The organism is Bacillus cereus, from assembly GCF_002561295.1.
GTDB lineage: Bacteria > Bacillota > Bacilli > Bacillales > Bacillaceae_G > Bacillus_A > Bacillus_A cereus_S.
Genome location: NZ_NTUG01000048.1, coordinates 1 through 57,671, shown reverse-complemented (window position 1 = coordinate 57,671; position 57,671 = coordinate 1). Strand labels below are relative to the sequence as shown.

The window sequence follows — 57,671 nt, the reverse complement described above, 5'->3', positions numbered from 1 at the left end:
AAGTTTCCGTGGGCATAAAATTAGTGATTCACATTTTATCCCGACGACGGGTTATGGTTATGATGACATTGGTCGTGATACATTAGAAAAAGTGTACGCTGATGTATTTGGAGCTGAAGCGGGGCTTGTTCGTCCGCAAATTATTTCGGGTACACATGCGATTTCAACAGCTTTATTTGGTGTTTTACGTCCTGGTGACGAGCTATTATATATAACAGGGAAACCATATGACACGTTAGAAGAGATTGTCGGTGTGCGTGGTAAAGGTGTAGGTTCTTTTAAAGAATATAATATTGGTTACAATGCTGTACCGTTAATGGAAGAAGGAAGAGTCGATTTTAAAGCTGTAGAAGCAGCGATTCACGAAAATACAAAAATGATTGGGATTCAGCGTTCGAAAGGATATGCGACCCGTCCATCATTTACAATTGCAGAAATTAAAGAGATGATCTCATTTGTAAAAGAAATTAAATCAGATGTTGTTGTATTTGTAGATAACTGTTATGGAGAATTTGTGGAAGAATTAGAGCCATGTCATGTCGGAGCAGATTTAATGGCAGGGTCGCTAATTAAAAATCCGGGTGGCGGAATTGTAAAAACAGGTGGATATATTGTAGGGAAAGAACAATATGTAGAAGCTTGTGCGTATCGTTTAACGTCTCCGGGCATTGGTGCGGAAGCGGGAGCGTCATTATATAGTTTACAAGAAATGTACCAAGGTTTCTTTTTAGCACCTCATGTCGCTGGTCAAGCGCTAAAAGGAGCGGTATTTACAGCTGCATTTTTAGAAAAGTTAGGCATGAATACATCACCAACTTGGAACGCAGCAAGAACAGATTTAATTCAGTCTGTTCAATTTGATGATAAAGAGCGCATGATTGCATTTTGTCAAGCGATTCAATATGCATCTCCAATTAATTCGCACTTTACGCCGTACCCGAACTACATGCCAGGATATGAAGATGATGTCATCATGGCTGCAGGTACGTTTATTCAAGGTGCAAGTATTGAGTTATCGGCAGATGGTCCAATCCGTCCTCCATACGTTGCTTATGTACAAGGTGGATTAACGTATTCTCATGTGAAGATTGCAATTTGTTCTGCAATTGATGCATTAATTGAAAAAAATCTATTAACAATTTCGTAAAGAAAAGCTGTCGATTTCGACAGCTTTTTTGTGTAGAAGTCGACATTTGTACATTTAAAAAAAGAGTAAAAAAATCATGTAAGAAAAGCTAACATCTGTTGACATTAAACATAACATGATATAAAATGAGAAGCAGTTAAGGCGAAGGAGGAACTGAAACAATGAAAGAAGATAGACGTTCTGCCCCGCTGTTTCCTATTGGTATTGTAATGGATTTAACACAATTATCTGCTCGTCAAATTCGCTACTATGAAGAACACAATTTAATTTTCCCAACCCGTACAAAAGGGAATCGTAGATTGTTTTCGTTTAACGATGTAGATAAGCTGTTAGAAATTAAAGATTTGTTAGATCAAGGCTTAAATATGGCCGGTATTAAACAAGTGTTACAAATGAAAGAAAATCAAACAGAAGCAGTGCAAACAAAAGGAGAAACGAAAGAAATTTCAAAATCCGAGCTTCGTAAAATTCTTCGAGATGAACTGCAACATACAGGCAGATTTAATCGAACTTCATTACGACAAGGTGATATTTCAAGGTTTTTTCACTAAGAAATGACTGATTCTGAAGGTGTTTAGAGGGACTAAGGAGGAATTTATAATGTCAAGGTACACTAGAGAAGATATTTTCCGTTTAGCGAAAGAAGAGAATGTAAAGTATATCCGCTTGCAATTTACGGATCTTTTAGGAATTATTAAAAACGTAGAGATTCCAGTTAGTCAGTTAACGAAAGCTCTAGATAACAAAATGATGTTTGATGGATCTTCTATTGAAGGATTTGTTCGTATTGAAGAATCGGATATGTATTTGTATCCTGACTTAGATACTTGGGTAATATTCCCTTGGACTGCTGAAAAAGGTAAAGTAGCTCGCTTAATTTGCGATATTTACAATGCAGATGGCACTCCATTTGAAGGTGACCCACGTAATAACTTAAAACGTATGTTGAAAGAAATGGAAGCACTAGGATTTAATGAATTCAATCTTGGACCAGAACCAGAATTCTTCCTATTCAAAGTAGATGAAAAAGGAAATCCAACATTAGAACTAAATGATAATGGCGGCTACTTTGACCTTGCACCGATGGATTTAGGGGAAAACTGTCGTCGTGATATCGTTCTTGAACTTGAAGAAATGGGCTTTGAAATTGAAGCATCTCACCATGAAGTTGCACCAGGACAGCACGAAATTGATTTTAAATATGCGAATGCACTTCGTTCATGTGATGATATTCAAACATTCAAACTTGTTGTAAAAACAATTGCTCGTAAACACGGTTTACATGCAACGTTTATGCCAAAACCATTATTCGGAGTGAACGGTTCTGGAATGCATTGTAACTTGTCACTATTCAAAAATGGAGAGAACGTATTCTACGATCAAAATGGTGACTTACAATTAAGTGATGATGCACGCCACTTTATCGCAGGTATTTTAAAACACGCACCAGCATTTACTGCGGTAGCGAACCCAACTGTAAACTCTTACAAACGTTTAGTACCTGGATATGAAGCACCTTGTTACGTAGCATGGTCTGCACAAAACCGTAGCCCATTAGTACGTATCCCGGCATCTCGCGGTATCAGTACACGTGTAGAAGTACGTAGTGTTGATCCGGCTGCAAACCCATATTTAGTAATGGCAACATTATTAGCAGCAGGACTTGACGGAATTAAAAATAAATTAACTCCACCAGCTGCTGTAGATCGTAACATCTATGTTATGACGAAAGAAGAGCGTGAAGAAGCAGGAATCGTTGATTTACCAGCAACGTTAGCGCAAGCATTAGTTACACTACAATCTGATGAAGTTGTATGTGGCGCATTAGGTGAACACTTACTTGAACACTTTATCGAAGCAAAAGAGATTGAGTGGGATATGTTCCGCACGCAAGTTCACCAATGGGAACGCGATCAATACATGAGTCTTTATTAAGAATTTGAGGCCTTGATACTACGGTATCGAGGTCTTTTTTATTTGTGTGCAAATAATTGTGAGGTTAGTGATTTGTTTTTGCCCCACGAAATGCCCACAAATAAATATAGAATTATTTAAGAACATCTCGCATAAGCTCCTCGAATTTTTGTATCGCTTCTTGATCTAACTTCTTACTAATATGGGAATATACATCATCTGTAATTTGCGCACTACCATGTCCAAGGCTTTCTTGTAAATATTTCATACTTACACCAGCTTCAAGTTGAAGTGCGGTCGAAGTAAAAAGCGGAATTCTACTCAAGCTAAAGAAATTGCACAAAATGCAGAAACAAAAGCAAAGGCTGTTTAGAGACAATTAGATAATCTTATTATAGAGAGTGGAACAAGTGATACTGAGATCATGGAAGCGCATGGCGATGAACCTGTTTTGAACGAACGATTAAATAGATTGGCATATCGATATCGAATATACTGAGGAAGGATATGAGGTGCTTATTACAGATTTTAATAATAATGGTTTTCATTTCCATAACTAAAAATTCTGATAATAATTTGACATAATAATGGTAAAATGGTAATTTTGTCTTATAATAGTTCACTTTATATAATAAAAAATCAGATGGTAGAATCAGTAGTATTACTTGTTGTTTTTGCTGAACTAAACACATTTGTTCTTTAGGAAGAACAAATGCAGAGCAACACAATGTAGGAAGGAAGCTACACATTAGTGGTTATTTTTCTGATTGGGCTTTTACTTATTTGTTGCATAACAGGAGGAAAAAATGAGTGCTATAACTGGTATTGTTCATTTTAATGACGGGCCTATATCGATTGAACAAGGTAGAGGGTTAATGAAAGCTTTACAACAATATCCTGCCGATGATGTTCAAATATGGCACAAAGAGAATGTATTCTTTGGTTGCCATGCACAATGGATCACACCAGAGTCCATTGGCGAACAATTGCCTTTTTATGATTATGAAAGACAATTGGCGATTACAGCAGATGCTATTATTGATAATCGTACTGAATTATTCGAGAGGCTGCAAATAGATTATGGCGATAGAAAAAACATAACAGATAGCGAGTTAATTTTGCTCTCCTATCAAAAGTGGGGGGAAGAATCTCCAAAGTATTTAGTAGGTGATTTTGCTTTTATGATATGGGATGAGCGAAAGCAAAAATTGTTTGGAGCAAGGGATTTTTCTGGAAGCCGGACACTTTATTTTTACCGTGACCAGCAGAAATTTACTTTTTGTACGATTATAAATCCGCTATTTACTTTACCATATATCGAGAAGAAGTTAAATGAACAGTGGCTCGCTGAATTTTTAGCTATACCTGTGAATTTTGAATCAGTAGATCCTTCTTTAACAGTTTATAAATATGTAGAACAGGTACCTCCTTCACATACGATCGTGGTGACCAGCGAAAGTGTAACATTTTCGAGATATTATACACCGATTGCTGGAGAGGAACTTCGCCTCAAGTCAAATGAGGAATATGAGGAAGCGTTTCGGGAGGTATACCAAAATGCAATAAAGGCACGTTTACGCACTCATCATCAAGTAGGAGCTCATTTGAGCGGAGGACTGGATTCGGGCTCTGTCGTTAGCTTTGCTGCAAAAGATTTGCGGACAGAGAATAAGAAATTACATACGTTCAGTTATGTTCCGGTAGAAGGCTTTGTAGATTGGACGCACAAGGGTAGAGTAGCTAATGAAAGACCTTTTATTCAATCGACTGTACAGCATGTCGGAAATATAAAGGATTATTATTTAGATTTTGCAGGAAGAAGCCCCTTATCAGAAGTTGATGATTGGCTTGAAACACTGGAAATGCCATATAAATTTTTTGAGAATACTTTTTGGCTGAAGGGGCTTTATGAAGAAGCGCATCAGCAAGGAGTAGGTGTACTTCTGAGCGGACAAAGAGGTAATTGGACAGTATCATGGGGCCCAGTTTTTGACTATCAAGCAATGCTTTTGAAAAGGCTGCACTGGATTCGTTTTTTCCGTGAACTACATTTATATAGTAGAAACATAGGGGTAAAAAAATCGCGAGTTTTTGAGGTAGTAAGAAAGAAAGCGTTTCCGTTTTTAAATCAGTTATTTTCATCGGAAGAGGAAAGTTTCTTTCCTATAATAATCAATCCGGAATTTGCAAAAAAAATGAACGTTTTAGAGAAGCTTAAAGAGCATGACATCGATATGACCGGTGCTTCTACTTCAACTGCATATGATATGAAAAAGCAACAGTTTGAACAATTGTACTACTGGAGCATAAATGGGACATATGGAACAAAATTATCTTTGCGTTACTCCTTATGGGACCGTGATCCAACGAATGATTTACGAATGATTCAATTTTGTTTATCAGTCCCGGAAGAACAATATATTCAAAATGGTTTAGACCGAGCGCTTATTCGGAGAGCAACAAAAGACTTTTTGCCTGATAAGGTTAGGTTAAATCAGCGGGTTCGAGGTGTTCAGGGGGCAGACGGGGTTTATCGTATGGCTCCTTATTGGAATAAGTTTATCGAGGAACTCGAGCGGATGAGTGAAGATCCTGCAATTTCTGAATTCATCAATATAGAAGTGATTAAGGCTGCAATTTTAAAAATCCGAGAGAAACCGCGGCCAGAATATGCATTTGATTTAGACTTTAGGATTTTAATGCGCAGCCTAATTTTCTATCGTTTTATAAAAAAATTTTATTAGAAAGGAGGTGATACTATGAAAAAAGAGTGGCAAACACCAGTACTAGAAGTGCTTGATATTAATATGACTATGGCTGGCCCTGGTCGTAAAACTCCTGACGCGGTTCAACCTGATCCAGATGATCCTGTGAAGTATAGCTAAATTATGAAAATTTTTCAAAGCCCTTATATAGTCTGGACCATATAAGGGCTTTAAAAATAACTTTGTTGCTAATGTGGAGTGAGAAAAATGATCAATACAGTAAGAACAGTGGTATACAAAGCTTTCGGATTAAGAATAGTAAGCGAAATTCCTCTGCCCGAATTACCTCAAATGATTGAACAAAAAGATGTGGCAGATATCACAATAGAAATTGCTGATTTATCTGGACAATGGCATAAATATGCCGCTGAATACGAACGAAAGTTTGTAGTTGAAGGAAATCTAGTGATGTTTCAAGTTCCTCATACTGCTATATTTTCTATACAGGAAGGGAAAAAAATCCTTTTTTCACCTATGATAGGGGCGGAAGAAGACAAAATTCGGCTTTACCTTCTTGGAAGTTGTATGGGTGCATTGCTAATGCAGAGAAAGATACTCCCGTTACATGGAAGTGCAATCGCCATTAATGGGAAGGCTTATGCTTTGGTAGGTGACTCAGGGGCTGGAAAATCGACGCTTGCTTCAGCATTTTTGAGCAAAGGATATCAACTTTTAAGTGATGATGTTATTGCTGTGTCTCTCTCGAGTGAAAATACTCCATTCGTTATGCCGTCGTATCCACAACAAAAGTTATGGCAGGAAAGCTTAAATAATTTGGGAATGGAAACAGCACATTATCGTCCGTTGTTTGAAAGAGAAACGAAGTATGCGGTACCTGTGTCATCCCAATTTTTCGCTAATCCATTACCACTTGCAGGTGTAATCGAACTAGTTAAAACGGAGAATGACAGTATTGAAATGATTCAAATTGAAGGGCTTGAGCGTTTGCACACCTTATTCCGTCATACATTTCGTCATTTTTTAATCCAGCGATTAGGATTGATGGAATGGCATTTTACAATCTCTACAAATACGATAAATAAGATTGATATGTTTCAATTACAGCGCCCAAATTCAAGGTTTACAGCTCAGGAGCTAGTATCTCTCATTTTAGGTTCTTTACATAAAGGAGGAATATAGATGATTAATACGAAAAAAATTTCGTTAGAGTGTAAGGTTGTACAAAGCATAGGGAATATCGTAAGTGACATGGATGGAGAAAAAGTAATGCTAAGTGTCCAAAAAGGAAAGTACTACAATTTAGGTGAAATGGGTGGGGAAATATGGGAGCTTATTAAGGAGCCAATCTCGGTTACTCAGTTAATCACTACGTTATTATCCAATTATGATGTAGAGCGGGTAAATTGCGAAGAACAAGTTCTTTCTTTTTTAGAGTGTTTATTTCAAGAAAATTTAATTCAAATTGAAAATCAGCCTAATACATAGTTTTATATTTTTTACTAGAAATATTAGGAAGTGATTAATGAATATTGTAAAAAGTCTAAGGGTATTTTTATCGTTAGATACGAAAACAAAGCTTTTGCTGTTAGAAGCTTTTATTTTTTTAGGGTGGGCTCGTGTTTTAAAGAGTATAACATTTTCGAAAGTTGCACCTTCTTTGGGAGATTACATGAATGAAACACCTTTTACTCATATTCAACCATACAGGGACACATTAAAAAATGTGTCCCACAGTTTACATTTATTTTCATTAATGTAGAATCGGAAAAGTTTTTATTTATTATGAGTTACCTTTATCCTTATCCGATTGATGCTAAAACTTTACAACTACCTAAAACCCTTCATTTTTTATATTTTCCTTTACGTCCTCTTTTATGCTTCTGGAGGAAAACAAGGAAACATGCTTTACCATAGGGGGATAAAAATGAAATATATTTTATACTTTATGAAGCAATTACACTCTTTTTCTGGCAGAATCCTTTATGTTAATCTTTTTGGAATGGTTTTGATTAGCTTACTTGAAGGTGTGGGAATTCTTTTATTAGTTCCTATGATAAGTATGAGTGGAATTGTTAATATGGGAGAAAGCGATTCTCACATTTCGGCTATTTTCAAACTTCTGCAGGAATTTCCTATCGCAACTAGCTTACCTCTTATTCTAGGTATATATATTTTAATAGTCGTCAGTCAAAATCTTTTACAAAGAAATTTAACAATTAGAGATGTGAAAATTCAACAAAGTTTTATTCGTCAATTAAGATTGGAAACTTATAGTGCCATCTTACAGGTAAAATGGAGTTTTTTTCTAGAAAAAAGAAAAACAGATTTTATAAATGCATTAACCTCAGATTTAGCACGTGTTAGCTATGGGATTAATCTTGCTTTGCAGCTTTTAGCTGCTAGTGTTTTTACTCTTATACAGGTTGCTATTGCCTTTTGGTTATCTGCCAAAATAACGATGTTTGTCCTGTTTTGTGGCTTGTTTTTTTCATTGGCCTCTCGTATTTTCATTAAAAGAGCGAGAATACTCGGAAATAAAACCTCTGAGTTAGCACAAAGTTATCTTGCTGGTATAACAGACCATTTTAATGGGATTAAAGATATAAAAAGTAATACTTTAGAAGAATCACGATTAACTTGGTTTCGCTCCGTAACGAAAAAAATGACTCACGAACAAATTGAATACATAGAAATGAGATCTGCTTCACAGCTTTTTTATAAAATCTCATTGGCTGTTCTAATTGTTTGTTTTATTTTTTTATCTGTAACATTCTTTCATGCCCAATCAGAACAATTATTATTGATTATTCTGATTTTTTCTAAATTATGGCCACGATTTATAGGGATTCAGTCTAATCTGGAGCAAATTTCCTCTTCCATTCCAGCCTTTAAAGCTTTGATAGAATTACAGGAAGAATGTAAGGAGGCTAGAGAGTTAAACGGTGAGAATCGTCAATATAACAATGTAAAGCCGATCCTTTTTAAACAAGAATTAGAGTGTCGTGATGTATATTTTCGATATAATCGAAATGAGCTTTCCTACGCTCTTCAAAACATTAATTTGCAAATTCCATCCAACTGTATGACAGCCATTGTCGGACGTTCGGGTGCTGGAAAAAGCACATTAATTGATATTTTAATGGGGCTCATGCAGCCAGAAAAAGGGCAAGTATTAATAGATAGCATACCTCTTACAAATGATAATTTATTGTCATTAAGGCGATCGATTAGCTATGTTCCACAAGATCCATTTCTGTTCAATGCAAGCATAAGAGAAAATTTGTTGATGATTGAACCGAATGCAAGCGAAGAACAAATTTGGGAGGCACTGGAGTTTTCTGCGGCTGCTGAATTTGTAAGAAGGCTTCCAAACGGGCTTGACACATTCATTGGAGATCGCGGAGTTAAACTTTCTGGGGGAGAACGACAACGGCTCGTACTTGCCCGGGCAATTTTAAGGAAACCTTCCATTCTAGTTTTAGATGAAGCAACGAGTGCGTTAGATACTGAAAATGAAGCGAAAATTCAAGCTGCGTTAGAAAGATTAAAGGGAACGATGACCATTATCGTTATTGCGCATCGCTTATCAACGATACGTAATGCTGATCAGGTTATTGTATTGGACAAGGGAGAAATCGTTCAAAGAGGAGCATTTAGCCAATTAGCAAAGGAAAGAAAAGGTGTGTTTAGCAATTTATTAGGAACACAGGTAGAAGTTAGTTCGTAGGGATGAAGAAGGGCACGGTAGAATGAGCGAATTGTATTGGAATGAAACTATAACCCGAATAATAAATGAATGAAAAAACTATTATTCGGGATTTTACATACTTTTACATGTTATGCCTCATTTATTTATATGAGGCATTTTTCAATCAACTGAACGTATCAAATTCATTCGACTTAGGTGGAGAGGATGCTTTTTTCATAAGTTTCTCCCATAATTGTACAGATTTTCTCCATTCCGATGTGGCACGATTGTTTTGATAAATAACATTTTCATAACTGAGAGTAAGTTTTTGCATATCAGTCGAATTGTAAAGCTTATCTACATGGATTGCATATTCTCTCAATGTTTGACTTTCGGTGCGTGAGATGCCCGCACTTTCTAGTTGTTTTAAAAGTGCAGAATAAGCTTTTATATAAATAGCATCGCCTTTTCGGTATTTATAGGAGAGAATGATAAAAAATGCGAACCATTTTATTCTAGTAGTAAAGAGGGTATAGCCCGTTATGCTAATTAATATGATACAAAGGAACAAGTATCCCCATGGAAATCCTTTTTTGGAATTCGTAATTTTTCCGTTAGAAGGGACTTCGGTATCTTCTATTAAACTTTTTTGTTTTGCTTCTGCATTTCGCTGTGGAATTTGTTCGTTGCTAGGTATCGTAGTATTGCTATTTGGTGAAGTGGCAGTTGGAGCAGAAGTGTCGTGTGTAAAGTTATACGGGTTGCTGAAACCTTTTGTTGGCTCGAAAGGGATCCATCCGTATGTTGGAAAGTATACTTCAACCCAAGAATGTGCATCGTTATTAGTGATGGTGTACATATTCTCGTAATCTGAATTCGTTAATTTATTTTCAAGAGTGCCCCCGGTATACCCCTTTACCCAGCGTGCTGGAATCCCGATAGAGCGAAGTAAAACAACCATAGACGTGGAAAAATTATTGCAGTATCCACTTTTTGTATCAAATATAAATTGATCCACATAATCTTGACCCTTTCCAGGAACCTTAACATGCTCTGTTTCATATACAAAAGAATGATTTGCGAAGTAGTCTTCGACAGCTAATACTTGATCGTATCGATTGTTTTTATCTTTTGTAAGATTTACAGCTAAGTCTTTAACTCTCTTTGGTAATGAGTCGGGTAATTGCGTATATTTTTCTATGAAATAAGAGCTTGCCTCTAGACTTTCAGCGGCTTTTACAGCTTTTAAGTTTTCAATAGAAAAATGGGGAGCATTATAAGTCACCTTATATTTATTTAAGGTAGTAGAAGAACCTTCTTTCACCATATCGATTTTTTCCGAAAAGGGATCTGCACGAAATGATACATCTGAAGCAGTCTCAACCGATACTAATCCTGCAGGATAAATAAGGTGAGGAGAGTTTTTTTGTATGGTGATAATTGCTTCGGCAGTATCCGTTTTTGTATTCGATTCATACCAACTCAATACATTGTTTTTATCCTTAAAAGAAATTTTTTTAGGGTTATTAGAAATTTCCCAACCCTTTCCTGTGTAAAAGTCTTTTGTTTCAACTCTCCAATATTGACTGTTTTGCATTTGCGCTGTGAAAACAACTGTGTCGTCCCACTTAAGGGGGCCGCCTAATTGAGAGTCATCGATCCCGTAACCGACTTTGTTGATTGTTGTCGCTTTATTTGTTGAAGGTGTGTCGAATTTGAAGAAAGAATCAATATTGGATAATTGAGGCCCAGGTTTGGGAGCGAAATATCCAATCGTTATCACCAATATAATAGATGTCGCAATTGGGATGAGTAATTGCGGTGTGGATTTGGTATGCTTTTGTAAGTTCTCGAATGCTTTTATACGTTCAATCTGGAGAAGGCTGAGCATGAAAAGACCAGCTATAATTGTACGAATAATCGCCTTGTTCATATTATATAAGCCGAATATATCGAAAATCGCAATGTAAATAATGGTTAACGTAAGAAATAAGAGCCCTCGTTTTTGATGAATGATCCAATAAAGGATAAGGGAGCACGAAAACCAAAGAACTAAAAAAAATAAAAAGGTCTGAAAAGATTTGGAAAGCTCCCACCAATTTGCTTGAAAGAGAAGGGGGATATTGTGAAAAAAATCAGATGAGAATTCTACTAACCAAGCAGGATGAATAAAAGGTCCCTTATAATCTAACGCATGAATCATAAACAAGATGACTATAATCTTTATCGACATTTGGAATCGCGTTTGAAGAAAAGAGAGAATGAAGCAAATTCCTATAAATCCTGTAAAGAGGTTCAACCTCACCATGTCTGTAATTTCTATAAGTGGCCGCAACCATTCTAATAAAATGAGAAAACCAAATATATGCATTAGGAAACTACTCATATCCCGTTTGTTATTTGAAGGTAGTATGGTCATTTGTTCACCTCAAAAAATACATTTGTATAATGATTTTCATAAACTGCTTTTACGAATACTTTTTGTTTTCTTAGCGTTTCGAGTAGGCTTAGTTCCAAATTTGAGAATTGATGTGCTTTTTCCTTAACGATAAATATCATCAGCTTACTGCCTTTCAGTGCTATACTTTCAGCAACTTTTTGAATATCGGGAGAAAGATTACTTGTTACAAGTACAAATGTTACTGGTTGATAGATTTTCTTTAACTGTATTTCTACAGTTTGAGAGAGCGGAAACATATTGTCTGCTTGTACTTTTGCTAAATGGTGAAAAATTTGTTGTAACTGTGTCTCGCTATGATGTAAAGGAAGAATGGTTTGTTCTTTTCCAGCAGATATGAATGATGCTTGTGAATCTTGTTTTAAAATAGACCTTACGAGAGAGGCTGTAAACGTAACAACTAATTCGAACAGGGGAGAAGGGGTTCTATCCATAAAAATCACGGCCTCATGACTTCGTTGTTGTTCAAACTCTTTCGTCATCATCTTGTTTTTTCGAGCAGATGCCTTCCAATCGACCCATGAAAAACGGTCACCAGGTCTATAGTCTCTGACGCCAGATGAGACGATTGCATCTCTTGCCATATTTGCATTTGAGGAGAGTGTTCCGTGTTCGAAATCGTTTTCTAATTGTCTATAAGTTATGTCTACATATGGGGGATAAACTAAAAATCGATCGGGAACTGAAAAGATTGTTTCTTTTTCGATAATACCAAATACATCACCAGTTTTTACACGCACACTCGAAAAGGTGTGTTCTCCTCTTGGGATTGCATCGATTACATATTGATATGAAATATTTCGCTTAAATCCTGGAAATAATAGCACTTTTGCATTTTGGGATTGTTTGCGAGTTTCAAATTCCATGGGTAGCACTTCTTCTACAATTAAATAAAGCAAAGGAAAAGGGACTTTTCGTTTTATTGTAATCGTGCATAAGAACTGCTGTCCTGCTGTGAATTCCTTTTGATTTGTTGTGCGTTTTACCTCGGCGTTCCAGAAGGCATAAAAGGGTAACAACAATGAGTAAAGACCGAAAGGAATAAAGGTGTAAAATAGAAACCAGCTTACAAATTCTCCTTGTAACATGGTGTATACAAATGTTAAAGCGATGAATAAAGCAAGCAACGATAGCTTCCCGGCGTGACGACCATTTCGTAGTAGCTGTTTCATTAGGCGTTTTTCGCCTTTTGAGCCGGAACTGGAGTCCGGGCGATAATTTTTATGATAACGCTTTCTGGTGTTATCCCTTCGAATTTCGTCTCTATTTTTAAAATGAGTCTATGGGCTAAAATATATGGAGCTAGACATTTAACATCATCTGGAATGACAAAATCTCTGCCATTTATGAGTGCATAAGCTTGTGCAGCCTTCATTAAAGCTATGGAACCACGGGGACTAGCCCCTAGTTGTACGGAATTATAAGAGCGGGTTTGGTTAACGATTTTTACAATGTAGTGTTTAATGGCCTTGTCTATGTATATTGAACGTACGTTTTGTTGTAAGTGTAGTAATTCTTCAGTTGTAATCACGGCTTGTAAATGAGAGATGGGCCTTGTTTTTTCTGTCCGATTTAAAATTTCGAATTCTTCTTCCGGTGTGGGATAGCCCATTTTTAACTTTAGTAAGAAACGGTCGAGCTGAGCCTCTGGTAAAGGATACGTTCCTTCATAGTCAATTGGATTCTGTGTAGCGATTACAAAAAATGGTTTTGGTAAAGGTCTCGTTATACCGTCTACTGTTACATTGCCTTCCTCCATACTTTCTAGCAAGGCTGACTGCGTTTTCGGCGATGTCCGATTAATTTCATCAGCAAGTATGATATTTCCCATAATAGGTCCTGCCATAAATTCAAATTGAAATTCTTTCGGATTATAAATAGAAACACCTATTACATCTGATGGCAGTAAATCGGGAGTGAATTGAATCCGTTTGAAATCTGCATCTATGGATTTTGCAAGGGCCTGTACCATCATTGTTTTCCCGACGCCGGGTACATCTTCTAATAGTACGTGACCTTCAGTTAAGAGGGCTGTCAAGGTAAGCGTGATTTCCTTTCGCTTTCCGACAATTACTTTTTCAATATTATTGATTATCTTTTCTACAATTGGATGTAAAGAATCGAGTTGTGTCATCGTACTCCTCCCAATGTCATTTTCATTTTTTAGGTCCTGCAATTTATTGTGATAAATATGGTTTATATAAATAACTCGTGTGAAAATTTGTTTTTAGGATATTTGTTTCAGGGGAAGTCAATCTAAGGCACAATTAAAGAAAATTCGCTTGAAATAATCGATAATGCTTAAATATTTATCCCTTTTATTACCTTATATAATTTCTATAGCGCTTAAGGAAATCCTACCCTGCGTTTTTAAATTATTTTATTTTGAATTTAGTCGTATGTACATGAAGTTTGTTTCAGTTTAATGATTTTAAATACTCAATAGTAAGCAAATAGGTATTAATTTTGATTTCAAGCATATAAGTTTATAAATTCTATCTTTATGGACAAGGAGTGAGTAAATTGAACAGGGTAGGAAAAGCTGATTTTGTTTCAGGATTTGTTCCTAACCATAATCATGGGTCTGTTGATTATACATCTGTTGAGGCAGGTCATGTGCATCAATGCTTAGATGTAACTTCTCCGCCAATTTCGGTGCAAGATGGGAGACATGTACACTATACAGAAGGATATGTAGTATTTGAAGATGGACATACGCATTATTATAAGGCGCACTCAGGACCGGCTATTCCAGTTGGAGATGGAATGCATGTCCATTATTACGATTTTTATACAACTGAAGATAATGGACATAAACATCGTATTAGAGGTGTGGATCAGCCTGCCCCAGGTAATAGATAAAGAACGGTTCGCATGTCAATGAAGTGTTGCTTTTTACTCTCTAGCTGTTTCTTTAAAAAAATTCATATGGAAATTTTCAGGGGTAAAGTGAATGTTATGAATTCATGTGCATAATGTAGTATTGGTTCTATTAAGGGGTTGGGGGGATTTTAATGACTAATGGACAACAACAATCTATTCCTGGTCACTTTGTCATGGATACACAGCGGGCTATGTTGCTTCCGCCAGAATTAAAAGCTGCGCCTTCGGAATCACTAACAGAACAGTTGTTTATCGAAAGATCCTTAACTGAAAATCGATTTTGGCTACGGATTATGAAGGAACATGCCCTTTTTCTTGGTGAAGGATTTAATCGAAAAGATAAAAACTTAATTCAACAAGTAGATCAATTTTTTCAGCTTTTTGATCGACAGTTACAAAAAGCATTCTCTATTCCTCAAACTGTTCAAGCGGTCAGGCAATTAAACGAAGAAAGTATTCAGCTTGTTTATGCGTTTCGTAATTATAAAAGAAACCTTTTAATTTTAATTATTAATTGTAAGGTAAGTGGTTTCAATTTTCCATTATTAGTAGATCATATTGCACGGGAAGCGGAATATTTTATAAGAACACTCCAGAAATTTAATGAAGGAAAGATGGACCCAATTCAAGATGCAATCATCAGTGAAAATGTATTTTGGCTAAGAATTATGATGGAACACTCTCGTTTTATTTCCTCGTTGCTTGATCAATCAGAACGAAATTTAGTGCATACTGCTTCGAAATTTGGTGATGATTTTGAAGTGCTTCTTGGTCAAGCAAGAGATGTTGAATCGATGTTATATCAGAAACAACCAACGTATCCGATTATTGGGAAATTAAATAAAGATAGTGAAAATGCTACAGTTGAATTGAGGAATTTCAAAAAAGCTGGATTAGAGCTTATTCAAACATGTCAAATTAAAAGTGTAATTAATCCGTTATTAGCCGACCATGTTGTACGGGAAGCGGAGCATTTCTTATTTATGATTCATGTGTTAGAAGAACGCTTGAAACAAAAACAAATGCCGCAATCACCGGAATGAGTGCTTTGTTATTATGATACATACTAGAGTGTGTATACGCTAATATTCGTTTTTTACCATGAAAAGATCGATTATTTCTATGTTTGGGAATGATCGATCTTTTTTTGTGTACTTATCTTTCAATTTATCCCGCTATTTGCGAGCAGTAAGACCCCTACCTCAAGATTCAGAGTGGGGGGATCAACTGTCCGTAAAAGCACGATTAGTGCGGGCTGATTAAAGTTTCACTTTATATGGGAATCATAGATAAAAAAGGAGGGTGAAAAATGACAATCGATCGAATTTGTACAATTGGACCAGCTAGTAATAATGAAGAGACATTATCTCAGCTAATAAAAAATGGCATGAGAATAGTTCGGTTAAATTTCTCTCATGGTTCACATGAGAGTCACCAAGAAATAATTCGTTTAGTGAAATCTTTAGATGACTCCATTAAAATTTTAGGTGATTTACAAGGTCCTAAAATAAGATTGGGTGTAATGAAGGAAGAACAAATTACACTTCAAGCGGGAGATGCTTTTGTTTTATATACTCATGTAGTGGAAGGGAGTAAAGAAGGGGTAAGTGTTGATTATACTGGGATTGCTAATGATGTGAAAGTTGGAAATAGAATTCTTATTAATGATGGAGCAGTTGAATTAGTTGTTGAAAAGGTAAGTGTGGAAAAAATAGAAACGAGAGTACAAATTGGTGGCGATATCGCTTCGCATAAAGGGGTGAATTTACCAGGTGCAAACGTTAGCTTGCCGGCTATTACGGAGAAAGATAAAAAAGATATTCAGTTTCTTTTAGGGGAAGGTGTGGACTTTATTGCGTGTTCATTTGTTCGACAACCTTCTCATATAAAGGAAATTCGAAACTTTATACAGCAACAAAAAGCAACCTCTCCCAATCTAATTGCAAAAATAGAAACGATGGAAGCTATCGAAAATTTTCAAGATATATGCAAAGAAGTTGACGGGATTATGATTGCAAGGGGAGATTTAGGTGTGGAACTGCCGTATCAAATGATTCCACTTTTACAAAAAATGATGATTCATGAATGTAATCGCGCAAATATTTATGTAATTACAGCAACACAAATGCTTCAATCTATGGTAGATCACTCCATTCCTACAAGGGCTGAGGTGACGGATGTATTTCAGGCTGTATTAGATGGAACGAATGCTGTTATGCTTTCTGCTGAAAGTGCATCGGGTGGTCATCCAGTTGAAAGTATTAAAACATTGCGTCTTGTTTCTGAGTTTGCGGAACATGTGAAAAAAGATGGCCCCTTTGTTATGAAGGATGTGTTGGCATTATTACATAAATCTATATAGTGTATAGTATTGTAAGGTTTATACCCTTATCTGAGTTTGAAATGTGTGGTTTTTAGAATAACCTCGTCTTGAAATTGGACGGGGTTATTCGTGTTGTAGGTCGTGAAATTTATGAGTTAGTTACAAAAATATTCAAAATGTATTCAACAGTACCTTGCAATAAACAATAGTAAATGGTATATTATGGATATGTTTAGTACCTTGCATTGAACAGTACTAATTGGAAAGGAGGACTATTTTTGAACGTCCAGTTTAAAAAAGGTGTGCTAGAACTATGTGTACTGGCACTTGTCAAACGGAAAGATTGCTACGGTTATGAGCTTGTTCAGCAAATCTCCAATAAATTTTTAATTTCAGAAGGGTCAGTATACCCGTTGTTACGTCGTTTAACAAAAGAGGGTTACTTTCAAACATATTTAAAAGAATCAACAGAAGGACCACCGCGTAAATATTATCAATTAACAAATCAAGGAGAAGAGCAATTATATTTACTTGTAACGGAGTGGCGTGATTTTGCTAAAGGAGTACAAGAAATTATTGAAGAGGTGTAATGAGATGAACAAAGAACAATTTCTTCGAGAATTATCGGGACATCTTAGAAAGTTACCAGAAGAAGAAAGACAAGATATCTTATACGATTATGAGGAACATTTTCAGTTTGGATTAGAGGAAGGGAAGACAGAAGCAGAAATTATAAAAGGGCTTGGATCACCAAAAGCTATCGCAAAGGAGATATTGGCACTATCTCGTTTTGATGAGATGAAAAAAGATCCGTCTGCTTCGAATATAACAAGAGCAGTGATGGCAGCGATTGGCCTTAGTTTATTAAACTTTATTATCGTCTTAGGTCCTTTAGTTGCAGTTGCGAGTTTCATATTCTCGCTTTGGGTTGGAGGTGTTGCCTCAGTTGTGGCGCCGCTGCTAGTAGTGATTAAGATACTAACAGGTACTTTCTTATGGCTGGATATATTTGTTTCTATTACATCTGTTGGAGTTGGCTTGTTGTTATGCATAGTTGCTTATTATTGTACAAAGTGGTTTAAAAACTGTTGCGTAAGCTATGTTAATTGGAATCTCAAAATGATTAAGGGAGAATAGATGAGATGAAAAAAATATTATTAGTAGCTGTTACTTGCATCATCATTGGAGTTATTGGAATATCAATGACATATAAACAGGCAGTAGATGCGGCGACAAGTGGAGATAAAGAAAAAGTTATTAAAAATGAAGCCATCAAAAGTTTAGAAATTGAGTTGGATGCAGGAGATATTGTCGTACAAAAAGGAAATGATTCTTCTTTTTATATAAAACAATCAGGGGATATTGCGAAGCAAAAGGTGGATATTGAAGAACAAGGAAATACGTTAAAAGTTCAAGGTAAGGTGAAAAAGGGTCCTTCATTTAATCTCTCATTTTTAAATTTTGGATTCAAGACACCAAGAATAACAGTTGTTGTTCCAGAGCGTGTTTACCAAGAAGTGAGGGTGAAATCTTCTGCTGGTGAAATAACAGTAAGTGATTTGAAAGGTGAACATATAGAAATCGCAACACTCGGCGGAGATGTAGAAGTGGAGCGAGTGATGGCGAAAAAAGTAGAAGGGTCTTCAAAAGCTGGAGAAGTTAAAATGAAAAAAGTAAGTGGCAATGTTGTTGCGAAAACAACAGGTGGCGATGTCGATATTATTGATCATGATCCTACCTATGATTTAGAAGCAAGTTCGACTGCAGGAGAAGTTGATATTCGGTTACTTCAGAAGCCTAAAAATGCGACTGTAAGCGGGAAAACATTTGCAGGGGAAGTAAGTATTTTTAATGAGGAGGATAGAAATGTAACAATAGGAAATGGTAGTGTGAAAATTAGCGGGCAAACATCTGCAGGAGACGTTACAATTGAAGTGAAGTGAAAAAATAGACCAGTTTAACTGGTCTATTTTTTAATGTAAATCGCGGTATACCCCGATTACTTTTCCGATAACAGAAACTTTATCTAAAATGATCGGTTCTAAAGAAGAGTTCTCAGGTTGCAGGCGGAAATGATCTTTTTCTTTGTAAAAACGTTTTACAGTCGCTTCGTTATCTTCTGTTAAAGCAACGACGATTTCCCCATTGTATGCAGAATGTTGTTGACGAACAACAACTAAATCTCCGTCTAGAATACCGGCTTCAATCATGCTATCTCCAGAGATTCGTAACATAAATACTTGATCAGCTCCAGCAACAACACTTGCAGGAAGTGGGAAATGTTCCTCTACACTTTCAACTGCTGTAATTGGTAAACCAGCTGTAACTTTTCCAACAATCGGTACTTGGATGACTGATTGAGTTTCTGTTTCGATTTTCACTTCACCTAAAATTTCAATGGCTCTTGGTTTTGTTGGATCACGTCGAATATAACCTTTTTCTTCTAGACGCGATAAATGTCCGTGCACCGTAGAACTAGAAGCAAGGCCAACCGCTTGACCAATTTCGCGTACGGAAGGTGGATAACCTTTTTCTTGTACTTTTAGCTTAATGAAGTCGAGAATGTCCTGCTGGCGTTTTGTTAACTTTTCCATGTTTTTTAACACCTCGTTTTCTTTCAATTTTCTTATTTATAAGTATAACATGCGAAAAAACATTCTACAAACATAAGTTCGAACAAAAAGACGATTTGTGATACACTAAAGGAAAAATTGAAATGAGGAAGAGGGTTTTAAAATGAATGCAATCATTTATGCCCGTGTAAGTACAACGAAAGAGGCACAGGAAACATCATTATCACGCCAAAAAGATGAATTATTGCATTTAGCTGAGCGATATCAAATGAATGTTATAAAGGTGATTGAGGAGAAGGCAAGCGGTTATACGATTGAACGAGATGGTATATTAGAAGTGCTGGACATGATCCGAGATGAGGAAATTGATGTGCTTCTCATTCAAGATGAAACGCGGCTTGGAAGAGGGAATGCAAAGATTGCTTTAATGCACTGTTTACATAAAGAAGAGATCAAAGTGTATACACATACGCATAATGGAGAATTACAGCTTTCTGATTCGGATTCCATGGTTCTGGACATTATTGGTATAGTTGAAGAGTATCAGAGAAAGATTCATAATTTGAAGATTAAACGCGGAATGCAGAGAGCGGTAGAAAGAGGATTTCGTCCAGAAAAAAACTTAAAAAACCGACATTTAAGTACAGGACGTGAAAAGAAAGAAGTGCCGATTGAAGAGATTGTACGTCTGCGTCGTAATGAATTGACATTTGAAGAAATTGCAGCAACGCTTCGTGGTTTTGGGCATGAGGTATCGAAAGCAACAGTACATCGCAGATACGTGGAGTATACGAAGCAATTGCTTGATAAACAAGACTAACTATTGTATGATAATAATCAGTTTTAAGTAGAAAGGGGATTCGAGATGCTAAGTCACGAACTCATTGAACGCATTAATTTCTTAGCGAAAAAAGCAAAAGCTGAAGGATTAACTGAAGAAGAGCAACGTGAGCGCCAATCGCTCCGTGAACAATATTTAAAAGGATTTCGTCAAAATATGTTAAACGAATTAAAAGGCATTAAAGTCGTTAACGAAGAAGGTAAAGATGTTACACCGACGAAATTAAAAGAATTGAAAAAACAAGATAATACGAAGTTAAATTAAAAGATGGGCGTAGCCCATCTTTTTTTGATTTTAATAGATTATTAATTGTTATATTTAGACAGATGATAATGAATGATTTAGGTTTATTTTGTTGATATTTATCCCGCATTAACGGGCTGTAATACTCCCACCTCAAAACTTAAGAAAATGCGAAGAAGTTTAGGTGGGAGATAAACAGCCCGTAAAAGCCCGATTGGTTCAACTAACAATCAGTGGGGGATGGGGAACCCCCACTGATTGAAGTTTCACTTTATATGAGGGGAATTTGCTGGATGTTAATAACCTATGAGGTGATGAAATGTTTCATCTACATAAGAAGTTGTTCTTATGCAGCGCTATAAGTGTTTGTTTTATAGGGAATTCTTCAAAGATACATGAACCAGATCCTGAAATTATTAAAACGTATACAAATATACCTGAGATAAATAATTGGGTTACTATTCCAAAAGAAACGAAAGAAATTACAATTTACGTGCAAGCGAAGCATACAGAAACGGTTCTGTTCTGGCTTGTTCCGACGGGTACAGCGACATGGAAAGAACGTCGATTGATTGGATGCGATACTGACGGGATAGATGGATGGTCTGTGAAATGGAATGTAAATGGAGAAGGATTACACCATCATATAAGTGTACAAGCTCTTGGGCTTACATCAATAAGTAGTGATTCAATTAATGTCCATACCGAATATAAATGAAGTGATTCGAGTTCTCAAAAATTATTCTTAGTTATAATCGTTTGTCTAAAGAAAGTGTTCTAAGTTATAAAGAAAGAACGAAATTGTTTTTGGATGATTGTATGATGACAAGAAAAGGGAGAAGGGTACCTTTTGCGTTTTGGGTTTTAATATTTTCTATCCAGTGTAGTGTTTAGATATGAAAAATATTAATTTTTTCTAAATAAATCTAAAATAAAAGAACTACTAATTGCTATAAATAAAGAAATAATGGCGATAAGTAACAAGAGGATTGCAATGACGCTATATAAATAACCTAATCCTTCACTTGTTATCATGACACCTCGATCAAAATACAGTATGCCAAACGTACCAATGGAAAGAATAAGCATGACACCACCTGGGATGTATTTATGGGGGGATTTTAATTTGACTGAAAAATAAATAGAAAGAATTGAAATGAGAGCCATGATAATAATAAAGGTATAAGAAGCTGCTTCTTCACTCATTATGTCACCTCCCTTCATTGTTATTAAATATATACGATGAAAGTTAATATATATTCATTTCTATTGTACATGTTGTGAATATATGGTGAATAGAGGGGTGCCTAAAAATTTGAGAGTTGACACGTTTTAGAATGCAGATAATTCCCTTTATTTTCAATAAAAAGATAACAAAAAAGTATAACATATTGAATGCCCATACATTCCGGAAATTACAGTTTTTTTTATAAAAAATCGAAAAAACATCAACATATTTGTCGATACATGTTGTATAATCTTGCGTGGGAAGATATCATATAAATGTGTAAAACGTTTACTAATATAAGCGAAGGGAAGAATAGCATGTCACATTCAATCGAACAACTTTCTATCAACACGATTCGCACATTATCCATCGATGCGATTGAAAAAGCAAACTCTGGTCACCCAGGAATGCCAATGGGTGCAGCACCAATGGCTTATACATTATGGACTCAATTTATGAAACACAATCCAAATAACCCAACGTGGTTTAACCGCGATCGTTTCGTATTATCTGCAGGTCATGGTTCAATGTTATTATACAGCCTACTTCATCTGTCTGGTTACGACGTAACAATAGATGACTTAAAGAATTTCCGTCAATGGGGAAGCAAAACTCCAGGACATCCTGAGTATGGTCATACAGCAGGCGTAGATGCAACAACTGGCCCACTTGGACAAGGGATTGCGACAGCGGTTGGTATGGCGATGGCTGAGAGACATTTAGCGGCGAAATATAATCGCGATGCATACAACGTAGTTGATCATTATACATACGCAATTTGCGGTGATGGCGATTTAATGGAAGGCGTTTCTGCTGAAGCATCTTCATTAGCTGCTCACTTAGGATTAGGTCGACTTGTTGTGTTATACGATTCTAATGATATTTCATTAGATGGTGATTTAAATCGTTCATTCTCTGAAAATGTAGAAGATCGTTATAAAGCATACGGTTGGCAAGTAATCCGTGTTGAGGATGGAAACGATGTTGAAGCAATTGCAAAAGCGATTGAGGAAGCGAAAGCTGACGAAAAACGTCCAACGCTAATTGAAGTAAGAACAACAATTGGTTTCGGTTCTCCAAACAAATCAGGGAAATCTGCTTCACATGGTTCTCCGCTTGGTGTTGATGAAACGAAATTAACAAAAGAAGTATATGCTTGGTCAGCTGAGCAAGACTTTCATGTACCGGAAGAAGTATATGATAACTTCCGTAAAACAGTACAAGATGTTGGTGAAACAGCACAAGCTGCATGGAATACAATGCTTGGCGAATATGCACAAGCATACCCAGAATTAGCAAATGAATTACAAGCAGCAATGAAAGGTCTTCTTCCAGAAGGTTGGGATAAAAACTTACCAACTTATGAATTAGGATCAAAAGCAGCAACACGTAATTCTTCAGGTACTGTAATTAACGCGATTGCTGAAGCTGTACCATCATTCTTTGGTGGATCTGCAGACCTTGCTGGTTCTAACAAAACATACATGAATAACGAAAAAGACTTTACAAGAGCTGATTACAGCGGTAAAAACATTTGGTACGGTGTACGTGAGTTCGCAATGGGTGCAGCAATGAACGGTATTGCACTTCATGGCGGTTTAAAAACTTACGGTGGTACGTTCTTCGTATTCTCTGATTACTTACGTCCAGCAATCCGCTTAGCGGCGTTAATGCAATTACCTGTAACGTATGTATTTACACACGACAGTATTGCTGTTGGTGAAGATGGTCCAACACATGAACCAGTTGAGCAGTTAGCGGCGCTTCGTGCAATGCCAAACGTATCGGTTATCCGTCCTGCTGATGGTAATGAGTCTGTTGCAGCTTGGAAATTAGCTTTAGAATCTACAAGTACTCCAACTGCATTAATCTTAACTCGTCAAGACCTTCCAACATTAGAAGGCGCAAAAGACGATACGTATGAAAAAGTTGCAAAAGGTGCATATGTAGTTTCTGCAAGCAAGAAAGAAACTGCTGATGTAATCTTACTTGCAACTGGTTCTGAAGTAAGTTTAGCGATTGAAGCACAAACAGCATTAGCAGCAGATGGCGTTGATGCAGCTGTTGTCAGCATGCCATCTATGGATCGCTTTGAAGCACAATCTGCTGAATATAAAGAATCTGTATTACCAAAAGCAGTAACAAAACGTTTCGCAATCGAAATGGGTGCTACTTTCGGATGGCACCGTTACGTTGGTCTTGAAGGAGATGTACTAGGAATCGATACATTCGGTGCTTCTGCTCCTGGTGAAAAGATCATGGAAGAGTATGGATTTACTGTAGAAAATGTTGTTCGTAAAGTAAAAGAAATGCTTTAATGATTTGTGAAAAATCTCTCCGGCATGGAGAGATTTTTCTATGTAAATGAGTTTATTCGACAGAAAAAGTTTTTTCTTTCTCCGCAGTCAGACAATCATTGCATATTTTCTTCGATATAATGTAGAGAAAAAGGTTGTCCAGAGCGGGAGGGAAAGCATGAAAACGTATGAATTGTATTTAATTCAAGAAGATATTGCGAAGGCATACTTTGGTCGCGAGTATTTGTTTTTTGATTTATTTGCTCGATTTTCGGAATCTGGTTCCCTTTCGGAAAAGAAAGTGTTATATAAGCAGATCATGTATATTACGATGCCATTACAAGTAATGAAAATTCACCATAAATTAGAACAGGTTTTACGCAATTTTGGAAAGTATGATCGAACACATTGTACACACATGCTATATACTGGGGCAGAATATGGCGAAATAATGGTGAAATCACAATATATTCAAATGAGCACATCTGGAAATACATCGATGGAAACGACTTTTTTTGAAGTGCTTAGGAAATGCGAATTGACATTTTTAGCAATGGATTACGAAAATAAAAAGTATGGTTGGCTAAATCCTCTGAAACAAGCACGAACATATGTGTAAAAAATGTCGAATACAATCTTGTCTTATTCAAAAGGTTTTAGTACACTGTAAGGTAGACAACATGAAGGAGGAAAATATATGTCAATTTGGGTAGTTGTTCTAGTGGGCGTATTAGCACTAGTAGCAGGCGTGGCGTTAGGATTTTTCATCGCCCGTAAATATATGATGAATTACTTACAAAAAAATCCACCAATCAATGAACAAATGTTAAAAATGATGATGATGCAAATGGGACAAAAACCATCCCAAAAGAAAATCAATCAAATGATGAGCGCAATGAACAAACAACAAATGAAATAAGCGCTAAAGGGACACTCGATAAGAGTGTCCTTTCCTTTTTGGAAAAGTTTAGTGTTTAAAACTTTTAAAAATTCTGTATTTTTGATAAACTGAAAACATCGCTCATTTCGAGGGAGGGGGATATAATGAAAGTATTTTTTAATTTAGCGTGGTTTTTTAAACAAGAAAAACGAGCGTACATAACGGGCATTATTTTGCTATTTGGTGTAGCACTGCTTGAACTTGTGGCACCAAAAGTAATTGGGATTGTCGTAGACGAAATTAACAATCAAACGTTAACATCTGAAAAATTGTTGCAATGGGTTGTTCTTCTAGTAGCTGTTGGGATCACGATGTATATATTACGTTACATATGGCGTATTATGATTTTTGGATCTTCTTTAAAGCTAGCTCGCCAATTACGAAAGAAGTTATATGAACATTTTACAAATATGAGTCCATCTTTTTATCAATCACATCGTACAGGGGACTTAATGGCACATGCAACGAATGATATTCAAGCAATTCAACAAACTGCTGGGGCAGGCGTTTTGACGCTTGTTGATTCATTAGCGGTAGGTGGATGTGTACTCTTGGCTATGGGGTTTACAATTAGTTGGAAGTTAACATTGTTAAGCCTAATTCCAATGCCGATTGTAGCGATTTCCACTAATTATTATGGTACTTTACTACACAGACGTTTTCATAAAGCACAGCAAGCGTTTTCTGAAATCAATGATAAAGTACAAGAGAGTATGAGTGGAATGAAGGTGATTCGCTCACTCGGTCAAGAAAAGGAAGATTTACAAGCATTTCGAAAGAAGTCAGAAGATGTAGTGCATAAAAATATGTTAGTGGCTCGCATCGATTCATTATTTGATCCAACAATTTCTCTTATTGTCGGTTTTTCATTCCTAATTGCTGTATGTTATGGCTCGTTATTGGTTGTTCGCGGTGAACTTACGGTTGGGGAGTTAATTACATTTACAACATATTTAGGGACGCTTGTTTGGCCGATGCTTGCATTTGGATGGTTGTTTAATATTATGGAACGTGGTCGTGCTTCATATGATCGTGTGGAAAAAATATTGTCTCAAACTTCAGATGTTGTGAATAGAGATGAGGCGGTAAATAAAGAAGCAAGCGGTGATATAACATTTGCAATTGAGACATTTTCCTATAAGAAAAATGAAATGATGAATTTAGAGGATATTCAATTTACCCTTAAAAAGGGTGAAACATTAGGTATTGTTGGCCGAACTGGTGCAGGGAAAACGACATTGTTAAAATGTTTAATCCGGGAATATGATCATTTTAATGGAGGGCTGCGCGTCGGAGGGAAAGATATTCGCGATATGACGCTTCACGGTATTCGATCTGCTATTTCGTATGTTCCTCAAGACCATTTCTTATTTTCAGCAAGTATAGGTGAAAATATTGCATTTGGAAAGGCGGATGCTACATATAAAGAAATTACAAGTGCCGCTAATATCGCTTGTATACATGATGATATTGTTCAATTCCCAGAAGGATACGATACGGTAGTAGGAGAACGAGGGGTGTCTTTATCAGGTGGACAAAAACAAAGGATCTCTATCGCACGTGCTCTACTAACAAATGCTGAAATTTTAATTTTAGATGATTGCTTATCCGCGGTTGATGCAAAGACAGAGGAAACAATTTTAACAGCGCTGAAAAGAGAAAGAGAGCAAAAAACAACGATTATTACAGCACATCGGTTAAGTGCCATTCAACATGCAAACCTTATTCTTGTTGTTGATGAAGGGAAAATTGTAGAGCGTGGTACACATGAACAACTAATGGAGCAAGAAGGTTGGTATAAAGAGATGTACGAAAGCCAGCAGTTAGAAGCGTTAGTTGAGAAGGGAGGCATATAATGGCTGAGAAAAAAAGAAGCGATTTATGGCGATTACTTTCTTATATGAAACCATATAAAGGTTTGTTATCACTGGCATTTTTATTTCTAGTTGGTGCAACTGTCGCCGAAATGATGGGTCCATTTTTAATTAAGCAGTTTCTTGATGGACATTTAGTTCCACGTGACTTTGAGCAGTCAGCACTTGTAACTTTATTTGTTGTATATATGATCGCTCATTTATTAAAGGTTTTATTTACGTATTTAAATTTACTATATTTCCAAAATATTGCGTTCAAAATTGTGCAAGACATGCGGGTTGAAGTGTATGAACATGTACAAAGATTATCACTAAGCTTTTTTGACCGTACGCCAATCGGTACTCTCGTATCCCGCATTACCAATGATACGGAAGCAATTAAAGATTTTTATGTGAGTGTGTTATCAACATTTGTAAAAAATGTAGTGTTCTTAATTGGAATTTTAGTTGCAATGTTTTTACTTGATGTGAAGCTTGCTTTATGTTCTCTTATATTAATTCCAATTATGCTTACAATTATGGCAATGTATCGTAAGAAAAGCTCCGTTTTTTATTTGGAGCTTCGGAATCAATTGAGTATTTTAAATGCCAAGCTGAATGAATCGATTCAAGGGATGAATATTGTGCAAGTATTTCGTCAAGAAAAACGGATGCGAAAAGAATTTGAAGAAGTGAATGATAAGCATTACGGTGCTGGGCGCCGTACGTTAAAACTAGATGCGTTATTTTTACGTCCAGCAACAGACCTTGTTCATATTATGGCTATTGCTTTAGTACTTGCATTATTTGGTATTAACGCCTTAAATAGTCCAGTTGAAGTCGGTGTATTATATGCTTTTGTTAATTATATTCATCGCTTTTTCCAACCTGTAAATGAAATGATGATGAAACTCTCTTTCTTCCAACAAGCTCTTGTTTCTTCGTCACGTGTCTTTCATTTGATGGATGAAAAAGATTTAGCACCTGTCCAACAAGGGAGCGAAGAACCGGAAGTGCATGAAGGAGAAATTGAATTTAAAAACGTTACATTTTCATACGATGGAAAACGTGATGTTTTAAAAAACGTGTCCTTCCATGTGAAGCCAGGGCAAACAGTTGCTTTTGTTGGGCATACTGGAAGTGGAAAGAGTACGATTATGAACTTATTAATGCGTTTTTATGATATTAAGTCGGGTAATATTTTAATAGACGGGGTAAACTTAGAAACATTTGAAGAGAAGGAAGTTCGAAAGAGAATAGGACTTGTACTGCAAGATGCATTCTTGTTTGCTGGAAATGTAAAACAAAACATTCGTATGTATAATGAAAGTATTACGGATGAAGAAATAGAAGAAGCAGCGCGTTTTGTGCAAGCGAATACGTTTATTGAAAAGTTACCAGAGCAGTATGATACAGAAGTAGTAGAAAGAGGGACCGCGTTTTCAAGTGGCCAAAGACAACTCATTGCGTTTGCAAGAACAATTGCGACAAATCCGAAAGTGTTAGTATTAGACGAGGCAACGGCAAATATTGATACAGAAACGGAAGAAGCAATTCAAACAGCATTGCAGCGCATGAGAAAAGGAAGAACAACCATTGCAATCGCGCACCGGTTATCTACTATTCAAGACTCTGACCAAATCTTTGTTATGCATGATGGGGGAATTGTAGAAAGAGGAACACATCAAGAATTACTGAGTAAGCAAGGGTTGTATTACAATATGTATTTACTTCAGAATAAAGGAAGCCTTCAGAAAGCCTTGTAGTATTGAGGTTTTGAAGGCCTCTTTTTTTATTCCTTTAAAAATGCCTCTATTCCTGTAATTTCTGCTACACCCCACATACTGAATTCGTAATGATACCCTGTTCGTTCAATACATACACCAAATTCTAAATCATCTCCAACTCATATAAAATCTGTGGTTTTTTTGTTGAGAAACATTTGTACTATTGATGAATGAAAGGAATTAAGGAGCATAGGAAGAATATCGTTTATAAAGAATAAGACGATGCGATCAAGCTATCATACTCATTAATTGAATAAATATAGCTCTTAGAAATTGTAGAAGCAAATGAGTCTTGGGAGTTATAGAAGTAATTGTGTTGCAACAGCATAGCAATCTATAAACTTTGCGTCATCTTTTTGAAAAAAAGGAGGGGATTATTATGCGAGCGTCGATTAAAAGATGTATGGTGTTGATTGCTACATTCATTTTACTTGTTACTTCTACTGGTGGTATTGTAACTGCTGAGACAAATACTACGCCAATTTATAAGGAGATGCTTTCACAAAAAGAAACATTGAATCCAGGAGATTGGTTTTTAGGCGAGAAGCCTTTAAATTATGATGAAAATAGGACACCGATTGTTTTTGTACAAGGAAGAAATGGAAGTGCGGATAGTTGGTATGGAAAAACAGTTTATCACAATGTAAACGACATGTATGATTATGCTTATCGTGCGGGATATCAAACTGTATTTATTCAACTATACGATGCAGCTGGAAAGGGATCTGCGAGTCAGTGGGACAATGGTAAATTGTTGGCTGCAAAGCTAGAGGAGATTTATAATCATTTTGGTAAAAAAGTGAATATTGTAGCTCATAGTAAAGGCGGAATTGACACCCAAGCAGCGCTCATTCAATACGGAGCGAATCGTTTTGTAGGAAATGTTATTACACTAGCTTCGCCGCATTATGGATCAAATTTAGCAGACCTATCCTATAGTTGGTGGGCGGGGTGGTTGGCTTCATTACTTGGGCAAAGAGACGATGGCACTTATGCTTTACAAACAGGTGAAATGGCGCAATTTCGTTCCGTAATAGATAACAATCCGAATGCTAAATTAAATCGTTATTATACAGTTGCGGGTACAAGTTGGGGACCTGCTTTCTCTGCTTTATCTTTAGGTGGATTATATCTTTCCGCGTATGGCTCTAATGATGGTTTAGTGAATGAATGGAGTACAAAATTACCGTATGGAACACATTTATTTACCGATTCTAGATTTGATCATGATGATATTCGAAAAGGTTCGGCTGTCTTTTCTCGAATTGAACCATATTTACGCACTTCTACTGTTACATTCGATCCTCTTTATACTTTAAGTAGTAATAGGGAATTTGTTGATAATTTAAATACTACATCTAATCAAACCATTTTAGGTGGAGAATTGGAACCGAATAAATGGATTGATCAATCGATTGCGGTAGATACAAAAACAGAAGGTGTTGTCTCTGTGTTAACAGCATCTTCGGAAGTGAAAATACAACTTATTTCTCCGTCGGGCAAAGTATATACGAATAAAGATAGTAAGTTTACGGTAGGAGATGAAACTTCCTATTTTAAGGGAGCATCCATTCGAACATTTAAAATTAATAAAATGGAAACCGGGGAATGGCATGTTAAACTAATGACCGCACATACAAAAGATGCTTATATGATTGTTACTGATTATAAACAAGCAGCACCGTTTACATTAAAAATGCCAGGGAAAATTAAAGATGGTAAAGTTGAATTTCAATTGAAACAATCTACTAAAGAACTGGGGAAACAAGAGAATCTTTCTTTCACTGTCCGAATTGTTGATCGAGAAGGGAATTTAGTATCGCAATCGAATCAGTTGCAAAGGTTAGATGAGGCTGCATTCACAGGCCTTTTGAATCATATTAAAAAATCAGATGTATATAATGTGACGATTGATATTAAAGGTATTAACTCAGAAGGTAAAGCTTATAATCGTACGATTGTGCGTTCTGTGTATGTTAAAAAATAAACAGCATTTGCGAAAGCGGCACTGTTTAAAAGCTAGTTCATGTTTCATCTAATGCTCCATTCTTTTCGAAAAGAAGTAGAAATATGTAAAGAAAATGGATAGAGTATAGTAAATAATCAGATCTAAATGCAGTGAAGAAAAAGGTTATTAAAATACAAGAGGTCTTCAGGGAAAACTGCGAGAATAAGGTTTTCCTGAAGGCCTTTTAATATGTTTTCCGCATAGTGAATAAAGTATGCAAAATATATCCAAATTTTACAGAGAGTTATTTGAATACGTAGTATAATAGAATAAAATTGATTTTAACAGTTTAGGTAATATTTTATTAAGCCATAAAGGAGAAAAAAGATGGAATATGTACTCATATGTGTGATTTTAGCATTAATAGCTGGGGTATTTATACTGTTTTATAAGAATAAACAGTTACAATCAGAGAATCAGCAAGTAGAATTTGAAAGGGCAAGTTCAATAGAAAGTTATCAAAGTGAGATGGCGGCAACGGTAGCGGATTATGAAGAAAAGCAAGAGACATTAAAAAATATAGAGCGTAAAAAGTATAATAATTTAAAAGAGAGCACAGCTAGAGAAGTAGAGAACATGAGAGTGATGAAAAATCAATTGGCGGTGCAACATAATAAAGAGCGCAGTGAGATGCAACAGAAATATAACAACGAGATTCATGTGATGCAAAATCTAATTACAGAGTTAAGAACGTATGCTAAAAATGGTGAAGAAATGAATACGCATGAAACATTACATTATATGAAAAGAGGGTTTGTTCAGCAAGGAATCATAGCTGAAGATGAATTGCATATTATTCCAAATATATTTTTTCCAAAAGTGCATAGTAGAAATAAGAATATAACGGAGAATACTAGGATTGATCATGTATTGTTATTGACAACAGGAATATACGTAATTGAGACAACAGAGTGGCAAGGTAGAATGATACATGGATTGACGAAAGAGAATGCAGGGATTTATTCATTTATGATTGATGAGATTGGTAACTATCAAAACGAATACGAGAAGGAAGAGACATTTGTTTTTACGGCAAAGGAAGCCTCAATGGCCGTAAAGGTAGAAAATGTAGGGAATCCGGCTTACAAAGCAAAACATCTTTCAACAATGTTATATGATTACTTGAAAGGGCGCAATCCGCAAGCCATAAAAGAAGAAGTACAATCAATTGTATATTTCGGAAATGAGACAAATGGAAGTGGAAATGAAATGATCGACCTTTCGAATGAAGCACTACCTAGGTTGAAAGATAGAGAGCAACTTGTTACGTATTTCAGAAATGCAAGATTAGAAGGGAAAGCGCTATATACAGCAGAAGAATTACGAGAAATAAAAGAAATGATCCAATGTATGGAAGATGTGCAAGTGTAAAAAGAATATGATAAAGGCGGTTTTTATGGGGAAATATAGAGATTTTCTATTATGGGGAATGTTGTATATTTATGTTTTTTTATATTTGTTTCTATATATTGCTTTCATATTTATCATTGGTATGGCACATTCGTCTTACACAATTGTGAGTGTTTTAGCAGTATCGATTCCGTTTATTTTTTTATTAGTTCTTCAGCGAATTGTTTTACATTTTTCGAGTAGTAATAATAAGAGGAAATGCAAGGATATTATAATTGTGGGAACAGTATTCTTTAGTATTTGTATTGTACAATTAGGGGTAAATGAGTATAATTCCAAGTTTCGTATAGATAGATGGTTAGAAGATGAAGGGAACCGAGTATATATGATAGATGATCTTCTAGCTAAACATAAATTAGTTGGGAAACCTAAGGAAGGGATTATTAAATTGCTAGGAAAACCGACTGAGACAAGCCGTTTTGAGGAAATGAATCAAACTGTTTATTACCTTGGAGATGAACGAGGATTTATTCCGATAGATAGTGAATGGCTCATTTTGCAGTTTAACAGTGATAATCAGGTGGTAGAGTGTAAGTTACATAAAGATTGAATGAAAAGAGCAGAAGACTATTATGAGTTATGGTCTTCTGCTTTTTTGTTCATGTATGGAAGTGAAGGTGGGAGTTAAAAATTTGCTTGTTAGTTATAAAATTCCAAAAATATAGAATAAAGGGAAAGACTAGTGTATAATATATTTGTTGAATATAGAGATGTTAATAAAGGGGATGTCAATATGGAAGATTTACAAACACTCGGTTCGTTCTTTTTAGGTTTAGGTACTATGTTTGCAGGATTAGGAGTACTGCTTGCAGGTATCGGGGTATATACAAAATTTTCACGTGAATCAAAATGATAGAAGCATCCGTATAGGATGCTTTTTTGTGCAAAAAAGAACTGTATTAGATAATAGAGCTACTGGAGGGAGAGGGGTGGCTATTATAGTAACGATGTTTTTAATGGGAAATATATAGGAGCAAAATTTACAAATTATGCATCATCATATTTTTGAAAATTCAGATGGTTAAGGCAATTGCGTTGGCTGGATGTACGTTATTAATAGAATAGAAAGTGAAATGCTGAGGGGGAGAGCTATGTCTATTCATTTTCGCAAACTATTATGTACAAGTTTTTGAATAGTAGTTCGTAGTGTTAAAAATATTCCACGCTAGATTAATATGTTTTACGTATGAATTATGTAAGTAATTCATATTTCCCATATAAAAGGATTTGCTATAATATAATGAGTGTAACGTTCGAGTATTCGACGTATTACTAGTATTATATCCCTATCCCTTTTCTAAAAATGCGAACAAGTTTTGCCCTATTCTATTCAATATTATATTGTATAGAAATATATTGTTCGATGCCCATTATGGAACGTACATAATGGTGAAATCCCGATCCTTAAAGAGGATGCCCCTAATCTTCATGTGAAAATATGATCGGATGAAGAAAGCTGACCATTAGTTGGTCAGCTTTCTTTTTTGTGTAAAACGAATTCCTCGGTAATTTCTGTTTGTAATAGTAGTGTTTTTCCAAAGCGGCGTTTGCATTCATTTCTTACCTTTTGAATAGCAAATGTATGAGAAGTAGCAGATACGGTGACAGTTGCTTGCCTAGATTTGCGATTTTCTTCACAAAAGACACACTCTACAACATATTTAGAAATCATCTTCTCATCCTTCCGTCTGAATTTCTACGAGTGAGTTTCCTTTGGAGTTGGTGTAATCTTCGGTACAGTTTTTGTTTTTCCCTCCTTTTTCAAGGAGAAGAATAAGGAAAAGACGAATAGTAGGTATGGGAGGAGAGAGGAATGAAAAGATGGTCTGTACCAAGTGGGGGACAAGAAGAAGGAGAAACTTTAGAGGAATGTTGTGTTCGTGAAGTTTGGGAAGAAACGGGCTATCGTGTAAAAATTATAGATAAAATATATGAAAAAATAGGTGTAACATATGGCATACCTGTTTGTGTACATTATTACCTTGTGGAACAGACGGGTGGTGATAAGAATATTCAAGATCCAGATGGATTAATTTATGAAATAGATTGGAAGAGGATTGGTGAAGTAAGAGAACTTTCTTTAGCCTTTCCTGAAGATTATGATTTGTTATGTCAATATGTAAATATGGAGTTAAAATAAAAAGCAAGTGTTTTTGACACTTGCTTTTTAGTGCAACCAAGATAAGAAAAGTGGAACAATGACTAAACTTGCGCCAGCTGTTAGAAGCATAGATAAACTTGCGATTGTACCTTCAACTGGCCCGATTTCAAATGCTTTTGAAGTGCCAGTTCCATTTGCACTAGTACCTAGCATAATGCCTTTGGCGACTGCGGTTTTAATACGGCATATGCGGATAAGAGAGGGTCCTAATAGTGCTCCTGTTAATGCCGTCAGTACAACAAAAACAGCTGTTAATTGGGACATGCCACCAATCATTTCTGAGATTGCCATTGCAATTGGTGTTGTTACGATGTGTGGTGCTAAGCTGTGTTCTAACGATGAATCAATTTGAAAAGCATTTGCTAGTAGAGCTGAAGTGATAACGGATAAAAAAGAGCCAACAACAACATTAATTAAAATAGCACTTGCATGTTTTTTTAGCAAATCAAAGTATTTATAGATCGGCCAAGCAAAAGCAACTGTTGCTGGCTTTAATAGTTCAGTTAGCCAATGACCGCCCGAGTCGTATGTTTCATATGGTGTATCTAACCCGAGTAATAATGCAATTAATGCAATTGGACAAACGAGAAGCGGGGAAAGGATACTCCAGTTCCAACGCTGGTATAGTTTTTTAGAAATCCAATATGTTAATAGTGTTAATAGTAAACATAAAAAACCGATCATTGTGCTGATCCTTTCCGCTTTAATAGCAATTCTGTTAAAATCCCAGTTACAAGTGTTACGCAAAGAGTACTAATCATGATAATCAATATGAGATCGATACCATATTGCGATAATGTATCTTTGTAGCGAATAACAGCGACAGCAGAAGGAATGAAAAATAAAATAAGTTCTTTTAATAAAAAGTCTGCTCCGTCTTGAATCCACTCTTTCTTCACTAAGTTAAATTTTAATGAAATTAATAATAGGAAAATACCGATAATACTTCCTGGAATAGGGAGGTGTGCCTGTTTTGTAATCCATTCACCTGTCCAAGCAAAACAAAATAATAGTAAAATTTGTCCGCTTAATTTCCACCATTTCATACAGTAACACCTCTTTCGTTTCGTTTTTTACATAAAAATTGTAAAAATAATTAACAATTTCTACTATAAATCCTTTCGAAATATTTGTCTAATATATAAATTATATGTTATTAATTTATTATACATATTAATTGAAAAGGGGATCCCAAATGGAATTACGGCATTTGCAATATTTTGTTGTTGTGGCAGAAGAACTACACTTTGGACGAGCAGCTACTCGTTTACAAATGACACAGCCACCACTTAGTCAACAAATTCAGCAATTAGAAAAAGAAATGGGAGTTATGTTATTTTCAAGAACAAAGCGGAAGGTTGAGCTGACAGAAGCAGGAGAAATGTTTTTAAAAGAAGTCAAAAAAGCATTTGATCAAATTGAAAAAGCAGTTGAGGTTGCACAAAGTGCGCAAAGGGGAGAGGTTGGTTCGCTTTCAATTGGATTCGTGGGGGCTGCTATATACGATATTTTACCGTCTATTGTTAGAGAGTATCGAAAGAAGTTCCCAAGAGTATCTGTTGCATTGCATGAATTATCAACACCAGATCAAGTTCATGCGCTTCATGATAATCGAATTGATGTTGGATTTTTACGTCCGCCGATTAATACGCAATTGCTAGAATTAGAACCAATTCAAAAGCTTTCGTGTACACTATGTTTACCAAAAGCGCACCCACTAGCAGAAAAAGAAGAAATTCATATTGAAGATTTGCAGGATGAGCCATTTGTGTTTATTACTAGACCGGTTTGGCCGGCTTTATATGATACAATTTTATCATTATGTAGGAACGCTGGATTTAGCCCACATATTGTACAGGAGGCAACAGAATATCAAACTGTTATGGGGCTTGTAGCAGCAGGAATTGGAATAACAGTCATTCCGGTTTCTGCCAATAAGTTGTATAAAACAGAAGTTGTATACAAGGCTATATATGATTCTAATTTTGTAGCAGAGATGTCAGTTGCATATCGGAAAACAAATAGTAACCCTGAGCTGTTAGAGTTTTTAAAAATTGCTAGGGAGAAAAAGCGAATAGAAGTGGAAAATGATAAGTAAACTGACAAAAAAGAGGAGATGCTATTGTGATGCATCTCCTCTTTTTATTTCAATACTGACTAAGTAGACATGTTCATTTTCTCGGAGCAATCGTTGGCGTGATTCTTCATCTTCTATAGAGAGTGCGGATATATGGTTTTTATTTGTTTTTATCCAAGCAGCAAGAACTGTTTTTTTGTTATATTTTATGTTTTGAGGATTGCTAATTTTTTCAAATGCAGAGCTATTAATATTAGGTAAGCCATCTTCAGAAGTAGTCATGGAACTACCATCAATACCAATGAACCATTGCCAAGTTTCATTATTCGTATGTTGAAATATTTGCTGACCAACGGCTAATTTTATTTTTTTATCTTTAAAGTCTGAAGAAGAAAGCTTAGCTATATCTTTTATTTTTTCTCCGTTTTGGTAATATTCAATAGTTGTAAATATTTCAGCTTGTTTATGAGGAATGGTAACTTCATAAAAGGAAACATGTTCTTGTTGTAAGGGTAATAATTGTAAAAGAGTAGTTTCTTTTTCTGATAATTTATATGGTTTTACAATTGTGTATGAGGCTGTATTTAGTTGGACAATACAACTACTAAGAAAAGTAATCAATAAAATGATGCTGAGAAGTAATACTTTTTTCATCTAGTTCCCCCTATATTAATATATTTGCTTCTTATAGGAATTTTCCTGTTTCAATATAACCGTAGACATAAAGTCATTTTTCTCCGCCTTAAGACCTAGCAAAGATTCGGATTATAGTGCGATGTTAAAAAAGTCATATTTTTATACACTAGTAGTATAGAAAGTTGGATGTTATGAAGTAAGGTAGGGGAATCAATTATGTCTGTGTTTCGGTTAGCAAGGAAAAATATACAGAACTATGCTGCCCAAAGATTACAGCAATTTATATGGATTGCACTGAGTACGATGCTATATTTTTTTATTATATCTGTCCGATCTAATGAAGCGGTAATAGAAAAGATGCAGCATATACAGTTTTGGTTAGTTTCATTATACTATGGGGAAATACTGTTGTTTTTCACATGTGCCGTTGTTACATATCATATGACAAAAAAGTTCTTAAAAAGTAGGAAACAAGAATTGCTGGTATATAAAACTGCTGGTATGCAAAAAAGAAAAGTTTTTTGGTTATTTTGTCAGGAACAACTGTTGATTTGCGGGGGAGCGACTCTTTTTGGTTTCATTCACGGGATGTTATTTTTGAAGTTATTTACAATGCTGTTTATAAAGTTAATAGGAGTTCATGGAATAAGTAGCGTACCGATTACGTTATACGCAGTATCAGTAACACTAGTGTTGATCGGTATAATCATTGTATTATCCATATGGCAATGTTATAAGTTTATTCAAGAATTCAAAGGTGAAAGTTTATATAAAGTCGAGGGAAAGGCATGAGGTTATCATGTCTTTTTCTTCGTTTTACAGTGGAAAATAATCATGGTACAGTGTAGGAAACTGAAAAAGTGTTGAAAGAAAGGTTGTATGGAATGATAAATGAGCAGCAGTCTATAGTAAAAGTTGATCGATTAACAAAACGAATCGGTTCAAAGACATTAGTAGAAAATATAAGCTTTGAAGTAAAGAAAGGCGAAGTTGTTGGTTTATTAGGACCAAACGGTGCTGGGAAAACGACATTGATGCGAATGATGGTCGGTATGATCCGCATGACTGAAGGGGAAGTATGGATTGATGGTCAATCTGTAAAACAGGAGTTTGAAAGTACAGCAGCCAAAGTTGGTGCAGTTATTGAAAACCCAGAATTCTACCCTTTTTTAAGTGGTTATGAAAACTTAACATATTTTGGACGTATGAATGGAAATGTTACGGAAGAACGCATTGATGAAGTAGTCCAACTTTTAGGCATGGGACAGGTTATTAATCGAAAAGTAAAGGCGTATTCGCTAGGTATGAGACAACGATTAGGAATTGCGCAAGCACTCGTACATAATCCAGATGTACTCATTTTAGATGAACCGACAAATGGATTAGATCCAAATGGTATTCATGAAATGCGAATGTATATAAAGAAAATCGCGCATGAGCAAGGAAAAGCGGTTCTTGTATCTAGTCACTTATTATCTGAAGTTGAATTAATGTGTGACCGGGTTATTATTATTCAGCACGGGGAATATGTAGCAACACAAAATATTCAGCGGGATAATAGCTTAGAGATGGAGACGATACATATACGTGTGGATGATGTGAAACAAGCAGCTGAACTTTTAGAATACGATGTCACAATCCAAGATAATGAATTGGTTATGGCAGTGGAAAATGAAGAAATTCCAAATGTGATTCGTACATTAACAGAACAAGGGATTCGTATTTATCGTGTGTATGAAGAAAGAAAAACGTTAGAAGAGAAGTTTTTAGAATTAACAGGGGGCAAGGATATTGTTTAATTTAATTTATAATGAATTATATAAAATCTTTAAGCGAAAGCGAACGATTATGCCGTTTGCTGTCATTGCGATTTTAGTTATTGGTTTAGGATGGGTATCGGTCAAATACTTACCAGCTACATCAGGCGATTGGAAAGTAGAATATACAGAGAGAACAGCAGAAATTGAAAAAAAACTTGGTGTGACCAAACAGGATATTTTAACGCAAAGATCGGGAGACGAACTTGTAAAAGAGTATCAACTGAAAATGAAACATTTAGATACAAATACGCCACCAGCAGATGATTCGCCTCTTTCATTTATGAGAGGTACAGGTTTTATCGTCTTTCCAATTTTGTTGCCATTTATTCTTGTATATGCAAGCACTATTTTTTCAAACGAATATAATTGGGGTACATATAAGTTTTTAATGATACGTCCAGCAAACAGATTTAAAATTTTAACAGCGAAGTATATAGCAATTGTTATTTTTTCGGCACTTTTATTTATATTTAATATGATATTTTCAATTTTCTGTGGGCTTATTATTTATAAATTTCAACAACCAGCCTGGACAGAATTTGTCATGCAAAGCGGGAAAATCATTGAACAAAATATATTTGTAGAAGCGAGCAAATATTATATTTTAGAATGGATACCAACTCTTGTGTATGCAGCGTTTGCCTTTATGATTTCAGTTTTAACGAGATCAAGTGGGGGAGCAATTGGGATTTCTCTATTCGTTGCATTGTCTGGTAATTTAGTGTTGCTACCAGCAGCAAGATATGAATGGGTAAAATATTTATTGCCAGCGAATACGAATTTATATGGAGCTTTAACAAGTGGAAGCTTTATTCAAGGCGTAACATTCCCATTTGCTTCTTGTATGCTTCTCATATATTTACTTGTATTTTTAGGCATTTCCTATACTGTATTTTTAAAGCGCGATTTAACATAATGATAGATGAAAAAGCCGTTAAGAAGAATAATCTTAACGGCTTTTCTTTATCTTAATTTGTTAATCGCTTCTTCTGCTAACAATGCAAAAAATTGTGCGCTAATAGGCAATGCCTCTTCATCTAATGTAAAGGAAGGGTGATGCCATTCTTGTGTACCGTTTGTCCCCATAAAGACGAATGAACCAGGTATTTCTTGTTGATAGTATGAAAAATCTTCTCCAGCCATCGATGGCTTTGGAGAGATAATGTGTAAGTTCATTTGTTCGGCGATGCGAGTTGATAATGCAGTAAGGTCTGTATCGTTATAAACAGAAGGCGGCCCTGGATACCAGTGAAGTTTTGCTTGGACACCAAGAGCTTCAGCGACCCCTTTAATCACACGCTTCATCAATTCTGGGATTTTTGTACGTGTTTCTGCCTGAAATGTACGGACAGTTCCTTCTAAAGTTGCTTTTTCAGGAATAACGTTCCATGTATTTCCGGAGTGGATATTCGTTACACTTATGACGGCGTTATGAAAAGAACTAATATTTCGACTTACAATTGTTTGCAATGCCATAACAATTTGGGATGAGGCTACAATCGGGTCAACACCAGCATCAGGTACTGCTGCATGTGTTCCAATCCCTTTAATTTCGATTTCAAAACGGTCGACTCCAGCCATTAATGGACCATCTTTAATACCGATTGTTCCAACTGGTAAATCCGGTTTATTGTGCATACCAAAGATCGCTTGGACATTTTGTAAATGGCCAGCTTCTATTACTTTGCATGCTCCGTCTCCGCTTTCTTCAGCAGCTTGGAATATGAATCTAACAGTACCGTTAAGTGAGGACTCATTTTCTTTTAATAAGTAAGCAGCGCCAAGAATGGATGCTGTATGAAAATCATGTCCACATGCATGCATTTTTCCGGGGTTTTTAGAAGCGTAAGATAAATTCGTTTCTTCGTGTATCGGAAGGGCATCAATATCGGCACGGAGCGCAACGGTGGGCCCGTTTTTGTTACCAGAAATTTCAGCGATTACGCCGGTTGTTAAATTAGAATGAATAATTGTGATGTTAGCTTCGTTTAACCAGTTTTGTATCGCCTTTGTTGTTTCGAATTCTTTGTAAGATAGTTCTGGATATTGGTGTAAGTGACGACGGATGGAGATTAGTTTTTCTATGAATTGATTTGTGATGGATGTCATCTGTTTTTCCTTCTTTCTCAAGATAAACTTCAATTTCTGTTTTAAGTATATGAAAATAAAAAATATATTCATTAGTAATTATATAGGAATTTATTACTTTTTAATAAATCTGTAAGGAAAAATATCTCTCGAGTAAACTTTACAATTTTTTACATATAAATAGTGTATATTTTACATTTTATAATCGTTATTTACAAGAAATTCATAAATAGAAGATATACTAAAATATGTAAGTGCAAATACATACAAAATTCGTGTAGAGACCATAGTATAACGCAGCGGGGAATGTTTTGAAATCGCTATTGTTATTTATGTTTTTTTGTATGAAAAGGGGGAGAAAAAGTTGAGAAGTATGGGCAAAAGATTGATTGCTATTGTATCATTATGTATTTTGTTTTTGGTTACGGCCTGCTCCAGTTCAAATGTTTCTGGAAAAGAACAGTCAAAAGTTAAGGGAAACAGTGAAAAAACGAGCAGTGGAAAGACGGAGATTGTATTTTGGCATGCAATGGGTGGAAAAACAAAAGATGTTTTAGAACAAATTGTTCAAAAGTATAATCAATCTCAAGATAAGGTAGAAGTAAAAGCCTTATTTCAAGGTACATATGAGGAATCGTTTATTAAGTATAAAAATATTGCAGGCACAAAGGATGCTCCAGATGTTATTCAAGTTTTTGATGGCGGAACGAAATATATGATTGATAGCGGGAAAATTGAACCTGTTCAAAAGTTCATCGATCAAGACAAGTATGATGTGTCTCAGTGGGAACCGAATATTCGGAGTTATTATACGGTAGATAAAAAACAATATTCAATGCCGTTTAACTCTTCTACACCTGTTATGGTATATAACAAGGATGCATTTAAGGAAGTTGGATTAGATCCAGAACAAGCCCCAAAAACATTTAAAGAGATAGAGGAAGCAGCGAAGAAATTAACGAAAAAAGAAGGGAATCAAGTAAATCGTTATGGGTTTACTTATTTATTAGATACTTGGTTCTTTGAAGAAATGTTAGCAGTTCAAGGTGGAACATATGTAAATAATGATAATGGTCGTGCTAAAGCAGCAACGAAAGCAACTTTTAATGGAAAAGAAGGACAAAGGATTTTGGAGTTTGTTAGTAAGCTGAATAAAGAAGGGGTTAATGGTAATTACGGTTCGGATTGGGATAATACACGTGCAGCTTTCTTATCTGGAAAAACAGCGATGTACTTAGATTCTTCAGCTGGTGTGAAGGATATGATTAACAATGCACCATTTCAAGTTGGCGTAGCTTATCTTCCGTATCCTGAAGAGGTTCAAAGGGAAGGTGTTATTATTGGTGGAGCGTCATTATGGATGGCAAAGGACATTGGGAAAGAGAAACAAAAAGCGGTTTGGGAGTTTATGAAGTATATGACAACTCCATCTGTACAAGCAGAGTGGCATGTACAAACAGGATACTTCGCAGTAAATCCAAAGGCGTATGAGGAAGCGTTAGTTAAAAAAGAATATGAGAAATATCCACAGTTACAAGTAACAGTAAACCAACTTCATGATTCGAAAGTATCACCTGCGACACAAGGAGCTTTAATTACAGTATTTCCAGAATCGCGCCAAAAAGTACAAAAAGCAATGGAAAGTATTATAGAGGGAACAGATGTGAAACAAGCATTAGATCAAGCAGCTAAAGAAACAGACCGCGCTTTAGAAATTGCGAATCGAGCTAAAAACTAATGGGGAATACTAAAAAGAGGTTTCTCAAATGAGAAACCTCTTTTCTTTTATGCAGCAACTTTCTTATGTGTATGATGTTTTCGATAACGTCCGCGCATTGTATATGCAACTTGTGGAATTGCAATTCCGACTAAAATAAGCGCCACACCAAGCCATTGGGAAGAAAGTACAGCTTCTTTTAACACAAATACAGACATAATTGTTGTAACAGGTAGTTCAGCGGCACCAAGAATCGTTGCTAAGCCAGAACCGATTTTAGGAATACCAATTGTAAATGCAATTGAAGGAATAACAATACTAAATATTCCTAATCCTAAGCCGTATTTCCAAAGTCCTTGAGAAATAGCGCCATTAAAAATAAATGTTGGTGGGAATACGATCATGACTAAAGTTAAAGCACCAGCCATTAAGAGAACGCCTCGTGGTAATGATGGTACTTCGACAGCCACTTTACCACTTACAAAGATGTAAGTTGCAAATGTAACAGCAGATAGTAAACCTAATATGATTCCAGTTGCATCGAAATCGCCTGCTGATTTTTCTAATAATCCGCTCGATAAGAATGTACCAGCAAGTAAAAAGATAACAGAAATGACTTTTTCTCTTGATGGCAATGTTTTTGTCGCAACAGCTTCAATGATAATTCCTACCCAAACGAATTGGAATAAAAGGATAATAGCAATTGATGCCGGCACAGTTTTCAGTGAAGCGTAATAAAAAATTCCTGTGAAACTTGCAGATGTTCCAGCGACAAATAAAATAAGCATTTGTTTAAGTGGAACGCGGTGTCTAGAAAATAGGAGTGTAATTCCAAGTAAAATAAACCAACCGAACAAATATTGACTACCAATTACTTCTCCAAGTGAAAATCCTTCTGCGTATGCAAGTTTAACAAAGATAGCTAAAATTCCATAGCTACATGCTCCTAATAAAACTAAAAGAGAATAACGAAGCATGAAAATTCCTCCCATCCTATATATTTATTTGTTCCAAAACGGACATATATAACTAGATGGAAGTATACAAAATTAAAAATGAAGGGTCAACTGAAAGAAAAGTGTGACATTTTATAGAATAATAATAAAAATATGATATTTATGCATAATCTTGAAACTTATTCTTATAGAAGTATTATCAAATAAGAGGTGTATTGTATAAGACTATCATTTTAAAAAAATATTTTTTGACAGGAAATGTTTAGCGTACAGGAATAGTGCATACAAATAATTTGTTGTTTGGGAAAAGCTTTGATATGTTAATGAATAACAGAATATATTTATAATAGAAGAAAAATGAAAACGTTTTAGAAAAATATAAATCCATTCTGATTTTTAGACGTATAATCTATGGCTATGGATAACAAAGGGTGACTGCTACTTATTTTCTTTTTTTGGTTTTATTTGGCCAAGGGATCTGACAGCTGTTGTGCATGGCGGGATGCTCTTTCTCGCCTAAAAAGAAGGGTTTTCTTTCGTATTTTTAATTTGTATTTATATAGCTATGTATAGCTATTTTCCTCATTAAAACGTTGTAAATGGTGAATTCATGATTTGTACATAGCATTTTCATTTGTTTTTGCTACAATGTTGTAGAGGAGAGGAGTGAAACGATGCAAGACATTAATATTTTTTTAGCGTTTGGTGCGGGATTCTTATCATTTATTTCCCCTTGTTGCTTACCGCTTTATCCAGCATTTTTATCGTACATAACAGGGATGTCGGTTTCTGAATTAAAAGAAGAAAATGCGATGCTTCGTAAAAGAAGTATGATACATACAGCATTCTTCTTATTTGGATTTTCAATTGTCTTTATTGCAATTGGTTTTGGTACAAGTTTTGTCGGATCATTTTTCCAAGATTATAAAGATTTGATAAGACAGTTAGGCGCAATATTTATCATTGTATTTGGACTTGTAATTGTCGGAGTATTTAAGCCGAAGTTTTTAATGCAAGATCGTAAATTTACATTTAAAAATCGTCCTAGTGGTTATATCGGGTCTGTATTAATTGGTTTAGCATTTGCTGCAGGATGGACGCCTTGTACAGGTCCAATTTTGGTTGCGGTAATTGGATTAGCTACTACGAACCCAGAATCAGCAATGCTATATATGATTGCTTACATACTTGGATTCGCAATACCGTTTTTTATACTTTCATTTTTTATTACGAAAATGTCTTGGATTAAACGACATAGTGGGATGTTTGTCAAAGTAGGCGGATATATTATGATTGTTATGGGTATTTTCTTATACTTTAATTGGATGACAAAAATTATTGCATATTTCTCAAGTTTATTTGGTGGTTTCACCGGTTTTTAGTATTATCCTGTGAAAATGTTGGAAATACTAGTAGAAAAGCATATAATGAAACTAGATTTTCATATTGCCACAAAAAAGGATGAGAAAGTATGAACATAGTTCTTTTGTCGAGTATTGTTGCCGTTTGTATGGCTGTTGGTGCGATGTTTATTCGTTTAAAAGCAGCAAAGAAACCTGCAACATTGAAAAAAATTATCCTTCCGCCGTTTTTTATGAGTACGGGAGCACTGATGTATATTTTTCCGGAATTTCGCCTAACACCAGCGGAAATGTTAGAAGCAATTGGTGTAGGTTTGTTATTCTCAATTTTTCTGATTAAAACATCTAAATTTGAAGTGCGTGGACAAGAGATTTACTTGAAGCGTTCAAAATCATTCGTATTTATTTTAATTGGCTTGCTCGTTGTACGTATTGTCTTTAAAACATATTTAAGTCAGTCACTTGATTTAGGGCAACTTAGTGGCATGTTCTTCTTACTTGCGTTTGCAATGATTGTCTCATGGAGAATTGCAATGTACCGTTCCTTTACGAAATTGCAAAAGGAAATGGAGAAAGAAGATGGCTTTTATAATGAGAAAGATATGAAGTTAACGTAAAAAACCTCAAGATTTCTTGAGGTTTTTTATTTTGCTAAAAGTGATTGATATGGAGAATAATCAATTTGTTTTTCCTGTAATTTTTTAATTAAAAATTTATGATCTCGTTTTGGAGTCGCTACAATATACCCTTTAATAATTAAATCTTCAGTTATTTTTGGAGCTTTTTCTTTTAACGCTAGCTCCCCAATTTTACCGGCGATTTTAGATCTAGCAACGTCACGGAACAGTTCAGGAACAGGACTTACAAGTTCCTCTAACAATTGTTTTTGCTCATCATCCCATAAGTGCCTTGTTTGGTCGATATAACGTTGTTCCCAATCTAAAATAGACATGCCGTCTTCTTTTGGTAGGCGTTTCAAGAATTTTCGGAACATAAAGTATCCACCGATAGACATAAGACCTAGTAAAATAACCGTCCAAGTCACAATAAACCAACTAAACCATCCTTCGAGCAAGTGTATACCCCCTTTATGATAGCAGTTTTCCTTTTACTAGTATTATAAGCAGTGAGATTGATAGAAAGCAAGAACGCTTGGCCATTTTGACCAAGCGTTATGAATTAAACGAAGTATAGTTGTTCGACACGTAAAATATCATTATCATCTTCTAAATATTCAATGATTAGTGTACCGACTTTACGATCTTTATCTTCAGTTGTGAAAATAGAGTAAGAAGTAAAACGTTTTGTTGATAGGCCGCTAATATGTGTAGGAAGAGAAATGTAGTCGTTATCGTGGAAAAACTCCGCAAGTTCAACATCTTCAAATTGTTTTCGATCTACTGGTTGATTAGTGTAGCGACGTTGTAGTTGTTTTAAAGATTCGTTCCAAGAAATTACTTTTGTATCGTATACCATTTGTTCTATCTCCTTACTATATGTAATCTTTAAGAACGTATGTTCTGTTCTAGTGTACCCTGTTTTGAATGAAAGGGAAAGCAAAAAATAATGTAAGCTCGGCTTTCCAAGCTTACATAAAAAGGCGTTCATAATCGTCTCTATTTTTTATTATAAGCCAGATAGAATGAGGAAACAAGGTAGGAAGTATTTTGTTGATAGTTTATAAAATTCCGTTTATTGTAAAAAACAAGACGACTTTTGTGAAAAAAGGGTGGGGAAAATGACATATATCATTTCGCTTCAAGGACCAATGGCAAGCGGGAAAACAACGTTAGCGAGGAGATTAGAGGGAAGAGGCTTTCAGATTGTATATGAAAATCCTTATGAAATTGTAGAGAAGAGAAAAAAGTTGAATTTGGATATTTACACAAAAGAGGGATTTATTACAAATCAAAAACTATTTATAGAAGCAAAAATAAAGGAATTTCAAAATGCACGGGGGCATCTTGTGATATTTGATCGTGGTCCAGAAGATATTGAGTTTTATACACTACAGTTTCCGAAAGTGATAGGAATGGATTGGGATATTGAATGCGAACTAAAAGATGAATTGTATACATTAAGAACATGTCGTTCAGATGCAATTTTTTATTTGGATGTTTCGAAAAAGAAATTGCAGGAGAGAAAAGAGAATGATACGACGAGAAGACGCAGTACATTTGATGAGCAGTTAAAATTAGTAGAAGTGGAAAGACAGTGGTATAAACAATTTCCGGTTACATATGTGAATACTGATGAAGTGATAGTAGAAGAAACAGAGTTGTATTTTATGAAATGGGTGGGGGAGAAAAGAATATGAAGAAAATACTTTTATTTGTATATCCGACATTTGCAGAATTTGAGGTTACCGTGGCTACGGCGTTATTGAAAGACGACTATAAAATTGAAACAGTAGGAGTAACAAAAAACATCATCACAAGTGAAACATCATCACAAGTGAAACAGGATTGCAAGTGCAACCGCATTTGGAAATAACTGAAGTTCATGCGGATGATTATGAGGGGATTATTATTCCTGGTGGGGATGTAATACATATTAAAGATGCTAAAGAGCTGTTTTCTATCGTGCGTCAATTCTATAAAAAAGAAAAATTAGTTGCAGCTATTTGTGCTGGACCATTTGTATTGGCAACAGCTGGTGTATTAAAAGATATTCCTTATACAGTTACGTTGGATTATAGTAAAATAGATTGCTTTCCTATAGGGAATTTTATTTATAAAAATGTTGTTATTTATAAAAATATTATAACAGCACAAGGACATGGTTTTGTCGAATTTGGAGTTGCAATAGCTGAATATTTGGGTGTAATGAATAAGCATAAAGGGAATGTATATCGAGGTAAAGGCAATATACTGATGGAAAAGCTTTTGGCACAAACAGTTGAAGAGTGAAAGTGCATGTGAAGGGGATAAAAAGCTAGCAAATTGCTAGCTTTTTGTATGGAGGAAGAATAGGATTGTTTCATTAGTGCAAGTAAATACTCAGTTATTTTTTGACGTAGCGCCCCGTGTTTTTTATCGATATATTGATAGTGTGCATCAAACCATTTTTCATTTGGTAACGCCAGACAGGATAAGGTTTTCGTTCTTCTGGTTCCCGGCATGACCATCAAGCTAATTTTTTCTAATGCCCTCAGAATGAGAGTTTCATATAACTTTCAATTTTAGTATTTTGGGTGCTTGTATGTCACTGTCACGCGATTTATAAATCTATATTACGAAACTGTATATATCTTTATAATGATGAAGAGGTATCAAGACTATTGAGTTATGGTATTAAAAAAGTCGATCTCCTATTGGAAATCGGCTTTAAAGCTTTTCTTCAAGAAAAGCACCTGTTTAGCTTAATAACTAAGACTTTACTGCATCTATAATTAACGATGCAAAAACAAGTTTATCCCCTTGATTTCGTGGATCATATTTTTTTGAACGAAAAATAACTCCATCGTTTCCATCCCACTCACTGGAGTGAAAAATCCCCTCTTCATCAAAATATTCAAGTAATTTAACTTCGAATCCAACAGCTTCAAACATTTTCCTTAACGTTTTATAATTATGAACAATTTTATGACTAGCTGCAGGGTAGTCTTTAGGTCCAGGTCCTCCAACTTGTACCCCTTTTTGGTATTCTTCATCTGGGAAAAATCCATCAGGAACCGCACATCGAATATAACCACCATGCTTTAAAAATTCATAACATACTTTCGCCGCTTCTACACCTTCTTCGTATGATAAATGTTCCCATACATGCTCTGCTAAAATTACCGCTAAAGAATTAGGGTCAAACTTCTTTATCCAATCTTCCCTTTTTAATAAATTCAATTCCTCTTCATTCGTATGTAACCAGCCAGGATTATTATTATATTCCCCTGCACCAATTACCAGTTTAATTTCCTCTTGTTTAATAGCCAACAGTTTCACCTCTTTTAGTTTTGTTTATTATTATATTCATAATATATAATTTTCTTCTTAGGGTATCGCCATATCAACATCAACCTAAGATAAATTTAAAGAATTTGTTGTAAAGTAGATTCCAATTCATTTTGTACACTTATAAATAGCAAGTGTTTTTGGATCACGCCATACTCCGCCATGAAGAGATAATTCATTTTCTATTTCAATGGTCAGCCATTCTTTCATTTCTGAATGAAGATGAATGTCATCAGGTATGTTTAAAGACGGAAACATACTAGAGATATAGTTAACGATAGGTGTAGCATGATGAAATAAAAGTGCATTATGGATAACCGTTTCCTCCACAGTTTCAAAAACAGATTGTAATAATTGTTTTCCATTTTCTAAACAAAATGGAGAAGCTGATAGAGATTTTTCGGGTAAATCGAATGCAACTAACATTTTGTTACACATTTCATCCATATGGGGCAACGAAATTTTGGAATTTGTTGTTGCTAGGAACCTGCCTTCTGGAAAAATCACCTTATGGAATCCTTGAATTGTTTTTTCAACATCCGTCATGTGATACAGCATATGTCTTGCGATAATCCAATCATAAGAATCAGCTGAGAAAGGTAGTTTCGTAGCGTCTCCAAGTTGCCATTCAATATTTACATGTTGCGGCCCCACATTCATAGCAGCTTCACGTAGCATAGTTGTAGATTGATCTAGACCAGTGAGATGCCCCTTATGACCGTTTTTTTGTAGCAGTGCAAGGAATTTTCCGTTAGCGCATCCAACTTCTAATATCTTTTCAGTACCTTGTAATTGTAGATGATCTATTACAATTTCATCTAAGTCTACTCGTTTTTCTTCATATTTTTTATGAGTATTAATCCGCGTTTGCAGATGGTTACTTACAGCGTATTGTCTTTTTACATCATTCAACTTTTCTGACTCCACCTTTATACAAAACTGCTGAATAGCATGTGTTAACACATCTGTTTTATTTAAAGCTTCATAATGAAGTGCTGCTTCAAATCTTTCTAGTAATCTTTCGTCAATTCGAAAGTGAATATCTTTTCTCTTAACCAATTTTGGGTCCCCCTTACAGCTGTTAGTGAGACTATAGCATGTTTAAAAATTTTCTGTAAATAGGTTGTGTACACAATAGTGACAGATTATTGTAAAAATTCATTCGGATAATCATTTAAACTATTGACGATTAAATTATTTTCGTATATTCTTAAATTAAGTAATATTCAAATAATTAACAAGAAATGAGAGAGTCACATGCTTCTTCAAGGAACACATCGAATTGGTCGTATGGCCATGTTGTTGGCACTTGCGGAGGAAAATGAAAGCCCTGTATTATCCATTCCGAAAGGGTGGACGTATTGTACTGGGAAAGTAGGTTCTATGAATTCGCAAAAGGTTGTCGCAGCAATGGAAACAGCGGCTCGTAGCAACGGAGTAATTGAAACAGACGTTTACAGAGAAACGCATGCACTTTATCATGCAATCATGGAAGCGTTGTACGGAGTAACGAGAGGTCAAATTCAGTTAGCAGACGTTCTTCGTACAGTAGGTCTTCGGTTTGCAATTGTGCGTGGCACACCATACGACGGAAAAAAAGAAGGCGAATGGGTTGCTGTTGCACTATATGGAACGATAGGTGCACCTGTAAAAGGATCTGAGCATGAGGCGATTGGTTTAGGAATTAATCACATATGATTTGCCCATAGTCTATTAGTTAGAAGGGGGCCTTGCTTTTTGGGACAGAAGTCTGTCTTAAAAAGGTAAGGTCCCCTTTTGCTCTTTTTAAGGAGGAAACAGGATGATTACGTTAACAGGACATTCATTAACAGTAGAAGAGATGAAACGATTGTTGTTTGAAGGAGAAGGTGTAACAGCTTGTCCAAACAGCATGCAAAAAGTAGCGGAGTGCCGTGAAGCTGTAGAAAAGATTGTAGAAGAAGGAAAGGTTGTTTACGGTATTACAACTGGGTTTGGAAAGTTTAGTGATGTATTTATTCAAAAAGATGATGTAAAAGCACTTCAACATAATTTAATTCAATCACATGCGTGCGGAATTGGCGATCCATTCCCTGAAGAGGTATCACGTGGAATGCTAATCTTACGCGCGAATACGATGTTAAAAGGAATATCGGGTGTTCGCCCACTTGTTGTGAATATGTTATTAGAGTTTGTAAATCGTAACATTCACCCAGTTATCCCGCAGCAAGGTTCATTAGGTGCGAGTGGTGATCTAGCTCCATTATCCCATCTTGCTCTTGTTTTATTAGGTGAAGGGGAAGTGTTCTATAAGGGGAAACGCGTCCATGCGATGGTAGCTCTTACAGAAGAAGGTTTAGAGCCAATCGAATTAGAAGCAAAAGAAGGGCTTGCACTAATCAATGGTACGCAAGCGATGACAGCGCAAGGAATTCTTTCTTATATAGAAGCTGAGGCAATTGCGTATCAATCAGAATTAATTGCTTCCATGACAATCGAAGGGTTACGCGGCATTATTGATGCATTTGATGAAAATGTTCATAAAGCTCGCGGATACAAAGAACAAGTGGAAGTGGCAAAGCGTATTCGCGATGTACTTCAAGATAGCAAGCTTGTAACAAAGCAAGGAGAACTGCGTGTACAAGATGCATATTCGCTTCGCTGTATTCCGCAGGTTCATGGTGCGTCTTGGCAAGTTTTAAATTACGTAAAAGAAAAATTAGAAATTGAAATGAACGCAGCAACAGATAACCCGCTTATTTTTGATGGCGGAGCAAAAGTAATTTCTGGTGGAAATTTCCACGGTCAACCAATTGCATTTGCCATGGACTTCTTGAAGGTTGGAATGGCGGAACTTGCAAATATTTCTGAACGACGCATTGAACGCCTTGTGAACCCGCAGTTAAATGATTTACCACCATTTTTAAGCCCAGAACCAGGTCTTCAGTCTGGTGCGATGATTATGCAATATGCGGCAGCTTCACTCGTGTCAGAAAATAAAACGTTAGCACATCCAGCAAGTGTGGACTCTATTCCATCATCAGCTAACCAAGAAGATCATGTAAGTATGGGAACAATCGCTTCACGTCATGCACATCAAATTATTCAAAACGTAAGACGCGTTCTTGCAATTGAAATGATCTGTGCAATGCAAGCTGCGGAATATCGTGGAATTGAAGAGATGAGTACGGTAACGAAAACGTTTTATCATCAAGGCCGTCAGCAAGTGCCTTCCATTACAAATGATCGTATTTTCTCAACAGATATTGAAAATATTGCACATTGGCTAAAAACAAGTCGCTTTACATTAGAACGATTGGATGCAAATGCAACACTATAAAAAGGGAAAAGGGAGAGATGAAAATGGAAAACGTAAAACAAACAATTCGCGCGCCAAGAGGAACAGAATTACAAACTAAGGGCTGGGTTCAAGAAGCGGCACTTCGCATGCTAATGAATAACTTAGATCCAGAAGTAGCTGAAAAACCAGAAGAGTTAGTTGTTTACGGTGGTATTGGTCGTGCAGCTCGTAATTGGGATAGCTATCATGCAATTGTTGATTCGTTAAAAACGTTAGAGAGCGATGAAACATTACTTGTTCAATCTGGTAAACCAGTTGCCATTTTTAAATCACATGAAGATGCACCACGTGTTCTTCTAGCAAACTCAAACTTAGTACCGAAGTGGGCAAATTGGGACCACTTCCGTGAACTTGAGAAAAAAGGTCTTATGATGTATGGACAAATGACAGCAGGTAGCTGGATTTATATCGGTACACAAGGAATTTTACAAGGAACATATGAAACGTTTGGAGAAGCAGCACGTCAACACTTTGATGGTTCATTAAAAGGGACATTAACGCTAACTGCTGGTTTAGGCGGTATGGGTGGTGCGCAACCTCTTGCTGTTACGATGAATGGTGGGGTAGTCATTGCAATTGATGTAGATAAGCGTAGCATCGATCGCCGTATTGAAAAAAGGTATTGCGATATGTACACAGAATCTTTAGAAGAGGCATTAGCTGTTGCGAAAGAATATAAAGAAAAGAAAGAGCCGATTTCAATTGGACTACTAGGGAATGCCGCAGAAATTTTACCAGAGCTTGTGAAACGTGACATTACACCAGACCTAGTGACAGATCAAACGTCTGCACACGATCCATTAAACGGTTATGTTCCAATTGGCTATTCATTAGAAGAAGCGGCAAAACTTCGTGAAGAAGATCCAGAGCGCTACGTACAATTATCAAAAGAAAGCATGAAAAAACATGTAGAAGCAATGCTTGCAATGCAGGAAAAAGGTGCTATTACGTTTGATTATGGTAATAATATTCGCCAGGTTGCTTTCGATGAAGGATTAAAAAATGCTTTTGATTTCCCAGGATTCGTTCCAGCGTTTATTCGTCCATTGTTCTGTGAAGGAAAAGGACCATTCCGCTGGGTAGCACTTTCTGGTGACCCAGAAGATATTTATAAAACAGACGAAGTTATTTTACGTGAGTTTGCAGATAATGAGCATTTATGTAACTGGATTCGTATGGCACGTCAGCAAGTTGAGTTCCAAGGACTTCCATCACGTATTTGTTGGCTTGGTTATGGGGAACGTGCGAAATTTGGACGCATTATTAATGAAATGGTTGCAAAAGGTGAATTGTCAGCACCAATCGTTATCGGTCGTGACCATTTAGACTGTGGATCAGTTGCATCTCCAAACCGTGAAACAGAAGCAATGAAGGACGGAAGTGATGCAGTGGCAGATTGGCCAATTTTAAATGCATTAATCAATAGTGTAAACGGTGCAAGCTGGGTATCTGTTCACCACGGCGGTGGAGTTGGTATGGGCTACTCACTTCATGCCGGAATGGTTATTGTTGCAGATGGGACGGAAGCAGCAGCAAAACGTATTGAACGTGTATTAACTTCTGACCCTGGTATGGGTGTTGTTCGTCACGTTGACGCAGGATATGACTTAGCTGTTGAAACAGCGAAAGAAAAAGGCGTTAACATCCCAATGATGAAATAAGGAGGAAGAAACATGCTGGACATTTTACTAACGAATATCGGTCAATTGCTAACAATGGATCAAGAAGATGGCTTGTTAAGACAGGAAGCGATGAATACGCTTCCTGTTATCGAAAATGGTGCAGTCGGTATTGAAGACGGTGTGATTACTTTCGTTGGAACAGTAGAAGAGGCAAAAGGTTTACAAGCAAAAGAAATCATCGATTGCGAAGGGAAAATGGTTTCTCCAGGGCTTGTTGATCCGCATACACACCTTGTATTTGGAGGATCTCGTGAAAATGAGATTGCTCTTAAGTTACAGGGAGTACCGTACTTAGAAATTTTAGAAAAGGGCGGCGGGATTCTTTCGACTGTGAATGCAACGAAGCAAGCGTCGAAAGAAGAACTTGTGCAGAAGGCGAAATTCCATTTAGATCGTATGTTATCGTTCGGCGTTACAACAGTAGAAGCAAAAAGTGGCTACGGATTAGATGATGAAACAGAGTGGAAGCAATTGGAGGTTGCGGCACAATTGCAAAAAGAGCATCCAATTGATTTAGTGTCAACATTCTTAGGAGCGCATGCTGTTCCGAAAGAATACAAAGGAAAATCAAAAGAGTTTTTACAATGGATGTTAGATTTATTACCAGAGATGAAAGAAAAACAATTAGCGGAGTTCGTTGATATTTTCTGTGAAACAGGAGTATTCTCTGTGGAAGAATCAAAAGAGTTCTTATTGAAAGCGAAAGAACTTGGTTTTGATGTGAAAATTCATGCAGATGAAATTGATCCACTTGGCGGTGCGGAAGCGGCAGCTGAAATTGGTGCGGCATCAGCAGACCACTTAGTTGGAGCATCAGATAAAGGAATTGAAATGCTTGCAAACTCAAATACAGTTGCAACGTTACTTCCAGGAACAACTTTCTATTTAAATAAAGAAAGTTTTGCACGTGGACGTAAAATGATTGACGAAGGTGTAGCTGTTGCTTTAGCGACAGATTTCAACCCAGGTAGCTGTCCGACTGAAAATATTCAGCTTATCATGAGTATTGCAATGTTGAAACTGAAAATGACACCAGAAGAAGTTTGGAATGCTGTCACAGTGAACTCAGCGTACGCAATTAATCGCGGTGATGTTGCTGGGAAAGTTCGCGTTGGACGTAAGGCTGACTTAGTTTTATGGGATGCATATAATTATGCATATGTTCCGTATCATTACGGTGTAAGTCATGTAAATACAGTATGGAAGAATGGTAATCTTGCATATACAAGAGGTGACAAAGCGTGGAGCAAGGCCACTATTTAAAGAAAAATGCAAAGTTTATCGATCGTGAAGTAACGAAATGGAGCGATATGATTAAAGTTTGGGATGGAGAAGGAGTTTTTGGAGCGGCATTAATTGGTGCGCCGCTCTCTAAACCATCCATTAGTCATTCAGGTGCATGTTTTGCACCGAAAACCATTCGAGCAATGTTAGATGCATATAGCACATACGCAATTACAGAAGAGCATGATATGAAAGAAAGTGTTTTATATGATTGCGGTGATATTACGATGCATGTTACGGACATTAAAGAAAGCCATGCTCGCATCGCTAAGACACTTGGGCATTTGACAAAATTGAATTCGCAAATGGTACCGATTGTTCTTGGCGGAGATCATTCTATTAGCTTTCCTAGTATAAGTGGGTTTGCGAGTAGCAAAGGAAAAGTCGGCATTATTCAATTTGATGCACATCATGATTTACGTAATTTAGAAGATGGAGGACCATCGAATGGAACGCCATTTCGTAGTTTACTAGAAAATGATGTCATTACAGGAAAACAACTTGTTCAAATTGGTATTCGTAACTTTTCAAACGCTCGTACGTATCATGAGTATGCAAAAGAGCACGGTGTGACAGTGTATACAATGAAACATGTACGAGAGCGATCAATTAAGGATATTATTACAGAAACTATTGAGAGTTTACGTAGACAGGGCGTTACAGCAATCTATGTTTCTGTCGATATGGATGTATTAGATCAAGCATTTGCACCAGGATGTCCGGCAATCGGACCAGGTGGGATGGATAGTACAACATTACTTGATGCGGTTGCGACCCTTGGTCAAGAACCACTTGTTCAAGGCATGGATATTGTAGAGATTGATCCAACGCTCGATTTTCGTGATATGACGAGTCGTGTAGCTGCTCAGGTGATTATGAGCTTTCTGTTAGCAAGAGAAACGATTCGTAAGCAAGTTAGCATATAAAAAAGAAGTCTCTTCTTATTTGAAGAGGCTTTTTGCATTGTGCTATATATGGATATTATATGATAAGAGCTTATAAATTGACGTGCTAGTTGGTGGGAAATTATGATTCATATATGAAATGTTTTAAAAGTTATTGTGAAAAATTGAAGGCTTAATTACAAAAAGATATAGGGGGAATCAAAATGACAAATCCAAAGAGCAAAACAGCAAGTATATATGAAGGTACGAATATAAAAAATTGGGGATCATTTCAAAATGTGGAAGAAACGAAGTTATTTGATCCAATTCAAATTGGCGCTTGGTCTCTTCGAAATCGTGTGGTAATGGCACCGATGACGCGTTGTTTTGCTGATGATGAAACAGGAGTAGTTGGGGCTGATGTAGTCGAGTATTACCGGAAACGTGCAGCAGATGGCGTGGGTTTAATCATTACAGAAGGAATTGTAATTAGTCCAAGAGCGAAGGGGAATCCAGGTGTTCCAGGTATTTATACAAGGGAACAAATTGAATCTTGGAAGCCAGTCACAGAGGCGGTACATAAAGAAGGTGGAACCATTATTGCGCAAATATGGCATGTAGGGCGTATGAGTCATCATGAACTAACAGGTGGATTCTTTCCACAAGCACCTTCAGCAATAGCAGCACAAGGAAATGTCCCGCGTTTTCGAAAGCCATTTGATACACCAGAAGCAATGACGATAGAAGAAATTCAAGAAACAATCGAACAGTATGCGCAAGCTGCTCGGAATGCGATAGAGGCGGGCTTCGATGGGATAGAAATTCATGGGGCACATGGATATTTAATTGATCAATTTACATATGAATTTGCGAATCATCGAAAGGATCAATATGGCGGAGACTTAAAACAAAGGTTAACGTTTATGAAAGAAGTATTACAGGCTGTGATAAGTGCGGTTGGTACAGATAAAACACTTATTCGTTTTTCGGCATTTAAAGGTGATAACCCTATCTATATGTGGGAAGATCCTGAAGCAGCAATTCAAACTTTCATAGAGATGTTCAGTGAGGTAGGACTAACGATGATTCATCCTTCAACAATGAATTATACGCAAGTTATAGCTAACGGGAAGAACTTGCATCAATTAGTTCGTAAATATTGGAATGGCATAATTGTAGGAGTGGGGAATTTAAATCCAAAAGAGGCAGAAGAAGCACTACAAGAAGGAGCAATTGATGTAGCAGCATTTGGTAGACCATTGATCGCTAATCCGGATTTTGTGCATCGTGTTAAGTGTGGGGAAAGTTTAGAAGAATACGATGCAAAGCAGCATCTTGCTACATTAATATGAATAATAATAAAAGAAGAGCACAATAAGTGAAGTGACCCCTAAAAGTT

At 36.1% G+C, this 57,671-nt stretch carries 55 protein-coding genes and 5 pseudogenes (1 of these 60 running past the window's edge); 43 read left to right on the top strand and 17 right to left on the bottom strand.

Features of this window, described 5'->3' with window-relative positions; genetic code table 11:
• The 3 genes from CN373_RS23025 to glnA form a co-directional block, all read left to right on the top strand.
• Window positions 1–1,147 carry the 3' portion of an aminotransferase class I/II-fold pyridoxal phosphate-dependent enzyme gene (locus CN373_RS23025; protein WP_000460318.1) on the top strand. The gene continues 125 nt to the left of window position 1, outside the view, so 1,147 of the gene's 1,272 nt are visible here — the last part of the coding sequence; its start codon lies off the left edge, out of view; the stop codon is at window positions 1,145–1,147.
• Between the two features lie 161 nt (window positions 1,148–1,308).
• Window positions 1,309–1,698 carry a transcriptional repressor GlnR gene (gene glnR / locus CN373_RS23020; RefSeq protein ID WP_000656778.1) on the top strand — a complete coding sequence of 130 codons (390 nt, stop codon included), beginning with the start codon at window positions 1,309–1,311 and terminating at the stop codon, window positions 1,696–1,698.
• 49 nt (window positions 1,699–1,747) lie between these two features.
• The gene (gene glnA / locus CN373_RS23015; protein WP_000092764.1) at window positions 1,748–3,082 is read left to right on the top strand and encodes a type I glutamate--ammonia ligase; all 1,335 of its coding nucleotides are present in this window, start codon (window positions 1,748–1,750) and stop codon (window positions 3,080–3,082) included.
• Between the two features lie 112 nt (window positions 3,083–3,194).
• Here the strand turns inward: glnA and CN373_RS26075 are convergent, their stop codons facing one another.
• Window positions 3,195–3,329: a hypothetical protein gene (locus CN373_RS26075; protein ID WP_255283491.1), complete on the bottom strand. Its 135-nt coding sequence runs from the start codon at window positions 3,327–3,329 to the stop codon at window positions 3,195–3,197.
• Window positions 3,330–3,867: 538 nt separating this feature from the next.
• Here CN373_RS26075 and CN373_RS23005 point away from each other — a divergent pair.
• The 7 genes and pseudogenes from CN373_RS23005 (at window position 3,868) to CN373_RS22985 (ending at window position 9,514) form a co-directional block, all read left to right on the top strand.
• The gene (locus tag CN373_RS23005; RefSeq protein ID WP_098360257.1) at window positions 3,868–5,805 is read left to right on the top strand and encodes a lasso peptide isopeptide bond-forming cyclase; all 1,938 of its coding nucleotides are present in this window, start codon (window positions 3,868–3,870) and stop codon (window positions 5,803–5,805) included.
• A gap of 15 nt (window positions 5,806–5,820) precedes the next feature.
• On the top strand, window positions 5,821–5,946 hold the full coding sequence (locus CN373_RS25360; protein WP_000712629.1) for a paeninodin family lasso peptide: 126 nt from the start codon (window positions 5,821–5,823) through the stop codon (window positions 5,944–5,946).
• Between the two features lie 87 nt (window positions 5,947–6,033).
• On the top strand, window positions 6,034–6,966 hold the full coding sequence (locus CN373_RS23000; protein WP_098360256.1) for an aldolase: 933 nt from the start codon (window positions 6,034–6,036) through the stop codon (window positions 6,964–6,966).
• Complete coding sequence (locus CN373_RS22995; RefSeq protein ID WP_111901844.1) at window positions 6,967–7,272, top strand: lasso peptide biosynthesis PqqD family chaperone; 306 nt, start codon at window positions 6,967–6,969, stop codon at window positions 7,270–7,272. It abuts the gene before it with no gap.
• A 37-nt stretch (window positions 7,273–7,309) separates the two neighbouring features.
• Window positions 7,310–7,537, top strand: a pseudogene (locus CN373_RS25955) (lasso peptide biosynthesis B2 protein); the annotation flags it as partial.
• Window positions 7,517–7,701 (top strand): annotated as a pseudogene (locus CN373_RS25740) (nucleotidyltransferase domain-containing protein); the annotation flags it as partial. The pseudogenes CN373_RS25955 and CN373_RS25740, both read left to right, overlap by 21 nt.
• Before the next feature lie 10 nt (window positions 7,702–7,711).
• Window positions 7,712–9,514, top strand: a complete 1,803-nt coding sequence (locus CN373_RS22985; RefSeq protein WP_098360255.1) for an ABC transporter ATP-binding protein — start codon at window positions 7,712–7,714, stop codon at window positions 9,512–9,514.
• Window positions 9,515–9,659: 145 nt separating this feature from the next.
• On the opposite strand, the gene CN373_RS22980 is transcribed toward CN373_RS22985, so the two are convergent.
• From CN373_RS22980 to CN373_RS22970, 3 genes are read right to left on the bottom strand one after another with little or no spacing between them, the layout of a single operon-like run.
• The gene (locus tag CN373_RS22980) at window positions 9,660–11,894 is read right to left on the bottom strand and encodes a DUF4129 domain-containing transglutaminase family protein (RefSeq protein WP_098360254.1); all 2,235 of its coding nucleotides are present in this window, start codon (window positions 11,892–11,894) and stop codon (window positions 9,660–9,662) included.
• Complete coding sequence (locus CN373_RS22975; protein ID WP_000811623.1) at window positions 11,891–13,105, bottom strand: DUF58 domain-containing protein; 1,215 nt, start codon at window positions 13,103–13,105, stop codon at window positions 11,891–11,893. Before CN373_RS22975 ends, CN373_RS22980 begins: the two co-directional genes overlap by 4 nt.
• Entirely contained in the window at window positions 13,105–14,067 is a 963-nt protein-coding gene (locus CN373_RS22970; RefSeq protein ID WP_098360253.1) for an AAA family ATPase, read from the bottom strand. Before CN373_RS22970 ends, CN373_RS22975 begins: the two co-directional genes overlap by 1 nt.
• 389 nt (window positions 14,068–14,456) lie before the next feature.
• Here CN373_RS22970 and CN373_RS22965 point away from each other — a divergent pair, with 389 nt between their 5' ends.
• The 6 genes from CN373_RS22965 (at window position 14,457) to CN373_RS22940 (ending at window position 19,082) form a co-directional block, all read left to right on the top strand.
• Window positions 14,457–14,795, top strand: a complete 339-nt coding sequence (locus tag CN373_RS22965) for a YmaF family protein (protein ID WP_098360252.1) — start codon at window positions 14,457–14,459, stop codon at window positions 14,793–14,795.
• A 152-nt stretch (window positions 14,796–14,947) separates the two neighbouring features.
• A complete protein-coding gene (locus CN373_RS22960) occupies window positions 14,948–15,859 on the top strand; it encodes a DUF2935 domain-containing protein (RefSeq protein ID WP_000181299.1) in 912 nt (303 codons plus the stop codon).
• Window positions 15,860–16,125: 266 nt separating this feature from the next.
• Complete coding sequence (locus CN373_RS22955) at window positions 16,126–17,178, top strand: pyruvate kinase (RefSeq protein ID WP_098360251.1); 1,053 nt, start codon at window positions 16,126–16,128, stop codon at window positions 17,176–17,178.
• A 239-nt stretch (window positions 17,179–17,417) separates the two neighbouring features.
• Entirely contained in the window at window positions 17,418–17,729 is a 312-nt protein-coding gene (locus tag CN373_RS22950; RefSeq protein ID WP_098360250.1) for a PadR family transcriptional regulator, read from the top strand.
• 4 nt (window positions 17,730–17,733) lie between these two features.
• Entirely contained in the window at window positions 17,734–18,276 is a 543-nt protein-coding gene (locus CN373_RS22945) for a DUF1700 domain-containing protein (protein ID WP_098360249.1), read from the top strand.
• Window positions 18,277–18,281: 5 nt separating this feature from the next.
• A complete protein-coding gene (locus CN373_RS22940) occupies window positions 18,282–19,082 on the top strand; it encodes a DUF4097 family beta strand repeat-containing protein (RefSeq protein WP_098360248.1) in 801 nt (266 codons plus the stop codon).
• 30 nt (window positions 19,083–19,112) lie between these two features.
• On the opposite strand, the gene lexA is transcribed toward CN373_RS22940, so the two are convergent.
• On the bottom strand, window positions 19,113–19,733 hold the full coding sequence (gene lexA, locus CN373_RS22935) for a transcriptional repressor LexA (RefSeq protein WP_000413740.1): 621 nt from the start codon (window positions 19,731–19,733) through the stop codon (window positions 19,113–19,115).
• 142 nt (window positions 19,734–19,875) lie between these two features.
• Between lexA and CN373_RS22930 the strand changes: the two genes are divergently transcribed.
• From CN373_RS22930 to CN373_RS22920, 3 genes are all read left to right on the top strand, one after another.
• Window positions 19,876–20,532 carry a YneB family resolvase-like protein gene (locus CN373_RS22930; RefSeq protein WP_000991473.1) on the top strand — a complete coding sequence of 219 codons (657 nt, stop codon included), beginning with the start codon at window positions 19,876–19,878 and terminating at the stop codon, window positions 20,530–20,532.
• A gap of 45 nt (window positions 20,533–20,577) precedes the next feature.
• The gene (locus tag CN373_RS22925; RefSeq protein WP_000948564.1) at window positions 20,578–20,817 is read left to right on the top strand and encodes a DUF896 domain-containing protein; all 240 of its coding nucleotides are present in this window, start codon (window positions 20,578–20,580) and stop codon (window positions 20,815–20,817) included.
• A gap of 298 nt (window positions 20,818–21,115) precedes the next feature.
• Window positions 21,116–21,514, top strand: a complete 399-nt coding sequence (locus CN373_RS22920) for a hypothetical protein (RefSeq protein ID WP_235674872.1) — start codon at window positions 21,116–21,118, stop codon at window positions 21,512–21,514.
• A gap of 188 nt (window positions 21,515–21,702) precedes the next feature.
• Here the strand turns inward: CN373_RS22920 and CN373_RS22915 are convergent, their stop codons facing one another.
• Window positions 21,703–22,002, bottom strand: a complete 300-nt coding sequence (locus tag CN373_RS22915; RefSeq protein ID WP_098360246.1) for a hypothetical protein — start codon at window positions 22,000–22,002, stop codon at window positions 21,703–21,705.
• A gap of 339 nt (window positions 22,003–22,341) precedes the next feature.
• On the opposite strand from CN373_RS22915, the gene tkt reads away from it, so the two are divergent.
• From tkt to CN373_RS22890, 5 genes are all read left to right on the top strand, one after another.
• Window positions 22,342–24,342 carry a transketolase gene (tkt, locus tag CN373_RS22910; protein WP_098360245.1) on the top strand — a complete coding sequence of 667 codons (2,001 nt, stop codon included), beginning with the start codon at window positions 22,342–22,344 and terminating at the stop codon, window positions 24,340–24,342.
• 157 nt (window positions 24,343–24,499) lie between these two features.
• Window positions 24,500–24,940: a sporulation inhibitor of replication protein SirA gene (gene sirA / locus CN373_RS22905; RefSeq protein WP_000860629.1), complete on the top strand. Its 441-nt coding sequence runs from the start codon at window positions 24,500–24,502 to the stop codon at window positions 24,938–24,940.
• A 78-nt stretch (window positions 24,941–25,018) separates the two neighbouring features.
• Entirely contained in the window at window positions 25,019–25,240 is a 222-nt protein-coding gene (locus tag CN373_RS22900; RefSeq protein ID WP_003199214.1) for a YneF family protein, read from the top strand.
• Window positions 25,241–25,365: 125 nt separating this feature from the next.
• Window positions 25,366–27,117, top strand: a complete 1,752-nt coding sequence (locus CN373_RS22895; RefSeq protein WP_098360244.1) for an ABC transporter transmembrane domain-containing protein — start codon at window positions 25,366–25,368, stop codon at window positions 27,115–27,117.
• Window positions 27,117–28,880, top strand: coding sequence for an ABC transporter ATP-binding protein (locus CN373_RS22890; RefSeq protein WP_000818438.1), 1,764 nt, complete (start codon window positions 27,117–27,119; stop codon window positions 28,878–28,880). The genes CN373_RS22895 and CN373_RS22890 overlap by 1 nt, the downstream gene beginning before the upstream one ends.
• Before the next feature lie 26 nt (window positions 28,881–28,906).
• On the opposite strand, the pseudogene CN373_RS26235 reads toward CN373_RS22890, so the two are convergent.
• Window positions 28,907–29,020 (bottom strand): annotated as a pseudogene (locus CN373_RS26235) (YxiF family protein); the annotation flags it as partial.
• A 260-nt stretch (window positions 29,021–29,280) separates the two neighbouring features.
• On the opposite strand from CN373_RS26235, the gene CN373_RS22880 reads away from it, so the two are divergent.
• The 3 genes from CN373_RS22880 to CN373_RS22870 all read left to right on the top strand — a co-directional run bounded on the left by CN373_RS22880 (window position 29,281) and on the right by CN373_RS22870 (window position 32,869).
• Window positions 29,281–30,888, top strand: coding sequence for a lipase family alpha/beta hydrolase (locus CN373_RS22880; protein WP_098360243.1), 1,608 nt, complete (start codon window positions 29,281–29,283; stop codon window positions 30,886–30,888).
• Between the two features lie 348 nt (window positions 30,889–31,236).
• Window positions 31,237–32,280, top strand: a complete 1,044-nt coding sequence (locus tag CN373_RS22875) for a nuclease-related domain-containing protein (protein ID WP_098360242.1) — start codon at window positions 31,237–31,239, stop codon at window positions 32,278–32,280.
• A 25-nt stretch (window positions 32,281–32,305) separates the two neighbouring features.
• Entirely contained in the window at window positions 32,306–32,869 is a 564-nt protein-coding gene (locus CN373_RS22870) for a hypothetical protein (RefSeq protein WP_098360241.1), read from the top strand.
• Window positions 32,870–33,790: 921 nt separating this feature from the next.
• On the opposite strand, the gene CN373_RS22865 is transcribed toward CN373_RS22870, so the two are convergent.
• The gene (locus tag CN373_RS22865; protein ID WP_098360240.1) at window positions 33,791–33,991 is read right to left on the bottom strand and encodes a DUF3903 domain-containing protein; all 201 of its coding nucleotides are present in this window, start codon (window positions 33,989–33,991) and stop codon (window positions 33,791–33,793) included.
• Window positions 33,992–34,135: 144 nt separating this feature from the next.
• On the opposite strand from CN373_RS22865, the pseudogene CN373_RS22860 reads away from it, so the two are divergent.
• Window positions 34,136–34,459, top strand: a pseudogene (locus tag CN373_RS22860) (NUDIX domain-containing protein); the annotation flags it as partial.
• A gap of 27 nt (window positions 34,460–34,486) precedes the next feature.
• On the opposite strand, the gene CN373_RS22855 reads toward CN373_RS22860, so the two are convergent.
• Both CN373_RS22855 and CN373_RS22850 read right to left on the bottom strand, forming a co-directional pair.
• Window positions 34,487–35,164: an LrgB family protein gene (locus CN373_RS22855; protein WP_000578969.1), complete on the bottom strand. Its 678-nt coding sequence runs from the start codon at window positions 35,162–35,164 to the stop codon at window positions 34,487–34,489.
• Window positions 35,161–35,526 (bottom strand): CidA/LrgA family holin-like protein, encoded by a 366-nt coding sequence (locus tag CN373_RS22850; protein ID WP_000872371.1) that lies wholly within the window; start codon window positions 35,524–35,526, stop codon window positions 35,161–35,163. Before CN373_RS22850 ends, CN373_RS22855 begins: the two co-directional genes overlap by 4 nt.
• A gap of 149 nt (window positions 35,527–35,675) precedes the next feature.
• On the opposite strand from CN373_RS22850, the gene alsR reads away from it, so the two are divergent.
• Entirely contained in the window at window positions 35,676–36,578 is a 903-nt protein-coding gene (alsR, locus tag CN373_RS22845) for an acetoin biosynthesis transcriptional regulator AlsR (protein WP_098360238.1), read from the top strand.
• 21 nt (window positions 36,579–36,599) lie between these two features.
• Here alsR and CN373_RS22840 read toward each other — a convergent pair whose 3' ends face one another.
• On the bottom strand, window positions 36,600–37,211 hold the full coding sequence (locus CN373_RS22840) for a hypothetical protein (RefSeq protein WP_098360237.1): 612 nt from the start codon (window positions 37,209–37,211) through the stop codon (window positions 36,600–36,602).
• A 198-nt stretch (window positions 37,212–37,409) separates the two neighbouring features.
• On the opposite strand from CN373_RS22840, the gene CN373_RS22835 reads away from it, so the two are divergent.
• From CN373_RS22835 to CN373_RS22825, 3 genes are all read left to right on the top strand, one after another.
• On the top strand, window positions 37,410–37,985 hold the full coding sequence (locus tag CN373_RS22835; protein WP_098360236.1) for an FtsX-like permease family protein: 576 nt from the start codon (window positions 37,410–37,412) through the stop codon (window positions 37,983–37,985).
• A gap of 92 nt (window positions 37,986–38,077) precedes the next feature.
• The gene (locus CN373_RS22830; RefSeq protein ID WP_111901848.1) at window positions 38,078–38,992 is read left to right on the top strand and encodes an ABC transporter ATP-binding protein; all 915 of its coding nucleotides are present in this window, start codon (window positions 38,078–38,080) and stop codon (window positions 38,990–38,992) included.
• Window positions 38,985–39,929, top strand: a complete 945-nt coding sequence (locus CN373_RS22825; protein WP_098360235.1) for an ABC transporter permease — start codon at window positions 38,985–38,987, stop codon at window positions 39,927–39,929. The genes CN373_RS22830 and CN373_RS22825 overlap by 8 nt, the downstream gene beginning before the upstream one ends.
• Before the next feature lie 47 nt (window positions 39,930–39,976).
• Here CN373_RS22825 and CN373_RS22820 read toward each other — a convergent pair whose 3' ends face one another.
• Window positions 39,977–41,122 (bottom strand): M20 peptidase aminoacylase family protein, encoded by a 1,146-nt coding sequence (locus tag CN373_RS22820; protein WP_098360234.1) that lies wholly within the window; start codon window positions 41,120–41,122, stop codon window positions 39,977–39,979.
• A 352-nt stretch (window positions 41,123–41,474) separates the two neighbouring features.
• Between CN373_RS22820 and CN373_RS22815 the strand changes: the two genes are divergently transcribed.
• Window positions 41,475–42,839 (top strand): ABC transporter substrate-binding protein, encoded by a 1,365-nt coding sequence (locus CN373_RS22815; RefSeq protein ID WP_111901847.1) that lies wholly within the window; start codon window positions 41,475–41,477, stop codon window positions 42,837–42,839.
• 47 nt (window positions 42,840–42,886) lie between these two features.
• Here the strand turns inward: CN373_RS22815 and CN373_RS22810 are convergent, their stop codons facing one another.
• A complete protein-coding gene (locus tag CN373_RS22810) occupies window positions 42,887–43,795 on the bottom strand; it encodes an EamA family transporter (RefSeq protein ID WP_000947018.1) in 909 nt (302 codons plus the stop codon).
• Between the two features lie 653 nt (window positions 43,796–44,448).
• On the opposite strand from CN373_RS22810, the gene CN373_RS22805 reads away from it, so the two are divergent.
• Together CN373_RS22805 and CN373_RS22800 are read left to right on the top strand one after the other, a co-directional pair.
• A complete protein-coding gene (locus CN373_RS22805) occupies window positions 44,449–45,156 on the top strand; it encodes a cytochrome c biogenesis CcdA family protein (protein ID WP_098360232.1) in 708 nt (235 codons plus the stop codon).
• Between the two features lie 89 nt (window positions 45,157–45,245).
• Complete coding sequence (locus tag CN373_RS22800; protein ID WP_098360231.1) at window positions 45,246–45,752, top strand: CcdC family protein; 507 nt, start codon at window positions 45,246–45,248, stop codon at window positions 45,750–45,752.
• 26 nt (window positions 45,753–45,778) lie between these two features.
• Here CN373_RS22800 and CN373_RS22795 read toward each other — a convergent pair whose 3' ends face one another.
• Complete coding sequence (locus CN373_RS22795) at window positions 45,779–46,210, bottom strand: DUF2621 domain-containing protein (protein ID WP_098360230.1); 432 nt, start codon at window positions 46,208–46,210, stop codon at window positions 45,779–45,781.
• Window positions 46,211–46,314: 104 nt separating this feature from the next.
• On the bottom strand, window positions 46,315–46,611 hold the full coding sequence (locus tag CN373_RS22790) for a hypothetical protein (RefSeq protein WP_000262408.1): 297 nt from the start codon (window positions 46,609–46,611) through the stop codon (window positions 46,315–46,317).
• Between the two features lie 262 nt (window positions 46,612–46,873).
• Between CN373_RS22790 and CN373_RS22785 the strand changes: the two genes are divergently transcribed.
• Together CN373_RS22785 and CN373_RS22780 are read left to right on the top strand one after the other, a co-directional pair.
• The gene (locus CN373_RS22785) at window positions 46,874–47,452 is read left to right on the top strand and encodes an AAA family ATPase (RefSeq protein WP_098360229.1); all 579 of its coding nucleotides are present in this window, start codon (window positions 46,874–46,876) and stop codon (window positions 47,450–47,452) included.
• A pseudogene (locus CN373_RS22780) lies at window positions 47,449–48,044 on the top strand (DJ-1/PfpI family protein). Before CN373_RS22785 ends, CN373_RS22780 begins: the two are co-directional and overlap by 4 nt.
• 459 nt (window positions 48,045–48,503) lie before the next feature.
• Here CN373_RS22780 and CN373_RS22775 read toward each other — a convergent pair.
• Window positions 48,504–49,064 (bottom strand): class I SAM-dependent methyltransferase, encoded by a 561-nt coding sequence (locus CN373_RS22775; protein WP_098360228.1) that lies wholly within the window; start codon window positions 49,062–49,064, stop codon window positions 48,504–48,506.
• Between the two features lie 126 nt (window positions 49,065–49,190).
• Window positions 49,191–50,141: a class I SAM-dependent methyltransferase gene (locus CN373_RS22770; protein WP_098360227.1), complete on the bottom strand. Its 951-nt coding sequence runs from the start codon at window positions 50,139–50,141 to the stop codon at window positions 49,191–49,193.
• Between the two features lie 198 nt (window positions 50,142–50,339).
• On the opposite strand from CN373_RS22770, the gene hutP reads away from it, so the two are divergent.
• The 6 genes from hutP (at window position 50,340) to CN373_RS22740 (ending at window position 57,624) form a co-directional block, all read left to right on the top strand.
• Entirely contained in the window at window positions 50,340–50,780 is a 441-nt protein-coding gene (hutP, locus tag CN373_RS22765) for a hut operon transcriptional regulator HutP (protein WP_000926523.1), read from the top strand.
• A gap of 103 nt (window positions 50,781–50,883) precedes the next feature.
• Window positions 50,884–52,401: a histidine ammonia-lyase gene (gene hutH / locus CN373_RS22760; RefSeq protein ID WP_098360226.1), complete on the top strand. Its 1,518-nt coding sequence runs from the start codon at window positions 50,884–50,886 to the stop codon at window positions 52,399–52,401.
• Between the two features lie 23 nt (window positions 52,402–52,424).
• Window positions 52,425–54,083 (top strand): urocanate hydratase, encoded by a 1,659-nt coding sequence (hutU, locus tag CN373_RS22755; protein WP_098360225.1) that lies wholly within the window; start codon window positions 52,425–52,427, stop codon window positions 54,081–54,083.
• Window positions 54,084–54,095: 12 nt separating this feature from the next.
• A complete protein-coding gene (gene hutI / locus CN373_RS22750; protein ID WP_000884273.1) occupies window positions 54,096–55,367 on the top strand; it encodes an imidazolonepropionase in 1,272 nt (423 codons plus the stop codon).
• Window positions 55,346–56,314 carry a formimidoylglutamase gene (gene hutG / locus CN373_RS22745; protein ID WP_098360224.1) on the top strand — a complete coding sequence of 323 codons (969 nt, stop codon included), beginning with the start codon at window positions 55,346–55,348 and terminating at the stop codon, window positions 56,312–56,314. Before hutI ends, hutG begins: the two co-directional genes overlap by 22 nt.
• Before the next feature lie 182 nt (window positions 56,315–56,496).
• Window positions 56,497–57,624, top strand: coding sequence for an alkene reductase (locus CN373_RS22740; RefSeq protein ID WP_098360223.1), 1,128 nt, complete (start codon window positions 56,497–56,499; stop codon window positions 57,622–57,624).
• Window positions 57,625–57,671: the final 47 nt, after the last annotated feature.

What these genes read in the sequence shown, in the direction of transcription:
- alsR (WP_098360238.1), top strand. Translation starts at nt 35,676, where the DNA reads ATGGAATTACGGCATTTGCAATATTTTGTTGTTGTGGCAGAAGAACTA.
- sirA (WP_000860629.1), top strand. Translation starts at nt 24,500, where the DNA reads ATGAAAACGTATGAATTGTATTTAATTCAAGAAGATATTGCGAAGGCA.
- CN373_RS22970 (WP_098360253.1), bottom strand. Translation starts at nt 14,067, where the DNA reads ATGACACAACTCGATTCTTTACATCCAATTGTAGAAAAGATAATCAAT.
- CN373_RS22980 (WP_098360254.1), bottom strand. Translation starts at nt 11,894, where the DNA reads ATGACCATACTACCTTCAAATAACAAACGGGATATGAGTAGTTTCCTA.
- CN373_RS22900 (WP_003199214.1), top strand. Translation starts at nt 25,019, where the DNA reads ATGTCAATTTGGGTAGTTGTTCTAGTGGGCGTATTAGCACTAGTAGCA.
- CN373_RS22835 (WP_098360236.1), top strand. Translation starts at nt 37,410, where the DNA reads ATGTCTGTGTTTCGGTTAGCAAGGAAAAATATACAGAACTATGCTGCC.
- CN373_RS22785 (WP_098360229.1), top strand. Translation starts at nt 46,874, where the DNA reads ATGACATATATCATTTCGCTTCAAGGACCAATGGCAAGCGGGAAAACA.
- CN373_RS22930 (WP_000991473.1), top strand. Translation starts at nt 19,876, where the DNA reads ATGAATGCAATCATTTATGCCCGTGTAAGTACAACGAAAGAGGCACAG.
- CN373_RS22890 (WP_000818438.1), top strand. Translation starts at nt 27,117, where the DNA reads ATGGCTGAGAAAAAAAGAAGCGATTTATGGCGATTACTTTCTTATATG.
- CN373_RS22925 (WP_000948564.1), top strand. Translation starts at nt 20,578, where the DNA reads ATGCTAAGTCACGAACTCATTGAACGCATTAATTTCTTAGCGAAAAAA.
- CN373_RS25360 (WP_000712629.1), top strand. Translation starts at nt 5,821, where the DNA reads ATGAAAAAAGAGTGGCAAACACCAGTACTAGAAGTGCTTGATATTAAT.
- CN373_RS22995 (WP_111901844.1), top strand. Translation starts at nt 6,967, where the DNA reads ATGATTAATACGAAAAAAATTTCGTTAGAGTGTAAGGTTGTACAAAGC.
- CN373_RS22975 (WP_000811623.1), bottom strand. Translation starts at nt 13,105, where the DNA reads ATGAAACAGCTACTACGAAATGGTCGTCACGCCGGGAAGCTATCGTTG.
- CN373_RS22815 (WP_111901847.1), top strand. Translation starts at nt 41,475, where the DNA reads ATGGGCAAAAGATTGATTGCTATTGTATCATTATGTATTTTGTTTTTG.
- CN373_RS23000 (WP_098360256.1), top strand. Translation starts at nt 6,034, where the DNA reads ATGATCAATACAGTAAGAACAGTGGTATACAAAGCTTTCGGATTAAGA.
- CN373_RS22915 (WP_098360246.1), bottom strand. Translation starts at nt 22,002, where the DNA reads ATGAGTGAAGAAGCAGCTTCTTATACCTTTATTATTATCATGGCTCTC.
- hutP (WP_000926523.1), top strand. Translation starts at nt 50,340, where the DNA reads ATGCTTCTTCAAGGAACACATCGAATTGGTCGTATGGCCATGTTGTTG.
- glnR (WP_000656778.1), top strand. Translation starts at nt 1,309, where the DNA reads ATGAAAGAAGATAGACGTTCTGCCCCGCTGTTTCCTATTGGTATTGTA.
- lexA (WP_000413740.1), bottom strand. Translation starts at nt 19,733, where the DNA reads ATGGAAAAGTTAACAAAACGCCAGCAGGACATTCTCGACTTCATTAAG.
- hutH (WP_098360226.1), top strand. Translation starts at nt 50,884, where the DNA reads ATGATTACGTTAACAGGACATTCATTAACAGTAGAAGAGATGAAACGA.
- CN373_RS22960 (WP_000181299.1), top strand. Translation starts at nt 14,948, where the DNA reads ATGACTAATGGACAACAACAATCTATTCCTGGTCACTTTGTCATGGAT.
- CN373_RS22870 (WP_098360241.1), top strand. Translation starts at nt 32,306, where the DNA reads ATGGGGAAATATAGAGATTTTCTATTATGGGGAATGTTGTATATTTAT.
- hutU (WP_098360225.1), top strand. Translation starts at nt 52,425, where the DNA reads ATGGAAAACGTAAAACAAACAATTCGCGCGCCAAGAGGAACAGAATTA.
- CN373_RS22850 (WP_000872371.1), bottom strand. Translation starts at nt 35,526, where the DNA reads ATGAAATGGTGGAAATTAAGCGGACAAATTTTACTATTATTTTGTTTT.
- CN373_RS22920 (WP_235674872.1), top strand. Translation starts at nt 21,116, where the DNA reads ATGTTTCATCTACATAAGAAGTTGTTCTTATGCAGCGCTATAAGTGTT.
- CN373_RS22830 (WP_111901848.1), top strand. Translation starts at nt 38,078, where the DNA reads ATGATAAATGAGCAGCAGTCTATAGTAAAAGTTGATCGATTAACAAAA.
- CN373_RS22810 (WP_000947018.1), bottom strand. Translation starts at nt 43,795, where the DNA reads ATGCTTCGTTATTCTCTTTTAGTTTTATTAGGAGCATGTAGCTATGGA.
- CN373_RS22740 (WP_098360223.1), top strand. Translation starts at nt 56,497, where the DNA reads ATGACAAATCCAAAGAGCAAAACAGCAAGTATATATGAAGGTACGAAT.
- hutI (WP_000884273.1), top strand. Translation starts at nt 54,096, where the DNA reads ATGCTGGACATTTTACTAACGAATATCGGTCAATTGCTAACAATGGAT.
- CN373_RS22895 (WP_098360244.1), top strand. Translation starts at nt 25,366, where the DNA reads ATGAAAGTATTTTTTAATTTAGCGTGGTTTTTTAAACAAGAAAAACGA.
- CN373_RS22955 (WP_098360251.1), top strand. Translation starts at nt 16,126, where the DNA reads ATGACAATCGATCGAATTTGTACAATTGGACCAGCTAGTAATAATGAA.
- CN373_RS22865 (WP_098360240.1), bottom strand. Translation starts at nt 33,991, where the DNA reads ATGATTTCTAAATATGTTGTAGAGTGTGTCTTTTGTGAAGAAAATCGC.
- CN373_RS22945 (WP_098360249.1), top strand. Translation starts at nt 17,734, where the DNA reads ATGAACAAAGAACAATTTCTTCGAGAATTATCGGGACATCTTAGAAAG.
- CN373_RS22840 (WP_098360237.1), bottom strand. Translation starts at nt 37,211, where the DNA reads ATGAAAAAAGTATTACTTCTCAGCATCATTTTATTGATTACTTTTCTT.
- CN373_RS22875 (WP_098360242.1), top strand. Translation starts at nt 31,237, where the DNA reads ATGGAATATGTACTCATATGTGTGATTTTAGCATTAATAGCTGGGGTA.
- CN373_RS22880 (WP_098360243.1), top strand. Translation starts at nt 29,281, where the DNA reads ATGCGAGCGTCGATTAAAAGATGTATGGTGTTGATTGCTACATTCATT.
- CN373_RS22985 (WP_098360255.1), top strand. Translation starts at nt 7,712, where the DNA reads ATGAAATATATTTTATACTTTATGAAGCAATTACACTCTTTTTCTGGC.
- CN373_RS22790 (WP_000262408.1), bottom strand. Translation starts at nt 46,611, where the DNA reads ATGGTATACGATACAAAAGTAATTTCTTGGAACGAATCTTTAAAACAA.
- CN373_RS26075 (WP_255283491.1), bottom strand. Translation starts at nt 3,329, where the DNA reads ATGAAATATTTACAAGAAAGCCTTGGACATGGTAGTGCGCAAATTACA.
- CN373_RS22820 (WP_098360234.1), bottom strand. Translation starts at nt 41,122, where the DNA reads ATGACATCCATCACAAATCAATTCATAGAAAAACTAATCTCCATCCGT.
- CN373_RS22800 (WP_098360231.1), top strand. Translation starts at nt 45,246, where the DNA reads ATGAACATAGTTCTTTTGTCGAGTATTGTTGCCGTTTGTATGGCTGTT.
- CN373_RS22940 (WP_098360248.1), top strand. Translation starts at nt 18,282, where the DNA reads ATGAAAAAAATATTATTAGTAGCTGTTACTTGCATCATCATTGGAGTT.
- CN373_RS23005 (WP_098360257.1), top strand. Translation starts at nt 3,868, where the DNA reads ATGAGTGCTATAACTGGTATTGTTCATTTTAATGACGGGCCTATATCG.
- CN373_RS22855 (WP_000578969.1), bottom strand. Translation starts at nt 35,164, where the DNA reads ATGATCGGTTTTTTATGTTTACTATTAACACTATTAACATATTGGATT.
- glnA (WP_000092764.1), top strand. Translation starts at nt 1,748, where the DNA reads ATGTCAAGGTACACTAGAGAAGATATTTTCCGTTTAGCGAAAGAAGAG.
- tkt (WP_098360245.1), top strand. Translation starts at nt 22,342, where the DNA reads ATGTCACATTCAATCGAACAACTTTCTATCAACACGATTCGCACATTA.
- CN373_RS22805 (WP_098360232.1), top strand. Translation starts at nt 44,449, where the DNA reads ATGCAAGACATTAATATTTTTTTAGCGTTTGGTGCGGGATTCTTATCA.